The organism is Sulfitobacter dubius (assembly GCF_027214245.1).
In the GTDB taxonomy this organism is placed as follows: Bacteria; Pseudomonadota; Alphaproteobacteria; order Rhodobacterales; family Rhodobacteraceae; genus Sulfitobacter; species Sulfitobacter dubius_A.
In genome coordinates this window covers 285,120-341,971 of the sequence record NZ_JAPWHM010000002.1, presented here as the reverse complement: position 1 = coordinate 341,971, position 56,852 = coordinate 285,120, and the positions used below count along the sequence as shown (strand labels likewise).

53 protein-coding genes (2 of these 53 cut by a window edge) are annotated in these 56,852 nt (G+C 61.8%); 16 read left to right on the top strand and 37 right to left on the bottom strand.

Features of this window, described 5'->3' with window-relative positions; all coding sequences use genetic code 11:
• Positions 1-320, bottom strand: partial view of a hypothetical protein gene (locus tag O4H31_RS05500; protein WP_269343601.1) — the 5' end (the start) only. It extends 1,447 nt beyond the left edge of the window; the window shows 320 of its 1,767 coding nt (coding positions 1-320); it begins with the start codon at positions 318-320; the stop codon falls past the left edge of the window.
• A 99-nt stretch (positions 321-419) separates the two neighbouring features.
• On the opposite strand from O4H31_RS05500, the gene flgF reads away from it, so the two are divergent.
• The 5 genes from flgF (at position 420) to O4H31_RS05475 (ending at position 4,058) form a co-directional block, all read left to right on the top strand.
• Entirely contained in the window at positions 420-1,163 is a 744-nt protein-coding gene (flgF, locus tag O4H31_RS05495; protein WP_093928350.1) for a flagellar basal-body rod protein FlgF, read from the top strand.
• A gap of 33 nt (positions 1,164-1,196) precedes the next feature.
• The gene (gene flgG, locus O4H31_RS05490; protein ID WP_067938908.1) at positions 1,197-1,982 is read left to right on the top strand and encodes a flagellar basal-body rod protein FlgG; all 786 of its coding nucleotides are present in this window, start codon (positions 1,197-1,199) and stop codon (positions 1,980-1,982) included.
• Positions 1,982-2,641 carry a flagellar basal body P-ring formation chaperone FlgA gene (gene flgA, locus O4H31_RS05485; protein WP_269343596.1) on the top strand — a complete coding sequence of 220 codons (660 nt, stop codon included), beginning with the start codon at positions 1,982-1,984 and terminating at the stop codon, positions 2,639-2,641. The genes flgG and flgA overlap by 1 nt, the downstream gene beginning before the upstream one ends.
• Positions 2,638-3,408, top strand: coding sequence for a flagellar basal body L-ring protein FlgH (locus O4H31_RS05480; RefSeq protein WP_269343595.1), 771 nt, complete (start codon positions 2,638-2,640; stop codon positions 3,406-3,408). The genes flgA and O4H31_RS05480 overlap by 4 nt, the downstream gene beginning before the upstream one ends.
• Before the next feature lie 80 nt (positions 3,409-3,488).
• Complete coding sequence (locus O4H31_RS05475; RefSeq protein ID WP_269343594.1) at positions 3,489-4,058, top strand: hypothetical protein; 570 nt, start codon at positions 3,489-3,491, stop codon at positions 4,056-4,058.
• 19 nt (positions 4,059-4,077) lie between these two features.
• Here O4H31_RS05475 and O4H31_RS05470 read toward each other — a convergent pair whose 3' ends face one another.
• The 6 genes from O4H31_RS05470 to O4H31_RS05445 all read right to left on the bottom strand — a co-directional run bounded on the left by O4H31_RS05470 (position 4,078) and on the right by O4H31_RS05445 (position 9,789).
• Positions 4,078-4,746, bottom strand: coding sequence for a flagellar hook assembly protein FlgD (locus tag O4H31_RS05470; RefSeq protein WP_067629244.1), 669 nt, complete (start codon positions 4,744-4,746; stop codon positions 4,078-4,080).
• A gap of 11 nt (positions 4,747-4,757) precedes the next feature.
• Complete coding sequence (locus O4H31_RS05465; RefSeq protein WP_269343591.1) at positions 4,758-6,101, bottom strand: flagellar hook-length control protein FliK; 1,344 nt, start codon at positions 6,099-6,101, stop codon at positions 4,758-4,760.
• A 53-nt stretch (positions 6,102-6,154) separates the two neighbouring features.
• Positions 6,155-6,787 carry a hypothetical protein gene (locus tag O4H31_RS05460; RefSeq protein WP_067938894.1) on the bottom strand — a complete coding sequence of 211 codons (633 nt, stop codon included), beginning with the start codon at positions 6,785-6,787 and terminating at the stop codon, positions 6,155-6,157.
• 275 nt (positions 6,788-7,062) lie between these two features.
• Complete coding sequence (locus O4H31_RS05455) at positions 7,063-7,992, bottom strand: flagellar motor protein MotB (RefSeq protein ID WP_269343590.1); 930 nt, start codon at positions 7,990-7,992, stop codon at positions 7,063-7,065.
• Positions 7,993-8,034: 42 nt separating this feature from the next.
• On the bottom strand, positions 8,035-8,502 hold the full coding sequence (locus O4H31_RS05450; protein ID WP_269343588.1) for a MucR family transcriptional regulator: 468 nt from the start codon (positions 8,500-8,502) through the stop codon (positions 8,035-8,037).
• Between the two features lie 186 nt (positions 8,503-8,688).
• The gene (locus O4H31_RS05445) at positions 8,689-9,789 is read right to left on the bottom strand and encodes a hypothetical protein (RefSeq protein ID WP_269343586.1); all 1,101 of its coding nucleotides are present in this window, start codon (positions 9,787-9,789) and stop codon (positions 8,689-8,691) included.
• A 93-nt stretch (positions 9,790-9,882) separates the two neighbouring features.
• On the opposite strand from O4H31_RS05445, the gene motA reads away from it, so the two are divergent.
• The 4 genes from motA (at position 9,883) to O4H31_RS05425 (ending at position 11,946) form a co-directional block, all read left to right on the top strand.
• Positions 9,883-10,749, top strand: a complete 867-nt coding sequence (gene motA / locus O4H31_RS05440; protein ID WP_269343584.1) for a flagellar motor stator protein MotA — start codon at positions 9,883-9,885, stop codon at positions 10,747-10,749.
• Positions 10,746-11,009, top strand: a complete 264-nt coding sequence (locus O4H31_RS05435; protein WP_269343582.1) for a hypothetical protein — start codon at positions 10,746-10,748, stop codon at positions 11,007-11,009. Before motA ends, O4H31_RS05435 begins: the two co-directional genes overlap by 4 nt.
• Positions 11,006-11,431 carry a hypothetical protein gene (locus O4H31_RS05430; RefSeq protein ID WP_067629259.1) on the top strand — a complete coding sequence of 142 codons (426 nt, stop codon included), beginning with the start codon at positions 11,006-11,008 and terminating at the stop codon, positions 11,429-11,431. Before O4H31_RS05435 ends, O4H31_RS05430 begins: the two co-directional genes overlap by 4 nt.
• Before the next feature lie 176 nt (positions 11,432-11,607).
• Positions 11,608-11,946 (top strand): peptidoglycan-binding domain-containing protein, encoded by a 339-nt coding sequence (locus tag O4H31_RS05425; RefSeq protein WP_269343578.1) that lies wholly within the window; start codon positions 11,608-11,610, stop codon positions 11,944-11,946.
• A 30-nt stretch (positions 11,947-11,976) separates the two neighbouring features.
• Here O4H31_RS05425 and O4H31_RS05420 read toward each other — a convergent pair whose 3' ends face one another.
• From O4H31_RS05420 to O4H31_RS05410, 3 genes are all read right to left on the bottom strand, one after another.
• Positions 11,977-12,894, bottom strand: a complete 918-nt coding sequence (locus O4H31_RS05420; protein WP_269343576.1) for an MYG1 family protein — start codon at positions 12,892-12,894, stop codon at positions 11,977-11,979.
• A 90-nt stretch (positions 12,895-12,984) separates the two neighbouring features.
• Positions 12,985-14,067, bottom strand: a complete 1,083-nt coding sequence (locus tag O4H31_RS05415) for an alpha/beta hydrolase (RefSeq protein WP_269343574.1) — start codon at positions 14,065-14,067, stop codon at positions 12,985-12,987.
• A 98-nt stretch (positions 14,068-14,165) separates the two neighbouring features.
• Positions 14,166-14,882 (bottom strand): GntR family transcriptional regulator, encoded by a 717-nt coding sequence (locus tag O4H31_RS05410; RefSeq protein ID WP_269343572.1) that lies wholly within the window; start codon positions 14,880-14,882, stop codon positions 14,166-14,168.
• Between the two features lie 124 nt (positions 14,883-15,006).
• Here O4H31_RS05410 and O4H31_RS05405 point away from each other — a divergent pair, with 124 nt between their 5' ends.
• From O4H31_RS05405 to O4H31_RS05395, 3 genes are all read left to right on the top strand, one after another.
• Positions 15,007-16,356, top strand: a complete 1,350-nt coding sequence (locus tag O4H31_RS05405; protein ID WP_120350403.1) for a glutamine synthetase family protein — start codon at positions 15,007-15,009, stop codon at positions 16,354-16,356.
• Positions 16,356-17,666, top strand: a complete 1,311-nt coding sequence (locus O4H31_RS05400; protein ID WP_269343568.1) for an NAD(P)/FAD-dependent oxidoreductase — start codon at positions 16,356-16,358, stop codon at positions 17,664-17,666. The genes O4H31_RS05405 and O4H31_RS05400 overlap by 1 nt, the downstream gene beginning before the upstream one ends.
• A 72-nt stretch (positions 17,667-17,738) precedes the next feature.
• Positions 17,739-18,434, top strand: a complete 696-nt coding sequence (locus O4H31_RS05395) for a haloacid dehalogenase type II (RefSeq protein WP_269343566.1) — start codon at positions 17,739-17,741, stop codon at positions 18,432-18,434.
• Positions 18,435-18,437: 3 nt separating this feature from the next.
• Here the strand turns inward: O4H31_RS05395 and O4H31_RS05390 are convergent, their stop codons facing one another.
• The 11 genes from O4H31_RS05390 to O4H31_RS05340 all read right to left on the bottom strand — a co-directional run bounded on the left by O4H31_RS05390 (position 18,438) and on the right by O4H31_RS05340 (position 32,836).
• Positions 18,438-19,172, bottom strand: coding sequence for an ABC transporter permease (locus O4H31_RS05390; protein ID WP_259947941.1), 735 nt, complete (start codon positions 19,170-19,172; stop codon positions 18,438-18,440).
• Positions 19,169-20,104: an ABC transporter ATP-binding protein gene (locus tag O4H31_RS05385; protein WP_269343563.1), complete on the bottom strand. Its 936-nt coding sequence runs from the start codon at positions 20,102-20,104 to the stop codon at positions 19,169-19,171. Before O4H31_RS05385 ends, O4H31_RS05390 begins: the two co-directional genes overlap by 4 nt.
• Positions 20,101-21,267 (bottom strand): ABC transporter permease, encoded by a 1,167-nt coding sequence (locus O4H31_RS05380; RefSeq protein ID WP_269343562.1) that lies wholly within the window; start codon positions 21,265-21,267, stop codon positions 20,101-20,103. Before O4H31_RS05380 ends, O4H31_RS05385 begins: the two co-directional genes overlap by 4 nt.
• 17 nt (positions 21,268-21,284) lie before the next feature.
• Positions 21,285-22,199, bottom strand: coding sequence for an ABC transporter substrate-binding protein (locus O4H31_RS05375; protein ID WP_269343559.1), 915 nt, complete (start codon positions 22,197-22,199; stop codon positions 21,285-21,287).
• Between the two features lie 186 nt (positions 22,200-22,385).
• On the bottom strand, positions 22,386-25,436 hold the full coding sequence (locus tag O4H31_RS05370; RefSeq protein ID WP_269343557.1) for an efflux RND transporter permease subunit: 3,051 nt from the start codon (positions 25,434-25,436) through the stop codon (positions 22,386-22,388).
• Positions 25,437-25,440: 4 nt separating this feature from the next.
• The gene (locus tag O4H31_RS05365) at positions 25,441-26,520 is read right to left on the bottom strand and encodes an efflux RND transporter periplasmic adaptor subunit (protein WP_269343554.1); all 1,080 of its coding nucleotides are present in this window, start codon (positions 26,518-26,520) and stop codon (positions 25,441-25,443) included.
• A 2-nt stretch (positions 26,521-26,522) separates the two neighbouring features.
• Positions 26,523-27,113 (bottom strand): TetR/AcrR family transcriptional regulator, encoded by a 591-nt coding sequence (locus O4H31_RS05360; protein WP_269343552.1) that lies wholly within the window; start codon positions 27,111-27,113, stop codon positions 26,523-26,525.
• Positions 27,114-27,231: 118 nt separating this feature from the next.
• Positions 27,232-28,143 carry an AEC family transporter gene (locus O4H31_RS05355; protein WP_269343550.1) on the bottom strand — a complete coding sequence of 304 codons (912 nt, stop codon included), beginning with the start codon at positions 28,141-28,143 and terminating at the stop codon, positions 27,232-27,234.
• Positions 28,144-28,253: 110 nt separating this feature from the next.
• Positions 28,254-30,494 carry a TRAP transporter permease gene (locus O4H31_RS05350; RefSeq protein WP_269343548.1) on the bottom strand — a complete coding sequence of 747 codons (2,241 nt, stop codon included), beginning with the start codon at positions 30,492-30,494 and terminating at the stop codon, positions 28,254-28,256.
• An 88-nt stretch (positions 30,495-30,582) separates the two neighbouring features.
• Positions 30,583-31,563 (bottom strand): TAXI family TRAP transporter solute-binding subunit, encoded by a 981-nt coding sequence (locus O4H31_RS05345; RefSeq protein WP_269343546.1) that lies wholly within the window; start codon positions 31,561-31,563, stop codon positions 30,583-30,585.
• Between the two features lie 286 nt (positions 31,564-31,849).
• Entirely contained in the window at positions 31,850-32,836 is a 987-nt protein-coding gene (locus O4H31_RS05340; protein ID WP_269343544.1) for a zinc-dependent alcohol dehydrogenase family protein, read from the bottom strand.
• Positions 32,837-32,993: 157 nt separating this feature from the next.
• Here O4H31_RS05340 and O4H31_RS05335 point away from each other — a divergent pair, with 157 nt between their 5' ends.
• A complete protein-coding gene (locus O4H31_RS05335) occupies positions 32,994-33,899 on the top strand; it encodes a LysR family transcriptional regulator (protein WP_269343542.1) in 906 nt (301 codons plus the stop codon).
• Positions 33,900-33,917: 18 nt separating this feature from the next.
• Here O4H31_RS05335 and O4H31_RS05330 read toward each other — a convergent pair whose 3' ends face one another.
• The 16 genes from O4H31_RS05330 to O4H31_RS05255 form a co-directional block, all read right to left on the bottom strand.
• Positions 33,918-34,631 carry a hypothetical protein gene (locus O4H31_RS05330; RefSeq protein WP_269343540.1) on the bottom strand — a complete coding sequence of 238 codons (714 nt, stop codon included), beginning with the start codon at positions 34,629-34,631 and terminating at the stop codon, positions 33,918-33,920.
• 47 nt (positions 34,632-34,678) lie between these two features.
• The gene (locus O4H31_RS05325; RefSeq protein WP_067630899.1) at positions 34,679-35,038 is read right to left on the bottom strand and encodes a response regulator; all 360 of its coding nucleotides are present in this window, start codon (positions 35,036-35,038) and stop codon (positions 34,679-34,681) included.
• A complete protein-coding gene (locus tag O4H31_RS05320) occupies positions 35,035-37,038 on the bottom strand; it encodes an ATP-binding protein (protein WP_269343539.1) in 2,004 nt (667 codons plus the stop codon). Before O4H31_RS05320 ends, O4H31_RS05325 begins: the two co-directional genes overlap by 4 nt.
• Entirely contained in the window at positions 37,025-37,990 is a 966-nt protein-coding gene (locus tag O4H31_RS05315) for a response regulator (protein ID WP_269343538.1), read from the bottom strand. Before O4H31_RS05315 ends, O4H31_RS05320 begins: the two co-directional genes overlap by 14 nt.
• A 4-nt stretch (positions 37,991-37,994) precedes the next feature.
• A complete protein-coding gene (locus O4H31_RS05310; RefSeq protein WP_269343537.1) occupies positions 37,995-39,410 on the bottom strand; it encodes a hypothetical protein in 1,416 nt (471 codons plus the stop codon).
• On the bottom strand, positions 39,407-41,299 hold the full coding sequence (locus O4H31_RS05305) for a glycosyltransferase family 2 protein (RefSeq protein WP_132444961.1): 1,893 nt from the start codon (positions 41,297-41,299) through the stop codon (positions 39,407-39,409). The genes O4H31_RS05310 and O4H31_RS05305 overlap by 4 nt, the downstream gene beginning before the upstream one ends.
• A gap of 6 nt (positions 41,300-41,305) precedes the next feature.
• Positions 41,306-43,249 (bottom strand): cellulose biosynthesis cyclic di-GMP-binding regulatory protein BcsB, encoded by a 1,944-nt coding sequence (locus tag O4H31_RS05300; protein ID WP_269343534.1) that lies wholly within the window; start codon positions 43,247-43,249, stop codon positions 41,306-41,308.
• 12 nt (positions 43,250-43,261) lie between these two features.
• Entirely contained in the window at positions 43,262-43,597 is a 336-nt protein-coding gene (locus O4H31_RS05295) for an Hpt domain-containing protein (protein WP_269343532.1), read from the bottom strand.
• Between the two features lie 244 nt (positions 43,598-43,841).
• Positions 43,842-46,142, bottom strand: coding sequence for a xanthine dehydrogenase family protein molybdopterin-binding subunit (locus tag O4H31_RS05290; protein WP_269343530.1), 2,301 nt, complete (start codon positions 46,140-46,142; stop codon positions 43,842-43,844).
• Between the two features lie 4 nt (positions 46,143-46,146).
• Complete coding sequence (locus O4H31_RS05285) at positions 46,147-46,617, bottom strand: (2Fe-2S)-binding protein (protein ID WP_067940853.1); 471 nt, start codon at positions 46,615-46,617, stop codon at positions 46,147-46,149.
• A 155-nt stretch (positions 46,618-46,772) separates the two neighbouring features.
• Entirely contained in the window at positions 46,773-47,531 is a 759-nt protein-coding gene (locus O4H31_RS05280) for an SDR family NAD(P)-dependent oxidoreductase (protein WP_269343529.1), read from the bottom strand.
• Positions 47,532-47,558: 27 nt separating this feature from the next.
• Positions 47,559-49,181, bottom strand: coding sequence for an ABC transporter ATP-binding protein (locus O4H31_RS05275; protein WP_269343527.1), 1,623 nt, complete (start codon positions 49,179-49,181; stop codon positions 47,559-47,561).
• Entirely contained in the window at positions 49,178-50,017 is an 840-nt protein-coding gene (locus O4H31_RS05270; RefSeq protein WP_269343525.1) for an ABC transporter permease, read from the bottom strand. The genes O4H31_RS05275 and O4H31_RS05270 overlap by 4 nt, the downstream gene beginning before the upstream one ends.
• Positions 50,014-50,985 carry an ABC transporter permease gene (locus O4H31_RS05265; RefSeq protein ID WP_269343524.1) on the bottom strand — a complete coding sequence of 324 codons (972 nt, stop codon included), beginning with the start codon at positions 50,983-50,985 and terminating at the stop codon, positions 50,014-50,016. The genes O4H31_RS05270 and O4H31_RS05265 overlap by 4 nt, the downstream gene beginning before the upstream one ends.
• A 76-nt stretch (positions 50,986-51,061) precedes the next feature.
• Complete coding sequence (locus tag O4H31_RS05260; protein WP_419723585.1) at positions 51,062-52,636, bottom strand: ABC transporter substrate-binding protein; 1,575 nt, start codon at positions 52,634-52,636, stop codon at positions 51,062-51,064.
• 99 nt (positions 52,637-52,735) lie between these two features.
• Positions 52,736-53,395 carry a GntR family transcriptional regulator gene (locus O4H31_RS05255; protein ID WP_269343520.1) on the bottom strand — a complete coding sequence of 220 codons (660 nt, stop codon included), beginning with the start codon at positions 53,393-53,395 and terminating at the stop codon, positions 52,736-52,738.
• A 123-nt stretch (positions 53,396-53,518) separates the two neighbouring features.
• Between O4H31_RS05255 and O4H31_RS05250 the strand changes: the two genes are divergently transcribed.
• The 3 genes in view from O4H31_RS05250 to O4H31_RS05240 are tightly spaced (at most 19 nt apart) and all read left to right on the top strand, a layout consistent with a single transcriptional unit that may run on beyond the window.
• Entirely contained in the window at positions 53,519-54,547 is a 1,029-nt protein-coding gene (locus tag O4H31_RS05250; protein ID WP_269343518.1) for a histone deacetylase family protein, read from the top strand.
• Positions 54,544-56,106, top strand: a complete 1,563-nt coding sequence (locus O4H31_RS05245) for an acetolactate synthase large subunit (RefSeq protein WP_269343517.1) — start codon at positions 54,544-54,546, stop codon at positions 56,104-56,106. The genes O4H31_RS05250 and O4H31_RS05245 overlap by 4 nt, the downstream gene beginning before the upstream one ends.
• Positions 56,107-56,125: 19 nt before the next feature.
• A protein-coding gene (locus O4H31_RS05240) for an ArgE/DapE family deacylase (protein ID WP_269343514.1) crosses the window boundary here: on the top strand, positions 56,126-56,852 show its 5' portion. Its footprint extends 563 nt past the window's final position; only the first 727 of its 1,290 coding nucleotides appear in the window; its start codon is at positions 56,126-56,128; its stop codon lies off the right edge, out of view.

Sequence of the window (56,852 nt, the reverse complement as noted above, 5' to 3'; positions counted from 1 at the left end):
AGGTTCAATGTTCGATGCCGCCGCGCTGCGTCACCTTTGAGGGTCTCGGCGTCGAGCCCCGCCAGAAAGCCTGCCGCCTCGGGGCGCATCATCCATGCAAGGTGCAGTTCCGCAAGGTCCAGCAGCGCCGCGGCCCGCTTGGGGTCCTCCGGATCGGTTGCCGCCAGAAGTTGCATCATCAGCGCTTCACGTGCGGCAAGGAAATCCTTTTGTCCATGTTCCACCAAGGACAGAGGCGCAAAGACAGACCCTTCCTCCCCCGCCACAGGCGCGGCCAAGATCAAAGAGAGACCAAGAACAATGTTGTGCAGATGTTTCATTCTAAGAATAGATGCACTTTATTCTTGTAAAGATCCATTCTTTATTTCACACTGACCTTCAATAATGTCACGCCATCCTTGCCCAAACTGAGGCCCGCCATGACGGAAACCAGCCATATCAGCATGTCGCTGGCGACTTCTTTGCAGCGCCAACTCGACATCACCGCCAACAATATCGCCAACGCCAGCACCGCAGGCTACAAGGGCGAGCATGTGGTGTTCGAAGCGCTGTTGCAGGACAACACCGCGCTTGGCGACGATCAGGCGGCTTTCGTCAGCGATACGGGCTCCTACATCGACACCCGCCCCGGCGCGCTGTCGCAGACCGGCAACCCGCTAGACGTGGCGCTGCATGGCGAGGGGTGGTTCAGCTATCAAACCGCAGATGGGCAGCAGGCCTTTGGCCGCGATGGCAGCTTTGTCCTCGACCCGGAAGGCAATCTGACCCTGTTGTCGGGGGCCAAAGTGCTCGACGCGGGCGGTGCACCGATCCAACTGCCACCCGCAGGACTGGGCGACATCAACATTTCCGAAGATGGCACAATTTCGGGCAGCGAGACCGGCCCACTGGGCCGTATTGGCGTTTTTAACATCCCTGAAATCCAAAGCTACAAGCGCCTTGGCGGCGGCATGTTGGTCGCCCCCGAGGGCGCTGCCAATCCCGCCGTAGCTGAGACTGTGCAGGTGCGCCAAGGCACGCTGGAGCTGAGCAACGTGAACCCGGTGCGCGAGATGACGCGGCTGATCGACGTGCAGCGCGCTTATGAGCGCACAAATACCATGATGGGCAATGCGGACGACCTGCGCCGCGACTCGCTCAAACGGATCGCGCAGGCGGTCTGACCCCGACATCCGTGAAACGGAAGGAACGAGACAATGAAGGCACTTAGCATCGCCGCAACCGGCATGATGGCGCAGCAGACCAATGTCGATGTGATCTCGAACAACATCGCCAACGCGAACACCACCGGGTTTAAAGCCAGCCGCGCGGCCTTTCAGGATCTGATCTATCAATCCATGCAGCGCGAGGGCGCTGTCACATCCGAGGCCGGATCGACTCGCCCCGTGGGCATCGACATCGGCATGGGCGTGCAGACCGCAGGCACCGTGCGGTTGAATACCCAAGGCGGCATGGTCGCCACCGAGAACCAGCTCAACGTCGCCATTGACGGGCGTGGCTATTTCTCGGTCACACTGCCCGATGGCGGCACCGCCTATACCCGCGACGGGTCGTTCCAGCTTTCCCCCGAGGGGGAGATCGTCACCATGCAGGGCTACCGCGTAGAGCCGGGCATGGTCGTGCCCGAAAACACCACAGCGGTTGAGATCAACGAACAGGGCGTCGTCATGGCCTATGTCGAAAACGATCCCGTGCCGGTGGAACTGGGCCAGTTCAGCCTGACCACCTTTGTCAACGAGCCGGGGATGCGCCCGGTCGGCAACAACTTCCTGCTGGCGACCGAAGCCTCGGGCGAAGCACAGGTGGTGAACCCCGGCGATCCGGGCGCGGGCATGATCCGTCAAGGCTATCTTGAGGCGTCCAACGTGAACGTCATCCAGCAGATCACCGATCTGATCTCGGCGCAGCGCGCCTATGAGATGAACTCTAAATCCATTGAGACCGCAGACCAGATGCTCTCGGCTGCGAACCAAATCCGCTAATGCAAAGGCTCGCCGCCCTCTTCTTCGGCCTGATGGCGCTGACGGGCCCTGCCCTGTCGGCCCCCATCGGCGTGTTGGTCGAGGAACGCGCGCGCGCCGATTACGCCGACAGCCTGCCGCAGGATGGCGAGTTCGAGATCACGGTCAAGGACGCCCCGGCTGAGGCCGTGTTGACGCTGGCAGAGTTCTGGATGGACCCGCGCAGCGGCAAGTTTCTGGCCAATGCGGTGCTTGAGACGGGCGAGGTGCAGCGCATTGCGGGCTATGCCCTTGTGACCATGCCGGTCCCCGTGCCCATCACGCGCCTGCTGCCCGATGACATCATCATGGAAGACGACCTGACTGTCATGCGCCTGCCCGTGGGCCGCATCGGCACCTATGTGATGACAGATATGGAAGAGGTTATCGGCAAGCAGGTGCGCCGCGTCCTGACGCCGGGCCGCCCGATCCAGATCCAGTCCATCATCCAGCCCTTGGTCATCAACCGGGGCGAGCGGGTGGAGATCTATTTCAGCGACGGGCTTCTGGCCCTCTCCTCTCCGGGGCGCGCGCTTGATGACGCGCATGAGGGGCAGGAAATCCGTATCGTTAACCTTGTCAGCAACAAAACGGTCACCGGCATCGCCACCGGCGAAGGGACCGTGGAGATCATTCGATGACCACCGCTTTCGCGCGCCCCTCTGTCTTGATGCTCGGCGCCGCCCTTGCCCTGTCCGCCTGCGATACCGCAGATCACTTCGACCGCGATCCGCAGCCCTCGCCGATCGTGGTGGATGGGCAAACCATTCCCGAGGTGGCCCGCGTGCAGGTGCCGATGCCCGCCGTGGCAATGGAGCCTCCACGCCGCGGCAGCGCCAAGGCCTCACTCTTTTCGGCCCGCAGCCAACCGCTGTTTTCCGATCAACGTGCCGATGACATCGGCGATATCGTCACGGTCGTGATCTCAATCGACGACCGGGCGCAATTGCGCAACTCCACCGATCGCGAACGCGAGGGCGCAAGCTCCATCGGTTTCCCAACATTCTTTGGCTATGGCGCGAAAATTGCCGCAATTCTGCCCGGAATCAGCGCAGCCGACCTGCCGAGTGGCGATGTCGTCGAGATCGGCTCAGCCTCCGAAGCGAGCGGCTCTGGCGCCATTTCGCGCAACGAACAGATTGAGCTTAAAGTGGCCGCCTTGGTCATCGACAAGCTGCCCAACGGCACGCTTGTGGTCGCGGGACGCCAAGAAATCATGGTGAATCAAGAGCTGCGTGAGCTACGCATGGCCGGGATCGTGCGCCCTGCCGACATCCGTGACGACAACACCATCTCTTATGACAAGATCGCCGAGGCCCGCATCGCCTATGGCGGTCGCGGCACGCTTTCGCGCGCCCAAGAGCGGAGTTACGGCGAAGATGCGATGGATGTGATCCTGCCCTATTAATTCGCGACTTGGTCACAAAGTGAGACCATTGCCGTCGCAATCGACCGTTAAACCTGACGAAAGCTCAGGAAAGGTCGAACATGAAAAAGGCAGCATTCGCATTCGTAGCACTCCCCTTGCTTTGCATGGGTGCAGGCTATGGCGCCGGTCTGGCCCTTGCCCCTGCCCCAGCCGAAGCGGCGGGAACAGAGATCGATGAAAACACCCCCCATGGCGCGGATGAGGCGGCAAAAGACGCAGCCCATACCCCCGAGGAAGACGCCCATGGTGAGGCATCCGCCAAGGATGAAGCCCAAGCGCCGATGGACAGCTATGAACTGGCCAAGGACCGCACCGTGGTGCGGCTTGGTCAGATGACGATCCCGGTAGAGAAGACCAACAGCGTCTCTTATATCGTGGCGGATTTCGCGTTGAAGATGGGAACACTGGAATTGGCCGAACGCTACCGCCGGGTAGAAGATGCGACGCGGATGCGCGATTCCCTTTTGCAGGCGATGAACCTCGCCGCCGAAAGCGCCGTGCTGCGCGGGGTGGCGATTGACAGCGAAGCCCTCTCGCGGCTGCTGCGCGATCTGATCAGCAAAGAGCATAAGGGCGTCGACGATGTGATGTTCGTATCGCTCTACAAACAGGATGTGGCGCGGCTCTGACCCGCGCCGCGCCGAAGGTTTACAGAACCGAACGCACCACGTTCGACAGCACGGATTCCCCGTTATCCAACTCCAACTCCGGCCCTAGGGCGGTGAAGTTCACCCGCGTCACCTCGGACCGGGTCAACGGGGTCACGCCTACGTCATTGCCAGCGGCATCCGTCGCCGTGATCTCAACCCGGAAAGTATCGGGCGGCACCGGCAGGCCCACTGAATCGAGGCGGTTCCAATCCACGTCGATCACCTCTCCCTCTGCGGTGGAGGGGCCAGGCATCTCGCGGATCAGGCTGCCGTCTTGGGAATAGATGCGGACGGTCACATCCTCCGCCCCGGCATTGAGTTGATAGCTCAGCGGGAATTCATCTTCGGTCATGCGCACTTGGGTCGAGGGAACAAGCACGTCGCGCCCGATCAATTGCAGGTCCGACATCGCGCCGACGGTGGAAAGCATCGTACTGATCTGCTCAAGGCTCGCGTTGGTCGCGATGCTCTGCTCGACTTGGGTCAACTGCGCCAATTGCGAGACGAACTGCGTCGAATCCACCGGGTTCAGCGGGTCTTGGTTTGAGATCTGCGCCGTCAGCAGGGTCAGGAAGCTGTTGTAGCTCTCCTGAAGCTCAGCCGAAGAGGTCGCCGCCGCCGAGGTGTTGGCGGTGCTCAGGGTGCTTGCTGTGGTCGCGTCAATCATGGTCTCGCCTTTCAGGTGAGGATATCCAACTGCCCGGCGCTCAAGTTTGAGCTGGGGGTTTGCGCCACGGGCTGGGCGTCACTGCCCGGCGCGTCATCGGCCTGCGCTGCTTTCTGGGTGAACTCTGGCCCCTGCTGCTGCCCGCCGTTGCGGCCCCGGTCGTCGAAGGTCTGGAAATCAAGGTCGGCATTATCGGCGCTGATGCCGCGCGATTGCAGCGCATCCAGCAGTTGATCACGGTCTTGGCGCAGCATGCTCAGCACCGACGCGCTTTCGGTGGTCATGGCGATCTGCATGCGGCCATTCTCGCTCCGCATCACCTCAATCTCGATCTCTCCCATGCCGTAGGGCGAAAGCGAGAAGCGCAGCTTGTTGTCGGCGGTGTCGAGGCCGCGGATCTGCTGGCTGACATGCTGGCGCAGTTGCTCTTCCGGCGCGGCGGCGGGGTTCGGCGCAGGCGCGGGTGTCGGCTGCGGCGGGCTGAGGCGTATTCCCTCGCTCTGCGGGGCTTGCGGCGCGGTCAAAGCGGCGACTTCGCGCAGCGCGGCCTCGGCTGCTGGGGCATTCGCGCCGGGCTGGGGCGCCTTGGCGACATCGACAGCGGCGCTGAACCGGTCGGCGGCGGCGGTGATGCGGGGGTCTGCGGCTTCCGCGCTCAAGTCCACCTGCGCGACGGGAACTGTACTGGCCTCGCCAGCCGCAACGGGCGCGGCGACCATTTCTGTAGTCGAAGCGGGCGCCAATCGCAGGACCGGCGTGTCGCTCGAGGCTACCGGCTTGGCGGCGACTGGACCAACGACCCCGTCGATTTGCAAAGCCGGCGCTATCCCTTCGGCCATCCCTAAGGCCTGCCCCTTAACGATGGCGATCCGCCCGACGACCGGCACCACCGCCGACGCGATGCTAAGCTGGCTGGCCGGCGTCGGGATGCGCATGGCACGGCCAAGTTTTTCTTCCAGCGCGGCCTCAAGGCTGGGGTCGTCAAACTGGGCCACCGCTTCCAATGCGCCGACGCTGTCGGGCGGCGCCGCGCCCAAGGCTTCGGCAAATGCGGCGAGTGCGGCTTTTGGGGTGACCGGGTTGTTGGTCTCCTCTAGCCCCGCGATGGTGTGATCCATCAGGGCCAATAGCCCCTTTGCCGTCTCAAGGTCGATCCCCTCGGGCAGCGCACCCTCGGCGGTGTCTGTTTCCGGCAAGGGGGCTTGCATGCCCTGAACTTGCGGCTCTGGCGCGGCCTCTTGGCCCGCCATGCCCTGCATCAGCGCAGCAAAGCCTTCGGCCGCCCCTTTTTGGGACGGCTGGCCGAGACCTGCGGCTGTCTGCACCGCAGGGGCTGCCTGAAGCTGAGCAATCATTTCGCGTCCTCCAACTTGGGCATCCGCATGGGAATCCGAAGGCCCTTTTGGGATCAGGAGATCCGCACGTTTCCGCGCTGATCTTCGAAGGCGCGGCGCGCGCTGCGGCCTTCAACAAGGGCTTTCAACCGCAAAGTCCACTGATTGAGGGTCACGGGTGTCTCCGTGCCGGTCAGGGCCCGCAGCGAAATCTGTGCGCTCTCGGCGGGCTGTGCTGCAAAGACCGAGTGACTGTCGACCGGACGGCCCCAGTACTGCCCCAGAACCGCGCTCAACCCCATGCGGAAGGCCGCAGGCTCAAGCCCCAGCTTGAGCAGCTCATCCGCCTCTGCCGCGTGATGATAGGCCTGACCCAATGCATGCAGAACGCTGTCTTCGTCCATCATCGGGAACAGTCCGCGCCCGATGATCCCGATCAAAACTTCGCCCACCAGCGCACCGGCGGCTTGGGAGATATTGGTGAAATTGTCGCTTTTGCGAATGACGACGAGCGAGCCATAAGGCACATCGGCGTCGAGTTCTTCGGCAAGGATATCGCCAAGGCAAATGCCCGGGATCGGTTCGATGCAATCAGGCATTGCTACCGGGTGACCGGCCCAATCTTGCATCTCGAAGACCGAAGCTTGAACCGGAATCAGCGCCCGGATCAGCATGTTGAAATGACGGCCATCGGCCGATGAATCCATGTGGCAGGCACCCTTCCAGATGCCACCTATAAGTGAGTTTACCTGCATTTCCGCCTCGTTCAGGACGTTCTGTCCATGGTTTATCCGGGCGTTTTTTAAAAGTTTTTTAGGTGCCCGGTGCTCGTTTATTGCTTTAGGTCTAGATCGCAAGACCTTGACCGTCAACAATTTTTCAAGACCGGATATTATTTTTGGGAATCAGCGGCAGGGATGTCGCACTTTTGCGGAAGCTTGAATTGCGCACAACCGCACCGATAGAGCCTTGAAAACAAGGGCTACTCGGCCTGGTACACCAAGCGAATCGAGATGCGGCGATTTTCCGAGGCCAAAGGATCGATTGTGTTGATCGGTTGTGTGTCGGCCACACCAGAAACCCGCATGAACCGCGCGCCAGCGATGCCCGCAGCCATCAGCGTGCGGCGCGTGGCATTGGCCCGATCCGCCGACAATTCCCAGTTCGTGTAGCCGTTGTTCGCGCCAAAGGCGGCGGCATCGGTATGGCCCACAATCTCGACCGGCTGGTTCTGATCGGCGATCACATCACCAATCGCCAGCAGCAATTCGCGGGTCTTGGGGGTCACATCGGCACTGCCCCGTGCAAAGAGCGACCGTTCGTCCTGATCCAGCACCTGAACCGTCAGCGCCCCGTTCGATTTCTCCAACCGGACATTGCGCGCCAGATCATTCAGCGTACTGTCCGAGGTGATCCGCTCAGCGATGTCTTCGGCCATGCGGTCAATCTCGGACTGGCGGCGCTCGGATTCCTCGATCGCGGCCAATGTGGCGGGATCGGCGGCTGCTGCGGGCTCGGGCGCTTCGGCATATTCCACGACCACTGCCGCCGGTTTGTCGCGCAGGCGGCTGTCGAAGACCATCATCGGATTGTCCCGGCCAAAGGTCGGCTTTTGCACATTGCCGGTGTTGTCGACCGCGCCGGTCATCACCCCGGCGGCCATCAGCGGACGCAAATCCGCCGCCGCATCCGAGGAGGAGCCCCCATCCGACACTGTAGGGGTAAAGTAATTGGCCAGTCCCCGCAGCTTTTCCTCATCCGAGGCAGCGAGGATCCACAGAAGCAGGAAAAACGCCATCATCGCGGTCATGAAGTCCGCATAGGCCACCTTCCAACCGCCGCCGTGGTGGGCATGGCCGCCCTCCGCGTCGTAGCGCTTGATGATGATCATCGCGTTCTTTTTGTCAGCCATCACACGGCCTCCCGACTACGCAAGATCGGGCCCGGGGCCAGATCAGGAAAGCTCTGCGTTGTTGTCCGACTTGTCGCGGCTGTATTTGCCCAACCCGGCGCGTTTCGCGTATTCGGCCTTGCGCTTGGAATAGCTCGGCGCGACCAGCGGCGCGTCGGCGGGCAGGCTGAACATCACGCGGTATTCCGCTTCGGTCAGCCCATGTTCGGCCCCGAGGTGGCGCTTGAGCATTTTGAACCCCTTGCCGCAACACAGGCAAAAGATCGTGTCATCGGTCATGGGCTGCTCACCCGGTGCGGCGGTCATGCCTTGGGCCTTGGGCGCGATGGGCGCGACGGCGGCGGGGATATTGGCCAATGCGGTGGCAGGGGCGTCAACCGGGGTGGGACGCAGACGTTCGACCAAGGTCAAGATATCGTCGATCGTCACGTCGCTGCGGCTGGCGAAACCCGAAACGATGGTCGCAATCGCGGTATCGCTTAGATTCTGCTTGGGGGGTACATTAGGCATGAAGCAACTTCCTTGTTAAGTTAATCTTGCCTTCTGCAAGGTTCGCGAAGCAATTAAGAAGCGCTTCGCAAGGGACGCAGCAAAGATAAATAATTCTTTGCCGTTTATCCTTATCACGATTCGAATTGTATTTGGAACCCGCGCAAGCATTGGCAAGCACTTTTCCGCCATATTGTGCAGAATGCATCACGGCTCCATCTGCGCGACGGTTTTGAAAATCGCGCTTTTCGGGGCCGGATCGGTGGCAACGTCATTGCCGGTGGTCTGGGCGATGATCGTGCTGAAGAGACCGGTTACCCCTAGCCCTGCCACCGCGATCAGCGGCACATGCAGCGACTTCCACAGGCTTTTGCGCGGTGCGGGCGGCTGTGGTGTCAACGTCGCAGGGTCAAGCAACTCAGGCTCGGGTGCCGGGGGCACGTCAATCGGTGCGCCGAATTCGACAAAGATACCGCGGGGCATGACCGCGACCTTCACTTCGCGCCGCTCACAACTGTCGCTGAATCCGGCCGGGAAAAGCTCGGCCGGGATGTCGATCACCATGTTATCCTTGGGCCGCCACTCCGCCGCGAGCGTGTCGCGGGGGATATAGACCGATGCAAAATCGTCACGAAACGCAATGTCACGCACCAAAGTCGGCACCATGGGCAGCGGCTTTTCCGGGCTGGCCGCGATTCGCATCCGCCCCCCGGCGAGCCACATTTCAAGGCGCACATAGAAACACTCACCCGGCTGCACCTCGGCGGAGGGCATATAACCTTCGGGCGGGCCCGTGCGCAGCTTGCGGCGCTTGCGGGTGCCGATGGGGAAGATCTTGTTGGTGCTAACGCGCTGGAACTGCTCCAACTCAGGGCGCTGGCGCATCAACTCGTCGAAATCCAAGCCTTCTTCGCGGGCGAAGTTGTAGTTGATCAAGTAATCCGCCGCGGTCTCTTCCAGCGTTTTGCTTTCCTGAATTGCCTTCAACAGCGCGTTTTCCTCAGAAAACAACAACCTGCGGCAGGGATGCCCCTCAACTTCGGGGCTGACGGCAAAACTGCCCACGGGACGATCAAGGATATCCGCGACCCGGTCGAAAACTGCGTGCTCTTCGTCGTTGTGAAAGACCACGAACTCACAAAGGCCACCCGCATCCATGCAAAGCAGCAGCCGCATCTCCTCGGGCCAGCCCTGCACAAGCACCGAAAGCTCGGAGGGATCGACGAAATAGGCGAAGGCGTCGGGCTCTTGCAGAGCGTCGACATCATTCCTCAACTCTTCTTTGACCGAAAAACCACTATTCATCATAGAAACCCAAGTTCTTTCCTAGATAATACTTGTATAGACCTATTCACTCAAGGATAAAGTAAGAATAGTTTCTTTTTGGAGGCGTGTGCAGCAATGACACTCTTGCTTGGTCTTGTAATGGTCTTCGGTCTGGTCTTTGGCGGCTTCATGCTGTCGGGGGGCAATATGGACATCGTCCTGCACGCCCTTCCTTATGAAGGCATGATGATCGGCGGCGCCTCTTTGGGGGCCTTCGTGATCGCCAACTCCTTCTCGGTGGTGAAGTCATCGCTGGTCGGCGTGATGCGTGTGATCAAGGGGCCGCGTTGGAAGGCGGCGGATTACAACGATCTGCTGGCGCTGATGTTCGAACTGGCGCGTCTTTATAAGACCAAGGGCATTGTCGCGATGGACGAGCATATCGAAAACCCCGAGGCCAGCCCGATTTTTCAACGCTACCCTAAGCTGATGAAAGACCATTTTCTGACCGACCTCATCGCCGACAGCTTCCGCATGATGTCAATGCAATTCGACGACCGTTTTCAAATGGAAGACGTGTTGAACCGCAAGATCAAGAAACACCACCATGAATCACTCGTCTCTGCCAGCGCGATCCAGAGCATGGCCGACGGGCTGCCCGCCATCGGCATCGTCGCGGCGGTGCTGGGGGTGATCAAAACCATGTCCTCAATCGACAAGCCGCCAGAGATCCTTGGCGCAATGATCGGCGGGGCCTTGGTGGGCACCTTCCTCGGGGTCTTCCTTGCCTACTGCATGGTGCAGCCCATCGCGGGCCGGTTGGAGCAGATCGAAGAGGAAGATGGCGCGATCTATACCGTGATCCGCGACGTGATCGTAGCCATCGTGGCGGGCCACCCGCCGAGCATCTGCATCGAATTGGGCCGCGGCAATATCCCCACGACGAAACAGCCGAACTTCTCCGCTGTGGAGGCCTCGCAGCGCGAACTGCCCGCGGTATGATGCGCCCCCTGCCCCTAGCCCTGATTGCGCTCGTCGCGCTTCTTGCCGGGCCGGGACTGGCCGCCAGCACAGACGACGAAAAAGGCGCAGAAAAGGTCGACAAGGCCGCCGAAGCAGAAGCCCGCCTGCCCAATTCCATGCGTCGGCACGGGGTGATCGGCCATGTTCCCCCAATGGCGGGGCTACCGCTGCTTGATCCTGAGGTGCTGGAGCGGATGCGCGAGCGGCTCATTGTCCTATCGCAGGGCGCAAAGCCGTGAAACCGCGTCGCGGCGACGGGCTGGCTGTACTCTCGCGGCTCAAACGTTTCGAGATGGAGAATGTGGCGCTGGAGATGGCCGAGGTGAACCGCGCCCTGACCCAGATCGAAAACGAACGCCACAGCCTGATGGAGCAGCTTAACGACCGTGGCGACCCCGATGCCGTGGAATCGACGCGCGTGGTCTCGGCCTTCATCCGCAACGTCTCGGAAACGATCCACCGCAAAGAGGCTGAGGCCGAGCGGCTGCGCGCCGATAGCGCGGGCATCCACGACAGGCTGAACGGGCTCTTCGCCGAGGCCAAGCGCATTGACCTGATCCGCAACCGCCGCGCCGAGGCCCGCAAGCAGGCTTTGCAAGAGGCCGAAACGGCTGCCCAGGCCGAAGGATTCCTGTCGATCTGGCTCGACGATCAGCGCTAGCGGGCCTATCCATTCACGGGAACTCTTTCCGAAAATTCCCTCAAATAGCGAATATCGGCCAAGAGAAAACCGCAATTCAATTCCATCAAAGCCGCATTGTATATGCCGCCCTGGGGAGGGGCGCCGAGGCCGATGATTTCGTATTTCGGCTTCGGTATAGTTTGAGAGGAATTTCGATGAAGCGAAGAGGATTTTTCACTGCCGCCGCTATCGGTGCTGCATCATTACGTGTCAGCCCGCTCTACGCGCAATCGGCGGAGGTGACCCTTGCCGAGGTGCAGGCCCTGTTCCAGAGCCGCGATCTGGGCGCGCGCCGGATGGTGCAAAACAGCCTCAAACACGAAGGCTATTACACGGGGGCCATCGACGGCGCATGGGGGCCGGGGACCGCAGAGGGCTTTCGCGCGCTCATGGCCTCCGACCGCTACCAGCGCCACGCGCCGACATGGACTTTCGCCCATGAGATACAGGTCAGCGAAACGATGTTTTTCCTGACCTCCGACGCCTATATGTGACCCCTGCCGGGGCCCTTGCGGGCCTCGGACTTAGCTGGCTTCCGCGACCGCCAGTTCGGCCATGCGCAGCGCTGCCGCTCGGGTTGCCGCCACGGCGATGAAGCGCGCGTTGTGGCAGAATTTTGCCCCCGGCACGCCGCTTGCAGCCTCCAATTCGGCATCCGTTAGCCCGGCCCAAGCCTCGGGCAGATCGGCGCGGGCCTCGAAACTATCGCCGCTTTTGCGGATCGTGGTCAGGGCCCAATCGTCCCCGCGCGGGTGCACGACGAAAAGCAGATGATCCGCTCCGGCCTTTTCCACCGCCGAGCGGAAGGGCATGCCCGTCGGCAGTTCCAACACGCGCCCGCTGCCTGCCGCCTCAATGGCCTGCATGACCATCGACTCGGCCCGGCGTTTGGCGGCCTTGCCTTTGATCGCGGCTTCGACAAAGGCGCGGGCAACTGGCAAAGCGGCCATGAAAGCCCGGTCGTGGGCATCCTCGCCCCGTTCATCGAAAACAGGTTTTAGTGTCTCCAACAGCACCGGCAGGGTCATGCCCGCCAGCGGCCCTGCCACCGACGGCTCAAGCGCGCCATTGTCGATCAGGTCAACCGGCAGCACGAAACCTTGGTCGAAGCTGCGGTGAATATCCTCAAGGTCGACCTCGGGCAGGTCAAAGCTGCGCAGATAGTCGCGGCCATAGTGCTGCCAAATCAGCCCGAAAGAGCTGAAAGGCTGGCCATCTTCGCGCAGCGGGCCGGGGCGCTGGTGGTGGTCAAAGATCAACGCCTCGGCGTCGTAATCACGGCCTACGTCATAGATGATCCGCCCCGCGCCCGGCGTGATCCACTGGGCGTCACGGCTGCGCAGCAGCGTCGCTTCCGGGTAGAGCCGCGTCAGAATGACGGAGGACAAAAGCTCATCCGCGTGAAAGCCGCCCGAATGGGTGACGAGATGGGTGATGGTCATGGGGCTGGCTCCGCTCGGGCTGGAAAAATCGGTCAATGCTTGGTCGCGCCCCCATACTGCGCGGCGCGGGCCAAGTGCAAGCCGCCCGCCTTAGCGCGACAGCGCGACCAGCGTGGCCGAGACGGGATCAAGGATGAAGGCACCGACCTGTGCACGGGCCTGCGCCAGCCTATCGCCCCCTTCCGGCATCAACTGCACGAGAGACGCAAAGCGGTTGTGATGGGTGCCATCCACCGCGCCGATGGCCGAGATATCGACCAGCAAAACACCATAGCGTTTGGCCAGCGCCTGCACCGCAGGCGTACCGGCGTTGGTCCGCCCGATCCGAGGACGCGCCCCGGCAAGGCCCGCCGAGATGCGCAGCGCCCGATCATCCGGCGCGACGAGGATGGCCATGGGTGGATCAAGCGGCCCGATCACCTCAATCTGTTTGCGAAAGACATCCACGTCGATGTCGGGTGCCGCAAGCACGACATCGCTCAGCCGTGCGATCACCTCATCTTGCCCCGACAGGCGCAATTGCCGCAGCGCCTCGGCCACCAACCAGCCGCCCATGCTGTGCCCGAAAAGCGTGATCTCCCCCACATCGGGATCGGCAGCGAGGGTACCGAGCATGGCGACCAGTTCATCGCGTGAATAGGCCGCAGCGTCTTTGTCGGCGACATAGCCCACCACGGTTCCGGCAGAGGGCCAAGCAAACAGGATCGGCTGTTCGGGCAGATGCCCGTCTGCCGCCACCTGCGCCAAACGGAACAGCGATTCGGGAAAGGTCTGGTTGTAGCCATGGACAAAGACCATCACATCCTGCCGCGCCCGTCCTGATCGGCGGATATCTAGCCCGCGCAGGGGATCACGCGCCGTCACCGCAAAGCTGCGGCTCGGGTCGGGGTCTTCGTCAGGCCATTCGATCTTGCTGGCCTCATGATTTGGCGGGATGGCGATGGTAAACCGCTCGTAATTGAGCCCACGGGCCCGGGCATCGCTATAATGCCCCGACTGCGCGTCGCGGCCCCGGGTAGAGGCCACGGTGATCGCCAAAGACCGTGCGGAGCCGTCTGCCGGCACGACGATCAAAGTCTCTCCGCCCGGGCGCGGCGCGCAGGCTGACAGCAGGACGACCAAAACCGCGCAGAGCGACTGCACCCCCCTGCCCCCGATGCTATGTCTTTGCATGTCGCACCCCAGCCCCCATCGTTCCCCCATCGTTCGGCGCAGTTCTAGCCTGATCGCCCAAGGCATTCATAGATCAAAGGCCAGACGCCGCCCGTGTGCTACGGCTGGCCCGCTTCCCCGCCCGCCTCTGCCGCCAGCAGCTTGCGGCCCGTGTCGAGCACACCGTCGACGATGTCATTGGCAATCGCCGCGCTCAGCGCCGCGCCATCGCGTGCGGAAAGTGCCGCCAACACCTCTTTATGTCGGTCAATCTGATAGTATTCCGCCACCTCAGTGATGACCTGCCGCTGAAAGGGGCCAAGTTGCAGCCAGATGCTTTCGATCATCGGCAAAGACGCCTGCGCCGGGTTCACCGAATACAGCATCCGGTGAAAGGCTTGGTTCTGCAGCGTCAGTTGGTCCGAGTCCCGTTCCGCCACAAACCGATCCATACTGCCGTCAATCTCGGTCAGCCTGTCGATCACGATGTCCGAGATATAGGGCAAGGCGCGCAGGGCGGCGTGGGTCTCGACCGCGATGCGCAGGGCGACCAGTTCCTCGAACCGGTCAGAGGTCATCAGCGGCACGGTCAGGCGGCGGTTGTCCTTGATCTGGATGGCATGTTCCGAACTCAGCCGCCGCACGGCCTCGCGCACCGGGGTCGGGCTGAGGCCAAGACGCTCTGCAATGCCGCGCATGGTCAGCGAGGTGCCGGGCGTGATCGCGCCGAGCATGATCGCATTGCGCAGCCGCTCATAGACATATTCCTGCGTCGTCCCGCCCGGAATCCCAGTGATTTCGGGAATGTTGAGCGCGTCGTTTTCGGTGTCGATCATCGGGCCGCCTTTGGTCTTCCGCCGCTGACCATACGCTCCGGGGCGATTGACAGACAAGCGAATAGTGGTATGACGTTTACCCAAATGGTATCACATTTTTAGGTTCGATATCGAAAGGAACCCCATGTCTCAGAGCAAAGCCGAAGCCTGGCTGGCGCAACATCCCGAAATCGAATCCATCTTTGCCTGTGTCTGCGACCTCAACGGCACCATGCGCGGCAAGCGGGTGCCAGCGGATCAGGTTTCCAAGGTTGTCGAAGGCGGATTGCGCATGCCCCTGTCCATCGTTGGCATGGATATCTGGGGCGAAGATGTCGAAAATAGCGAACTAGTGTTTGAGACCGGGGATTCCGACGGGCTGTGCGATTTCACGGGCCGCCCCTTGATGCCCATCACATGGACTTCGCGCCCGACCGCGCTTGCGATGCTCTGGATGCGTCAGGAAAACGGCGCTCCCTTCCCCGGCGATCCGCGCCGCGCGCTGGCCGAAGTTGCGGCCAAGTTCAAGGCACGTGGTCTCACCCCGGTAGTGGCGACCGAGTTGGAGTTCTATCTTGTTGATCCGTCCGAGGATCACCCGCAGGCACCCTGCTCCCCAGTCACCGGCAAGCGGCTGGATTCCGACGGCGCATTGTCGCTGGACGAGTTGCAGCATTTCGATGAGTTCCTGAACGAGGTCTATGACGCCTGCGAATTGCAGGGCATCCCGGCGGATGCGGCGATCTCGGAAAACGGGGCGGGCCAGTTCGAGATCAACATGCGCCATGTGGACGATCCGCTGCGCGCGGCTGATGATGCGGTGCTGTTCAAAAGGCTGGTGCGCGGCATCGCCCGCAAACACGGCTTCGCCGCAACCTTCATGGCCAAACCCTATGGCGATCTGGCGGGCAGCGGTTTTCACGTGCATTTCTCGCTGGTCGATGAAAACGGCGTCAACGTCTTCGACAATGGCGGGGATGAGGGCACGGCCCTGATGCTCAACGCCGTGGCGGGTCTGCTGGCCACAATGCAGCAAAACACGCTGACCTTCGCGCCGCATGAAAACTCCTATCGCCGGTTGCTGCCGGGTGCCCATGCGCCGACCAATGTCGCCTGGGGCTACGAGAACCGCACCGCCGCGATCCGCATCCCCGGCGGAGACGCCAAGGCCCGGCGCATCGAACACCGTGTGGCCGGAGCCGATGCCAACCCCTATCTGGTGCTGACCAGCATCTTGGGCGGCGCGCTTTTGGGGATCGAGCAGGACATGCAGCCCGTCGCCCCGATCACCGGCGACGCCTATACGATGAAGCTCGACAACCTGCCGCTCGACTGGGCCACGGCCATCGACGCCTTCCGCAAAGGGCCGGATGTGCCCGGCATATTCTCATCGCGGTTGCAGACCATGATGGTCGAATGCAAGACCCAAGAGCTGCGCAAATTCGCGCGGCAAGTGACCCATTTCGAATATGACACCTATCTGGAGATCGTCTGATGTCTCGCCAAAGCCACCCCTACGCCGGTGACGGCAGCCATACGTCAAGCTACTACGCGGCCTCGGCCAACCCGTCGCCCGAACGTCCCGAACTCAAGGGCGATCATGAGATCGACGTCTGCATCGTCGGCGCGGGCTACAGCGGTCTGTCGGCCGGCCTGCATTTGGCCGAGAAGGGCTACAAGGTCGCCATCATCGAAGGCGCGCGCGTGGGCTGGGGGGCCTCGGGCCGCAACGGCGGTCAGATCGTCAACGGGCTCAACGCCAGCCTGCAAACGATCAAGCGCCGTTACGGTCAGGACACCGCAACTTTCGTCGCCGGTCTGGTGCAAGAAGGCGGCGAGATCATCCGCGAGCGAATCCGCACCTATGACATCAAATGCGACCTCAAGGAAAAGAACATCTTCACCGGCCTCACCACGGCGCATATGCGCGAGTTGGAGGAGCGGCAGAAGCTCTGGCAGAGCTACGGCATCGACAATCAAGAGATGCTGGATAAGGATCAGTTGCGTGCCCACGTCAATTCCGACCTCTACGAAGGCGGGCTGATCGACCATTCGGGCGGTCACATGCACCCACTCAACCTCGCCCTCGGTGAGGCGGCGGCGTTTGAGAAAAACGGCGGCACGATCTATGAGATGTCCGCCGTGACGGATGTCGATCACGACGCCCCACGCCCCGTGGTCAGAACCGCCAAGGGCACGATGACCTGCAAGACGCTGGTACTCTGCGGCAACGCCTATCTGGGCCATGTGGTACCCGCGCTGACCCCGCGCGTGATGCCCGTCTCCACCCAAGTCATGGCCACCGAACCACTCAGCGAGGCGCAGGCTCACGCGCTGCTGCCCACCGATGCCTGCGTCGAAGACATCCGCTATATCCTCGATTATTACCGTCTGTCGGGCGACAAACGCATGCTTTTCGGGGGCGGCACCGTCTATGGTGGCGCCGATCCGCGCGACATTAAGGCCAAGCTCAAGCGCAACATGGACAAGGTCTTCCCCCAACTCAAAGACGTGAAGATCGACTATGCCTGGAGCGGCAACTTCGCCCTGTCCTTCAGCCGTGTTCCGCAGATGGGCCGGATCGGCGACAACACCTATTTCGCGCACGGCTACAGCGGCCATGGCGTGACCGGATCGCATACCTTCGGGCGCATCCTTTCGGAAGCGATCGACGGCGATCTAACCCGGTTTGATGTATTCGCCAATGTGCCGTGGTTCCCCTTCCCCGGAGGGCGCATGTTGCGCGTGCCCTATTCGGTCGTGGGATCGTGGTGGTACGGGCTGCGCGACCGTTTGGGGGTCTGAAACCTTTTGACAGGGCTGGGGGTTTCTTCACAATGACCGGGCGCATCGCCCGCCGTGACAGGAAGGACCCCCATGCCCGATCAAAAGCCCGTCTCTACAATCGTCTTCGACGTGAACGAGACCCTGCTCGACATCACCACGTTTGAGCCGCTGTTCGCGCGGGTGTTCGGCGACGCCTCGGTCCTGCGCGAATGGTTCGCCGAGCTGATCCTCTATTCCCAGACCATGACCCTCTCGGGCCGCTACGCGCCCTTCGGTGCGCTGGCGGGCGGCGTCTTGCGCATGGTCGGCGCGAACAAGGATGTGACGATCAGTGATGAGGACGTGGCCGAGTTAAAATCTCTCATCGGCTCCATGCCCGCCCATCCGGACGTCGCCCCCGCCCTGCGCAAGCTGCGCGATGCAGGTTTCCGGCTGGTCACGCTGACCAACTCGCCCCCCTCCCCCGCGCCGACACCTTTGGAGAAAGCTGGCATCGCTGATTTCTTCGACCGCAGCTTTAGCGTTGATGAGGTGGCAAAGTTCAAACCCCATCCGGCAACCTACCAGATGGTGGCCGATGCGTTGGACCTACAAACCGATGACCTTTGCATGGTGGCCTGCCATCTGTGGGACACCATCGGCGCGCAGGCGGCGGGCTGTCAGGGGGCCTTTCTGACCCGCCCCAACAACAACCTGATTAAGGCCGAAAACGTGCCGCAGCCGCACTACCTCTCGGACGATCTGGTGGACTTGGCCAAGCAGATCATCGCCGCCAACGGGGGCTGAGCCTCAGCCCCCCATGCGCCGCGCCAGCCGCGTTTCAAGCTGCACCATGGCGTCATAGATCAGCACCGCAAACAGCCCCACCGCCAGCCCGCCTTGTACCACGAAGGCGGTGTTATTCGTCAGCAGCCCCGCGATGATTACCTCCCCCAAGGTCCGCGCTGCTACGGTCGAGCCGATGGTCGCCGTGCCAAGCGCGATGACCACCGACAGCCGGATGCCCGTCAGCGTCACCGGCAGGGCCAGCGGCAGTTCCACCCGCCAGAGCCGTTGCCAACGGCTCAGCCCGATGCCACGCGCGGCCTCCATCGTAGCGGGCGGCAGATTTGTCAGCCCCGTCACCGCGTTCTCAAAAATCGGCAGAAGCCCATAAAGAAACAACGCCACCAGCGTCGGCCCTGCGCCAAAGCCCAAGGCGGGAACGGCCAGCGCCAGAACCGCGACGGGCGGAAAGGTCTGCCCCATGTTAGTGATGGTGCGCGACAGCGGGCGAAAGGCCGCCCCCGCAGGCCGGGTCACGAGGATCGCCAGCGTCACTGCCACCACCGTCGCCGCAGCAGAGGCCATGGCCACCAGCGCCAGATGGCTCAGCGAGAGCGACAAGAGCGAGGCGCGCGTGTAGATCACCGGACCATTGGCCGGGGCCAAAGGCGCAAGCAGTGGCGTGAACCACTCAGGCCGCAGGACCAAAGCCAGCAGCACCGCCACAAGAAGCGGCCGCAGGATCCAGCCGATCCTCATGCGTGCTGCCCGGCCCGGGTGCGGATTGCGTCGATGGTCACCCGGCCCATCGACACCCCGTCTTTCGCCACCGGCACCGCCGCGCGCCCCGTCCACAGGCAGGCCGAGAGCGCGTCGCGCAGGCTGGCATCGGCGGGCAGCGCTTCGCCTTCGGCGGCCCCCTCTTCCACCAATTCGGCGACGGGGATCAGTGAAAGAAGCCGCAGGGGCCGCTCTACATCGCCGACCATATCCGCCACGAAATCCGTTGCGGGCGCGGCGATGATCTCGGCGGGGGTGCCGTGCTGCACCAGATGCCCCCCGTCCATCACCGCTACGCGATCGCCCAGCCGGATCGCCTCCTCCATGTCGTGGGTCACCAGCATGATGGTCGAGCCAAGCCGCTGCTGGATGTGCCGCAGATCTTCTTGCGCGCGGGTGCGAATGATCGGGTCCAGCGCGCCAAAGGGTTCATCCATCAACAGCAGATCGGGCCGCGAGGCCAAGGCCCGCGCCACACCGACACGCTGTTGCTGCCCGCCCGACAGTTCCGCCGGATAGCGGTCGCGGAATTGCGCGGGGTCCATCGAGAATAGCGCCAGCAGTTCATCCACCCGCCCTGCGATCTTGTCGCGGGGCCAGCCCAGCAGTTGCGGCACCGCGCCAATGTTGCGCCCCACGGTGTGATGCGGGAATAGCCCGTGCCCTTGGATGGCATAGCCGATGCGCCGCCGCAGGATATGCGGCTTGACCGACAGGGTGGAGTCGCCGTTGATCCGCACCTCGCCCGAGGTCGGCTCCTCCAGCCGGTTGATCATCCGCAAAAGCGTCGTTTTCCCTGAGCCGGAGGTGCCGACGATCACCGTGATCGTGCCTGTCTCAACCGTCATCGATACGGAATCCACCGCGCGAATGTCGCCATAGGTCTTGGTGATGCGGTCGATCTCGATCATGCGCTGTCCTTTGGGGTCTTGCGGGTCAGTTCGACTAATATGTCCATCACGATGGCCGCCGTCAGGGCCAGCACCACGGTCGGCAGGGCACCCAGCAGGATCAGGTCGGTCGCCGTTTGGTTCAGCCCCTGAAAGACGAACGTGCCAAAGCCGCCGCCGCCGATCAGCCCGGCGATGACCGCCAGCCCGATGTTCTGCACCAATACGATGCGCAGCCCGGTCAGGATGATCGGCAGGCCCAGCGGCAACTCCACCCGCAACAGACGCTGCAGCGGCGTCATCCCCATGCCCCGCGCGGCCTCAAGCGCCGCAGGCGGGGCGGATGCGAGCCCTGCAACCGTGTTGCCGACCACGGGCAGCAGCGAATAAAGCACCAGTGCGAGAAAGGCGGGCGCAAAGCCGATGCCCGCAATGCCAAGCGCCCGCGCGCCGGGCAAGTTCGCCCCAACCCAGCCGAGGATCGGGATCATCAAGCCGAACATGGCAAGCGAAGGGATGGTTTGCAAAAAGCTCAGCACCGGCAAGGTGGCGCCGCGCAGGCCGGCAAGACGGTGGCAGAGCACGCCAAGCGGAAAGCCAATCACCGCCGCGGCGGCAAGCGAGCCGAAGGCCAGCCCCAGATGGCGCAGGAACTCCCGGCCAAAGGCATCGGCGCGGCTGGCGTATTCCTGCATCACCGAAAGCTCCGACAGCGCGCCCGACCACAGGATCGCGCCCAGCACCGCGAGCACCGCCGCCAGAACACCGCCGCGCATCAGCGGCTCCGGTGCCATCGCGGCCAGCGCATCGGCCATGAGCAACAAGAAAACAATCAGCAGGCACCAGAACCCTACCGAAGGCGACACGCGCGCGTATTCACCCGCCCCGGCCAACAAGCCAGACGCGCCTTGGGTCAGCAGCCAAAGCAGCCCGCCCAACCCCAAACCCGCGCCGCCGATCCGCAGGCTATTGCGGCCCGCAGGCAGGCCCATGACCAGCCCTGCGCCAATCGCGGCAAGGCCCGGCAGTACCACGGGCAAGCTGGCCACGCGCCATGCCATCACCCCCTCGCCAGCGACGATGCGGTTCGCCGCCAGCATCATGAACGGGGTCAACAGCGCCGCCGCGCCCAGCACGGCGAACAAAAGCCCCGGCGCAGAAAACCCTGCGCCGGGGCCGGTCAATGTCCGGGTGGCGGAGATCAGTCCAGCACCCCGGTCTCGGTCAGATAAGCGCGGGCTACTGCCTCAGCAGGCTCCCCGCCGACCTGAATGCGACCGTTCAGCTTTTGCAGCGTCGCCATGTCGAGCCCGGCGAAGATCGGGTTCAGCACCTCGGCGATCTGGGGGTATTCCTCCAACACCTCGGCGCGGACGATGGGCGCGGGTTCATAGACCGGTTGCACGCCCTTGTCGTCTTCCATCACCACAAGGCCGGTCGCACCGACACCGCCATCGGTGCCATAGACCATCGCCGCATTGACGCCGGACGTGCCACGCGCCGCCGCCTGAATGGTCGCCGCCGTGTCGCCGCCCGACAGGATGACGGTCTGATCTTGGGTCAGTTCAAAGCCATATGTCTCTTGCATCGCGGGCAGCACGGCAGGGGAGGACACGAACTCGGTCGAGGCGGCAAGTTTGACCTCACCGCCCTCGGCCACCCATGCGCCGAAATCGGACATGGTGGTGAGGTTGTTTTCCTCGGCCAGCGGACCGGTCACGGCGATGGCCCAAGTGTTGTTGGCCGGCGCGGAATCGAGCCATGTGACGTTATTCTCACCGCCGTCCAATTCCTTGGCCCGAGCATGGGCCTTGGCCGCGTCTTTCCAGACATCGCTTTCCGCTTCGTTAAAGAAGAAGGCCGCGTTGCCGGTGTATTCGGGGTAAATGTCGATCTGGTCGGACAGGATCGCTTCGCGCACGACCTGCGTGCCGCCCAGCTGCAGACGCCGCTCAACCGGCAGCCCTGCGTCTTCGAGCGCCAGTGCGATGACGTTGCCCAACAGGCCGCCTTCGGTGTCGATCTTCGACGATACGGTGATGTCCGCCGAGGCGGCAGAGGCCAGAGTGGCGGCAAGGCCAGCGGCGGCGGCAGTGGAAAGAATGCGGGGACCCATGGGCGAGAACTCCTTGAAACAATGGCCTGACACGGCGACATGCCGTTTGAAAACGGTAAGGTAGCTGGCATTTTCGCGAAACCAAGGCGGGATTGCAGGGCGGCGCGGAATTTTTACCGCCCGGGTACGACAAAGGGCGCGCCCGGAGTGACCGAACGCGCCCTTTGCCTTGCCGTCACGCGCCGATTAGGCGGCGCGGGCGGCCTCCGCCTCACGCGCGGCGCTGCGTTTGAAAAAGAGGAAGTACAGCACCGGTGCCGCAATCAGCGTCAGGACCGAAGCAAATGCCAGCCCGCCCATGATCGTTGCCGCCATTGACTGGAAAAACGCATCCGACAACAGCGGCAGCATCCCCAGAATGGTTGTGGCCGCAGCCAAGAACACCGGGCGCAAACGGGAAGTCGACGCAAGCACGATGGCCTCTTTCAGATCCATGGTCGGATCAGCGGCGCGGGTAAGGTCGATCTCTTCCACCAGCACGATGCCGTTCTTGATCAACATCCCCGAGAGCGACAAGAGCCCCAGAAGCGCGGTGAAGGTAAAGGGCAGCCCCGTCCCGAGTAGCGCAAGGCTGACCCCGTTGACCGCCATCGGCACCAAGAGCCAGATAATGATCGGCTGTTTCAGCGCGTTGAACAGCAGGACCGAGATCAGCACCATGATGATGAGGCTGAGGGGCAATTGCTTGCCCAAAGCGGCCTGCGCTTCGCCCGCGCTTTCCAACTCACCACCCCATTCCATGGCATAGCCTTCGGGGATTTCCATCGCCTCAATGGTTTCCTGCACCTCGGCCTGCACCTGTGCCGCCGTGACACCGCGCGGGATATCGGCCCCCACGGTGATCACATCGGCCCGGTCGCGGCGGTAGAGCAGCGTGTCCTGCGGCTCGAACCGGAAACCGTCGATCACCTGCTCCATGGGTATCAGCGCATTGGTGTTTTGCGCATAGATCACATGATCGGTCAGCGCCAAATCGGCATCCTGCGGGGCGCGGATCACGATGGGGATCTGACGATCCCGCTCGCGGAATGTCCCGCCGCTGGTGCCTTCGGTGGCGAACTTCAGGGTCTCCGTGATCTCGGTCCGAGAGATGCCCGCGTCCTGTGCACGCTCCTCGGCATAGATCGGACGCAGCACCAATTCACGCTCGCGCCAATCCTGACGCGGGGTAATGATATTGTCCGATGCCGCCTGCATCCGCGCCATGGCTTCATCGGCCAGATCACGCAGCACATCGGGATTGCGACCCGAGAAACGCACCTCGATCGGGGCACCGCCGCCGGGGCCAAAGGCCAGACGCTTGGCCCGGAACTCCCCCTGCGGGACCGCATCGACGGCAAACGCCTCCAGCGCGTTCATCTCATCTTGGATCACCTCAAGCGAGGTGACCCGGACGATCAGATGCCCGTAGCTGGGGTTGGGGTCTTCGGCCTGATAGGTCAGCATGAAACGCGCCGCCCCCTGCCCTGCGTAAGAGGTCACGTCCTCAACATTGTCCCGCGCCACCAGCCAGTCTTCAAGCACGGCCAGATCGTTGGATGTCTGATGGATCGACGACCCCTGCGGCAGTTTGTAGTGCACGAAGTACAGCGGTGTGTTGCTGTCGGGGAAGAACTGCTGCTTGATCTGTCCAAAGAGGGCATAGCACACCGCCGTCCCGGCAATCAGCGCTACGATCACAAGCCAACGCAGCTTGAGCGAGGCACGCAGCACGGCGGCATAGCCCTTGAAGATCGCCCCGTCGTAGCCGCCAGCCCCGCCTTCGGCCCCGCGCTTGAAAAAGTAATGCCCCAAAAGCGGCGTGGCAGTGATGGCCAAAAGCCAAGAGAGCAGCAGTGAGATCGCGATAACGGCAAAGAGTGAGAACAGGAATTCACCCGTCGCATCGGGGCTTAGCCCGATCCCGGCAAAAGCCATGATCCCGATGACCGTCGCCCCCAAAAGCGGGATCTGCGTCTTGCTTGCCGCCTCGGTCGCCGCATCGCGAGAGCTTTTGCCCTGCTGCATGGAGATTTGCATGCCCTCGGCCACAACGATGGCGTTGTCAACAAGCATCCCCATCGCGATGATCAGCGCCCCGAGCGAGATACGCTCCATCTCAATCGCGCCGAGCGCCATGAAAAAGAGCGTTCCCACCACCGTCAGCAACAAGGTGGAGCCCACCACGATCGCCGCGCGCCAGCCCATGAAGACGGCCAGCACGGCCACCACGATGGCAACGGACATGGCGAGGTTTAGCAAAAAGGCGTTTGACGCCTCTTCGACGACCGTGTGTTGGCGGTAGATCGATTCAATCGAGATGCCCAAGGGCAGCGTCTCGCGCAACTGCGCGAGCTTGTCGTCGACCCGTTTGCCGATGTCGACGATGTTCTCGGTCGCGATCCCGGCCACACCGATGGTAAAGGCCTCCTGCCCATTGTGGCGGATCACCAGATCAGGGTCGGCTTCGCGGGTGCGGTAGATATTGGTCACATCGGCAAGGTTGATGACCTGACCGCCAACCCCCACCGACAGCGCCGCAATTTCGGACACACTGTCGGAGCCTTCGGGCCGCTGGATCAAAGTGCGCCCGTCCGCGTCTTGGATGGCGCCCCCGTCGACGATCTCATTGGCGCTGGATACCGCGCCGACGATTGCCGTGGGTGGAATGCCAAGCGTGGTGCTCAGCGCAAGCTGCGGCTCGACATAGATCACCTCATTAGGCACGCCCGAGAGCGCCACATCCGACACGCCATCGACCAGCAGCAATTCGCGCCGCAGATAGGTGGACAGCTCATTCACCTCGGCATCGGAGTAGCCCTCGGCGGTGACGGCGTAGTAAAGCCCGTAAACGTCGCCGAAACCGTCGTTCACATAGGGCTGGGTCGCCCCGCTAGGCATGGCGGCCTCGTTCACGCGGTTGCGCAGTTTGGTCCAGATTTCCGGCAATTCGGACCCGTCAAAGGTGTCCTGCATATTGACCGTGATCCACGACAGACCGGGCTGGTTCATGGATTCGATGTCCTTGATCTCGGACATCTTCTGGATTTGAGATTCCAGAGGTTCAGTAACCTCTAGCGCCACCTCCTCGGCAGAGGCACCGGGGTATTGGGTCACGACCACGGCGGTTTTGATGGTAAAGGCCGGGTCTTCGAGGCGGCCAAGGGTCGCAAAGCCCCAGATGCCACCCAAAAGACAGATCAGCATGATGATCCAAGTATAGACGGGGCGGTTGATGGACAGACGTGCGATATCCATACGCTCAGTCTCCGAAGCCGACAAAGCGGCGCACGGCGGCACCGTCTTCAAGCTGGCTTGCGCCGCTCACCACGATCTCCTGCCCATCCGAAAGGCCCGTCTCGACTTTGACATCGCCGCGCGCGGTGGGGGTGATCTCAACCGCCGTGCGGGCGACCGTGCCCTCGCGTGCGCCGGTGGGGTCAAAGACCATCACATAGGTGCCCCGGTCATTGCCCACCACGATGGCGGAATCGGGCACGATGATGCTCGACCCGCCGATGTTCAGCGTCGCGCGCACCTCAACCGAAGCGCCGGGCAGCGGCAAGAAATCCTCGGGCAGGTCCGCGCCAAGGGTGATACTGTAGGTCTGGCCCACATCCGCCGTCTCGGCGTTGTATTCGCGGATCTGCATCGGGTAGCTATTGGCGTTCGCCGGAAATTTGGCCAAGAACCGTACGTTCGGATCGCGCCCCGCGCGGAGGAACAGGGTCTCGGGCACGTCAATTTCGACGCGAAGCTCAGACATGTCATGCAGACGTACCACCGGCGTGCCCGCGCTGACGGTAGAGTAGTTGGGCACCAAGCGCGAGGCCACGATCGCATCGAAAGGCGCGTGCAGGGTGGCATTCTCAAGATCACGCTCGGCGTTGCGCACGGCGATATCGTTCACCGTCACGGCGGTTTCGGCGTCTTGCAGATTGACCTCGGCCACCGAAGACCCCGCCAATTTCTGATAGCGCTCCATGGTCCGGCGGGCCTGCGCGTCATTGGCCTGCGCTTGCTCTAACGCCAGTTCAAACGGCTCTAGATCCATCCGAGCGACGATTGAATCCTTGCTGACCGTGGCCCCCTCTTCGACCGAAAATTGCTCAATCTGGCCGCCGACCTGAAAGGCAAGGTCCACGGTTTCACGTGCAACCACCTTACCGAAGAACACGCGCTCCATCTCGGCATCGCTGACTTTGACCGTCTGCAGCTTGACCACCGGAATTTCGGCAGCCTTGGCCATCGGCGCGGCCACACCGCCGGCCAAGGCCAGCGCAAATCCCAATAGCCGCCCTGCGCCCGAACCGCGCATCGTCTTAACAAGCCACTTGGCCATGGTCAGTCTTCCTTATGAATAGCATCCGGCACGGGCCCAAGGGCGGCGGTCAGACTAAGTTGTTTGAGGGTGCGCAGCTGCGCGAGAAAATGGTCACGGTCCAGCGCATGCATGCCGGCGGCTTTGGCGGAACGCTGGATAAAATCGGCCAGCGCCTCGACGGTCAGGCCATTCCGGGTGAGCGCCGCTTCATGGGGCTGCAACACCTCGGCGATAACGCCACGGAAACGCCCTGCGGAACATTGCAGCGCCTCTTGGCTGACGGCATTGGCCCCGGCGATGAAGTCCTGCGCATTGGGCATCGCCTGCATCGTGTCATAGCCGCGCACCACCATCCGATCAAAGATCAAATCGAGCTGCGCCGCCAGATCGGGGGTATTGGGCATTTCTTCGGCAATCTCTTCCAGCGCCAATTCGGTGTAACGCCCAATTAGCCCGCGCAGGATGTCGTCCTTGTTGCGAAACCGATTGTAGAGGGTCTGGCGCGAGACACCGGCCTCTTCGCAGAGATCGCCCATGCTGGTGCGCTTGACCCCATAGCGGGAAAAGACATGCAGCGCAGCGTCAAGCACGGTCTTTTCAAGTTCGGTCATGCGGGCTCCTTGGCTGTCGTCAAGGGCAATTGGACAGTTGGACCGAATATGTCAACCTGTAAATACTTGGCCATGCGGCTGGCGCAGATCACATTCGCGTTTCACGCATGGTCCGGGCCTAGTGCGCAGAAATCAGGCTTCCCAGATAGAGTGTGAGCGGCAGCGTGAAAAAGCTCAGCAATGTCTGCGTGGTGATGATGGCCGCCATCAGTGGCGCATCGCCGCGCATTTCACGCGCCAGCGTATAGCTGGCCACCCCGGTTGGCAGAGCCGCAAAGATCAGGGCAATTTGCAGCGTCAGCGGCGCGGGGTTCAACACCAGCGCCGCCAGCAGCACGGCCAGCGGGTTCACCAGATGTTTGCCCACAATCGACAGCCCGATGACGGAGACAGACCCAGAAAGCCCGCGCAGCCGCAGATTGGCCCCCACACAAAGCAGCATGATCGGCAGAGCCGCATCGCCCAAAATCCGCGCGCTTTCATGCAAGACGGGCACTTCGTGCAGGCCCGCAAAGTTGAAAAGCACTCCCGCAAGGATGCCAAGGATCAGCGGGTTCTTGACCAACCCTTTGAGGATAGATTTACCGCCTCCGCCCAACTGACGGGTCATCAGTGTGACCACCGTCACATTCACCACCGGCACCAGGAGCGCCGAGCCTAGAACGGCGATCTGTAGCCCCGCCGTGCCAAATACGGCCTCGGCAATCGCAAGGCCAATGAAGGTGTTGAACCGCGCGCTGCCCTGCATCAGCGAACTGCCCTGCGGCGCGGCATAGGCCCGCCCGAACAGCCACCCACAAAGGATCGCCGCGAAGAAACCGGCGTAGAGCAGCAGCGCATAGTCGCCCAAACCGCCGCTGAGGTCTGCCGCCGAGATCTTGGCAAAGAACAGCGCGGGCATCAGCACCCAATAGACCAGCCGGTCATTCAGGTTCCAAAATTTGGTTGAGGGGATGCCGCCCCGGCGCAGACCATAGCCCATGAGGATCAGCGCAAAGACCGGCGCGATGGCCAGAAAGATAGTGAACATATTAACCGCCCGGAAGGATCGCGCGGACCCTAGGCGGCGCTTGGCCCGGATGCAACAGGGGCCGCTGCCTCAATTGGAGGCACCCCGGCCCCGAAGGGCCGGGGCTTGGGTTAATCGCTGCCGCGCACGGCGATTTGGGCGTCAGGCGCCGGGCGGAACTTCCACTGGATGGCAAAGATCAACGCCGCAATCGCGATGCCGATCAGGTCAGTCACCAAACCGCCCGCGATCATGCACAGCGCCGCAAGGACCAGACCCAACCGGATGAACCACGCGGCCAAGCTGCCCGCGAACCAGCCCTGCATGCCCGAAGACAACAGATAGACCCCAAAGATCGCCGTGACACCGGCGCGGATCACCTCGAACCACGTGCCGTCCATCAGGATTGCGCCGTTGTAGAAGAACATGAAGGGCACGATGAAGGCCGAGATGCCGATCTTGAAGGAGGCGACCGAAGTCTCCATCGGGTTGGCGCCCGAAATCCCCGCCGCCGCATAACTGGCCAGCGCCACGGGGGGCGTGATGGCCGAGACCACGGCGAAGTAGAAGACAAAGAAATGCGCCGTCAGCAGCGGAATGCCCAGTTGCACCAGCCCCGGCGCCACGACCGAAGCCGCCACCGCATAGGCCGCCGTGGTGGGCATGCCCATGCCCAGCAGAATGGCGATACACATGGCAAAGAACAGGGCGAGGAATTGGCTCGCTTCGGCCAGACCCAGCAGCACCGAAGAAAAACGCGCGCCGACGCCGGTCAGGCTGATGACGCCAACGATGATACCGGCACAGGCACAGACCGCGATGATCTGGATCGACATGATCCCGGCAAGGTCAAAGGCTTTGACAATGCTGCGCAGCCCCATGCGGAAGGGCGTGAACCACGACACAACCGCCGCCGCCGCCGTCGCCAACGTGCCCGCACGGATGATCGAATAGCCCATGAACAGCGCATAAATCAGGATGATGATCGGGATGAACAGGAACACCCGGCGCAGCATGTCCTTGAGCTTGGGCAGTTCCTCGGAACGCATCCCGCGCATGCCCAGCTTGGCCGCTTCGAAATCCACCATGAAGTAGATCGAGACGAAGTAGAGCACCGCCGGGATGATCGCCGCCACGGCGATGTCGGTGTAGGGAATGCCCGTGATCTCGGCCATGATAAAGGCACCTGCGCCCATGATCGGCGGCATGATCTGCCCACCGGTCGAGGCGGCGGCTTCGACCGCGCCTGCGGTGCGGGCCGGGTAGCCGACTTTCTTCATCAGCGGAATGGTCAGCGAGCCTGTCGCCACCACATTGCCCGCCGAGGTGCCGTTGATCATGCCCATAAGGCCCGAGGCAAAGATCGCAACCTTGGCCGGACCGCCGCGCGAACGGCCAGCGGCGGCAAAGGCGAAGTTGACGAAATAGTCGCCCACTTTCGAGGCCTGAAGGAAGGCCGCGAAGATGATGAACAGGATGATATAGGTCGAAGAGACCGCCGTGGTCGGCCCCAAGATGCCCGCATCGGTGTAGACTTGGCTAAAGAACCGCGTCCACTGGATGTTGGGCGCATTCAGGAAGCCCGGCAGCATATCCCCCACAAAGACGTAGATCAGGAAGATGCCCGAGATCACGATCAGCGCAAGCCCCGCAACCCGGCGCGTCAACTCCATGATCAACGCGGTGCCTGCGACAGCGGCGATGGAAATGCCGATGGGCGCAAAGGGCGTGCCCGTCGAGTTGCGCATCAAGGTGCTGTACATGGTGATCAGATAGATCGCCACGGCGATGCCACAGACCGACAGCAACAGATCCGCGGGCGAAACCTGCCCCCGCTTACGGCCCCGAAGCCAGCCGACAACGATACCTATGGCCGTCGCCGCCACCAGCGGCAGACCATAGTGGTAAATTTCGAGGTTCTTGAACTCGGGGCTCATGCCATTCCACTGCACCCCGGAGTTGATCTGACTGGCGATGCCCCAGGCTGTCCAGATGGCATAAAGCGCAGGGATCATCGCAGCCCATGCCACAAAATCCAACGGATGACGGCCCTGCCCGGCGCCTTCGTCGACAAATCCGCGGGCGGAATAGAGCGTGAAACCAAGGATCAGCGCGCCCGCGATGTGCACGATGCGGAAGTTCCATGTCTCCATCGGGAAGGTCGGCAAAAGCGGGATGCGGATGCCGGTAAGCTCACCAATCGACATGCCGTTCAACGCGGCCATGTGAAAGAACGCATAGATGGCCGACATGGCCGCGACGACCAGATAGGTGCGGCCGGTGAATATGCGACGGTTGCTCTCTACGGGTTCGTCATCAACCCCTTCAGCGACAATCGGGCCTTGAGGGTCGGCGCTATGCTGGTCTGTCATGGAAGCTCCCTTTCCCGACGATCATGCGGGATGATGGCAAGATGCCGCCCCGATTAGGGACGGCATGCAAGTTTGTCTAGGCGTTAGCTTAGTTGCCGTAGATCATATCGTCAGAAATATCGGCGTCTGCGTTCTCTTTGAACCATGCCGCCGCACCGGGGTGCCATTTCAGGACTTTGTTCTTGTCCCAGTTCTCAGGCAGGGTCGAAGCCGCCGCTTTGTGGATGCCCGTCATACGCTCGTTGTCGGACATGACCACGTCCACCGCCGCTTTCACGAAGGATTCCGGCAGATCGCAGTTTGCAATCGCGAAGTTCCACATGGAGACCGAACGCGCGTCCGCTTCCAGCGTGGTGTAGGTGCTGGCTTTGATCGCGAACTCGGATACCGGGAATTCTTCGAGCAGTTTGGCCTGCTCTTCCTCGGTGAACTCGATGATGTTCACATCCGTCTGCACTTCGAGCTGGCTGACCGCTGGCACAGGTACACCGGCGGCAAAAGCGATCACGTCCAGCAGACCATCCTGCAACTGACCACCCAGATCGGTCCAACCACCGTTGCGGCGCTCATATTCTACGCCCAGCGTGTCCATCATGCGCGGAAAATAAGTGTCAGAGGTGGAGCCCGCCGGACCAAAGCCGATCTTGGCGCCCGCCGGAATGTCAGCCACGGTTTCGATGCCCGAGGACGCCAGAGCGGTCACCGAGAAGGGAGTCTGGTACATCGGGAACATCGCGCAGGCTTGGGTCATTTCCAGACCAGGTGCGATAGGGTTGGTGCCTGCCAGCGATTCCGCCGCCGGGCCCATCGTGGTCATGCCGAAGGCCGCCTCGCCGGTGTGGACCAGCGCCATGTTCTGCATCGGGCCGCCGGTGACTTCGCCGCCGCCGGTCAGGCCCAGTTCTTTGGCCACCAAGTTCGCCCAGCCGGAGCCATAGGCAAAGTAGGTGCCACCTTGGCTGGCTGTGCCGACGGTAAAGCTGCTGGGCCAGTCAGATTTATCAACCTCCTGTGCGGCGGCAGCGCCTGCCAGAATGGTGGTTGCAGCGAGGATTGCGGTGAATTTCATGTCTCTCTCCCTTGGTTGCTCTTGACGGGCGTCGGCACAGAGTGCCGCGCGCCGCTGCTGTATTCAGCTTGTCCGGCCAATTAACTGTACTCTGATATGCAGAGGCAAGACCGAATTTACCGCCAATCGCGAGATGAGGAAGAAAGAGGCAGGCTACCGTGGGGTCAAGGACGATTTCCTAAGCGCTCGCCGCCCACCCTCCCTCTTCAGAGGGAAGTTAGGGCAGCAAACAGTCCCTACCCCGCCGCAGAAGATACGCGGCGGGGCGGGAGGATGTCGGGCCGGATCAGACCTCAATCACCACCTTGCCGAGGGCCTGCCCGCTTTGCAGCCGCGCATAGGCCTCGCCAACTTGGGTCAGATCAAAGGACTTTTCGTCTAGCAAGGGTTTCACCGCGCCCTCATCCACCAACGTGGCGAGGTTGCCAAGGATCTCTCCATGTACCGCGCGGTTCACGTCGTGCAGCATCGGCAAGAGCATGAAGACCACGTGCAGGGACAAGCCGCTGAAGTGCGCCGGGGTCAGGTCGATTTCCGACAGGGCCACGGTTGTCACCACATGGCCGTTCAGCGCAGTGGCAGCGAAAGAGTTGGTCAGATTGTCCCCACCGACGGTGTCGAACACTGCATCGAACCCGCGGCCAGAGGTTTGCGCGGCCACGTAATCTTCGATTTTCTGGGTCTTAAAGTCGATCGCCCGCGCGCCATAGCCTTCGATCACCGCAAGCTGGTCATCCCCGGTACCGGTCGCGGAAACCTCGGCCCCCAGATGCCGGGCCAGTTGGATCGCCAGATGACCCACGCCGCCTGCGCCGCCTTGGACCAGCACCTTCTGCCCGGCCCCGACGTCCGCCCGGTGAAGCCCTTCCCAAGCGGTGATGCCCACCAGCGGCAGGGCAGCCGCCTCGCGCATCGACAGCGATTTGGGTTTATGGGCGATCAGCCGCGCGTCGGCGCGCATGAATTCGGCCAAGGCCCCTTGCAGATCAGCCAAACCACCGGCGCAGCCATAGACTTCATCACCCACGGCGAAACCGGTGACACCTTCGCCCAGTTCTTCGATCACCCCGGCGAAATCCATGCCCAGAACGGCAGGCAGATCGGGCGACAGGGGCAGATCTTTGCCCGCGCCCTTGATCATGGTGTCGATGGTGTTCACGCTCGTCGCTTTGACGCGCAGCACCACATGACCGGGGGTGGCCAAGGGGCGCGGCAGTTCGGCTTCGACAAAGGGAGCATCAGCGCCATAGCTGGTAAGGGTCATGGATTTCATCGGTCTATCTTTCGTTGAATGTTGCGTTGAGGCAGATATAAACCAGCGGGATACGCTAGATAATCCGGCGAGAGCTAAGTTCAGTTTCTTGATATTGAATACAATATCAGCCGCCTGTACGCTGGCCCTGCGGATAGCCCGCAGCAAGGACAGCCGCATGGACATCGACAACCTGCGCCTTTTCGTCATGGCTGCCGAACGACTTAACATCTCGGCCGCCGGGCGCGCCTTGGGGATGGCCCCTGCCGTGGCCAGCGCGCGTTTGGCCAAGCTTGAACAGGAACTCGGGGTTGAGCTTTTGCGGCGCACCACGCGAAAGGTGTCGCTGTCGCTGGATGGGTCCGACTTTCTGCCCTATGCGCGGGAGATACTGGCGCAGGCCGATGCCGCGCGGGCCATTCTGGGCGGGACCAAGGCGGGGCCGAAGGGCATTTTGCGCTTCGCCGCCCCCAGCAGCTTTGCCCAACGCCATATCATGCCGCTGCTGCCAAAGTTTCACGAAACCTACCCTGAGTTGACCCTCGATCTGCGCCTCTCCGACACCCGGTTTGACGCGATCGAAGGCAGTTTCGACCTCGCCCTACGCAGCGCGCCTTTGACCGACAGCAGCCTGCGGGGGCGCAAGCTGGCCGATGACACCCGCGTTCTCTGCGCCGCGCCGTCCTATGTGGAGACCTATGGGATGCCCGACACCCCTGCCGACCTGCGGGGTCATCACTTTATCGCGTGGGGCGATCTTGAACCGCGCGCGCTGACCGGGCCGGAGGGCGAGGCCGCCACGATAGACCCGAGCGAGATGACCTGCCGCGTCATCATGGACGACGGCGATGCCCAGCGGGAAGCGACACGCGCGGGGGCTGGCATCTCGGTCAATTCGCTGTGGAGCGTGGCGGATGAACTTGCCTCGGGCCAGCTGCTGCGGCTGCTTCCGGGCTGGCGGATGAATGACCGCTCGGTGCTTTGGCTGGTCTACCCGCGCTCGAACGTGCTGACCCCCAAGACGCGGTTCTTCATCGACTTTCTGATCGCCCACCTCGGCAACCGCCCCGATTGGCGCGATTGAGAGGGCTCGCCGCGCGCCCTAGAAGCTGTGCCAAACCCCGACTTTGACCTTGGTCACGCTATCGGTGAATTCATGGGACAGGCCGAACTCCAGAAAGCTGTTCTCGGACACTTTGACCACATGCGACGGGGCGAAGGCCAATGTCTCATCGCCGTCAGAGGGGGCCGCGAATTCCAGCTTGAAAATCGACAGGTTGCCATTGGCGTGGTTGATGCCAAAGGAACTGTCGATCTTGCCCAGACCTTCGCCGTCTTCGTAAAGGGCATAGGTGCTTTCCACCCCCAGCCAGCCGTTGCCCCATGCGCCCGACACCGGGCGGCCCCATGACAGGCCGGGCCGCAAAGCCGCCACCGCGCTGCCATCGCGCTCGGCCCAGCCAAGACCAAGTTCAGCGGCGAAAACGTTGTCCCCCTCAGATGCCCCCAATGGATAGCGCAAAAAGGCGATGGCGTTGACCTGACCGGCGTCTTGGCTTTTGCCGATGTCGAGACCGAAGGTCAGCTTCTCGGTGACACCGTATTCATAGTAAAACGCCCCGTAATCGCCGAAGTCGGGGCCATCTACCGTCGATTCATATGACAGCGTTACAAAGCTTTTGTCCTCGCCCCGCGGCCAAGCCGCCGATGTCACCTCGCTTGCCGGCACGGTCAATGCCGCAAAAGCCGAGAGGAAAACGAGGCCGGACCATATCCGCTGCGTGGTTTCTGTGGGCATCTGTGCTGATTTGGGCATGATAAGTTCCGCTTAATCAAAGCAGCGAGGGGCTGCGCGATGAGGTATTAGGCGATCGACCGAATGAAATCCGCCAGCTTTAGCGGTTTGAACGGTTTGTGCAGAATGTAGTCGGCCCCAAGGGCGCGAAACTTCTTTTCCGATTCCGGCGAGGTTTTGGCGGTGCACATCACGATCTTCGTGTCGTCCAAATCCGCATTGGCCCGCGCACAGCGCAGCACCTCCATACCATCGGGGGGCGGCATCATCACATCCAGCATGATCACGTCGAAAGACTGCGTTTCCATCGTGGCAATCGCGTCCAGCCCGGTGGCCGCGAATGTCGGTTCGATGTCATCTTCGGTCATGATCGCAAACTCGATCAACTCGCGGATGTCATCCTCGTCATCGACAAACAACACTCTCATGCCGCACCCCCATGCTCGGGCGTGGCACCAGTATCACGGGCGAACCGCACGTAGAATGTGGTGCCGGGGTTTTCGTCTCCGTCTTCTTCAGAGCGCGTCTCAAAGCTTATATCGCCATCTTGTCGCAACACCAACTCCCGCGTGATGGCCAAACCCAGCCCCGTGCCATTCGCTTGGTTTTCGCGAGAATGCACAGGGTCAGCGAACCTTTTGAACATACGATCATGCGCGGATCTAGGGATGCCCGGCCCCGCATCGCAGACATAGAACGTGACCCATTGGTCGTCCACCTCGGCGCCGATTTTTACCGTCCCGCCGCGCGGCGTATATTTGACCGCGTTCGAGATCAGGTTGGAAAAGATCTGCTGCATGCGCACGGTGTCCACCTGCACATAGGCCTCCTGCGCCGCGTTTGGCCCTGCGTGAATGTCGAGCTGCACATCGCGGTTCACCCCATAGCCGGTGTTGGCGGCAATCGCCTCTGACAGCACTTCCGACACCGCGACCCGCTCGGCTTGGATGCTGAGTTGACGTTGGTCGATGGCCTGAAGGGTCAGGATGTCATTGACCAGCACCAAAAGCCGGTCGGCGTTGCGGGTGGCCATCGACAACAGCTTGCCCGCGTTCTTGGGCATGGTATCGCCAAAGCGGTCGTGCAGAATTTCAAGCGACCCGGCAAGGGACGTGAGCGGGGTGCGCAGTTCGTGATTGACCGAGGTGACAAAGGCCGTGCGCGCCGCCACCAGACGCTCTTCGGCAGAGATATCCTGAAGCACGTTGTAGGCGATATAATCCCCATGCAGATGCAGTTTCATCACCCGGCATTGCACCGCCACACTCTCGTTCTCTCCCGTGGGGATCTGAACGCGGTGAACGGCCACGTCTTCGTCCATCTGCGAAAAGGGAGGGACCATGCCGCGCAGCTTTTGAACGGCATCGATATCTGATGAGACGCCCATCAGTTGCCGCGCCTTGCGGTTAGAGCGGTGCAGCTTGTTGTTGTCATTGTAGACGATCAGCCCGTCGCCGACATTCTCGAAAATCGCGTCGAATTCGCTCTGCGCCACACGAATGCGCTCGCGGTCGCGTTCGGAATTGCGCAGGGCCTGCGCCAGTTGGGTCGACTGCCGTCTGGCGCGGATCGCGGCGTTGATCACCGTCAAGAACAGGATCGTCGCAAGGCCCGCAAACGCCACCGTGCGCTGCCAGTAGCTTTGCATGACCGCCGCTTTGCTGCGCGTCACGTCGATATAAAGGTCAAGCGCCGGGATCTCCTTGCGCGCACGGAACACCGGCGTGTCGGGGTCACGCTGGGGCCGCCCCGAGGAAAAGGCGCGCTCTCCGTTGGAGGTCACCACCTCGACGTACATGTCCTGTTGCAGCCCATCCAACGCAAGCAGTTGGGAGTAATAGTCTTCGCCCAAGGACGACGCCAGCACCCCGCGCGGTTGACCGTCGATGCCGATCAAGGGCCATGCAATCGGCGTCAGCCGCCGCCCGGTGGCGCGCGATACGATAGGCACCCCAACGGTGTATTCATCAACATCAAGCCCGATCGCTGCCTGAAAATAGGCCCGGTCCCCAAGGTACTGCCCCATCAGAGGTTTCACCGTGGCCCAAAGCACGACCCCATCCGCACCGATCAGCACCAGCGCATCGACCTGTTTGGTCTCTTGCACGGCAGAATTCATCAACGCGCCATATTGCGCTTCGAATTGATCCGGGTCGCTCAGACGCGCGGTCGACAACTCGTCGATGAGACCCCACATCCGCACATTCGCAACCGAAAGAGAGGCATCGACCGCCTGCTCATAAAGCTCTGCGAAATGCTCGAGCTCCACTTCCGCACGGGTCGTGGCGCGGTTGTAGTCGGACCACGTGAGAAACGCGAGCCCAACGAAATAGATCAGAACGACCGTTGAGATCAGTCCCCAAAACAGGGTTTGCGAGCGCGAGGAAGGCCCCGCTTCGATTTTGTTGGTGGGCTCAGTGCTGACCATTCCTTGGCAGATGTCCTATATCGTTGGCGGCAAGGCAGATCGTGCCCGTCCCGCCTGTTTTTCCAGCACTTTCGACGCCCTGAATGCCCCGCGCAAGCGACGTGGCAACAGCCGCGTCGGAGGGCGGTACGACACAGGCACTGACGCTCAAAGGACGGGATGTCCAGCCTTCTTTCACAGAGGCCGACGCCTCTGCCACGGCAGAGATAAACTGCTGCGCCCTCGCTTCAAGCTGCGCGTGACCGGCATGAAGCGAGCCGTAGACGAACAGGTCATCCTCCCAATGGGCGAAACCGTCCCGCGCGGGGATATCGACCTTGCCAAAAAGACCAGCCACGAGGCGCTGAAGCTCTTGCCGCTGGCCACGCGCCGCATCTGATTGATCGCGGTCACCGTCGATCCGAAACACGATCAGGCCAAGGTCTTTTTGCATCGCGGGGGACAACGACATGAGGTTGCCCTGAAAGCCGCCCTTGCTGCCAAAAAGGCTGGGCACCGTGGCCTCTGAAAAGCTCTGCACGGCGCGGCGGCGCGCGCCCCGGTTTTCGCCCGACCGGCGGCGGTCCAACTCTGATTTCAGGCGCAGGCAGCTGCGCATCCGGGCCTGAAGCTCGATCTGGTTGAAGGGTTTGGTGACATAGTCATTGGCCCCCGCCATGAAGGCTTCGGAAAGGGATCCCATATCTGTCCGGCTGGTCAGCATAATGATCGGCACATCGCTCCATCTGTCTAGGGCACGGATACGGGCACATAGTTCGATACCATCGATATCGGGCATCATTATGTCCATCAGGATCAGGTCTGCGGCGGCCTCATCGCTTTCGATCGCGTCAAGTGCCGCGCGAGGATCGATGAAGCTGACGACATCGTCGAACCCAAGCTCCGAAAGCGTGGCATTGATGAAATCCTGCGCGATGTCCGAGTCGTCAACTGCGATAATTCGTGGGCTCATGACTTTATTTCCACTCGTTAATTCTTTCAAAAACAAGCCATTGGCTGTTTTGAAAAACCTCCTCATACCCCGGCAGCTGCGATAGTCTCAGCTGCGGGAACCTGCGCAGAATTCTGTCTGCTGTGATCTGCCCCTCGGCCTGCCGCGGGACGACAATATAGTTTGTCCGCGGCACGCCCCCCTCAAGCGCCCAGTCGTAGGCAGGCTCTCCGGCGATCACCAGCCGGTCTATATTCCCCAAACCAACCACGATCTGGGGATTTTTTTCAACATCTACCATAATTTCAGACTTGTCGCGCAAGAATGAAACAACTTCCTGCGTGGGGCGCGACGCTGCGTTCTCTTTCCCAAGCATGGCATTGGTCCAAACGCGGGTTTCGTTATGGGCGACATGGCGCATGACAAGCGCAGAGGTCAGCAGCGACAGCGCCATCAGGGTGATGGCAATGGGTTCGCGCAGCGGCAGGTTGGGCCAAAAGCGGATCGCGGCAACCAAGACGCCCAGCATGGGCGCCAGCGCCATGGCCGGGTCGCCTTCGACGTGGAAGAATGTGTTCAGCGTATAGCCGCCCAGCACAGCGCCCACGGCGGCCAACAGCGGCATGAACAACCGCGGGATCAGGATGTTGCGCAGGATCGCGACAAAGGCCGCGGGGCCAAGCCCGGCCAGAATGACCAAATGCTCGCGCAGGGTCAGCGGCGTCGCGGTTTCCGACAAAAGCGGGACAAGGCGGCTGTCGAATATCATGCTGACAAACATCAGCGACCCCACGGCGGCAAGCACCGGATAGAACATCGCCACAAGATACCCCGTGGAAGAGGCCGCAATCATGCTGGGCCGCGCCGCCACGATCATGAAGGGCATCGCGCCCAAGCAGAGCATCAGACCGTAGCTGTCCGAAAGCGCCACCACCAAAAGCCCCACGGCCACTTTCATCATGTCAGGCGCGTTGCCGGTCAGCCGCAGATTGACGATGCCGCGCGCGAACAACCATGTGCCCAAGATACAGAACATCGTTTCAGGCCCATCGGCCAAGGCGCGTAGGAAAAAGGGGTTTAACGCCAGCAGAAACACGACCAGAGCCGCGGTCACACCCGAAAACTGACCCGTATCGCGCAGATTGAGGAACCACATGACCAGCAGCCCTGCCCCCACCAGCGCAGAGAGCACGAAGGGCACTGGCACCTGTGTGTCAGGCAAGACCGCCTGCCCCAACAGCGACAGCGCATAGGGAACGGGCGGGTAGAAGGCATCCGTGGCCTTGAACTGCACCGGCCCGTCGATCTGCACGATGGACTTGGCCCAAAGGTCGGTCACATCCATTGACAGAAAGCCATGCGCCTCGGTCCAGCCGAGGCTGAGCAAGAGCACCAGCGCCAGCACGACAAAGCCAAAGGACCAAGAGGCCGCGCGGATCATTGCGTGGCCTCCGTCGCTTCGGCGCTGGCTTCGGCGACCTCATTGGCGGTGTGTTTGGACAGGCCGTGCTGGGTCTTTTCCCAATAGAACGGGTTGAAGATCAGTTGCGACAGCGCCTTATAAGAGGCTACGGTCATCAACACCCAATACCCCACTACGGTGATCCCCCAAGGGGCCAGATCGGTCCATCTGCGCCTAAAGGGCGCGACCATCGTGAGGTAGATCAGCAGCCCATTGCCCGCCAGAAGGTTGACCAGCGAAAGATACAGCACCGGCAGCGGGAAATAGGGTGTGATCACCTCGGTTCCGAAAATCAGCCAGATGGCAAAGATCGACCAGAACACCGGGTTCAACAGGCCCGACAGCACCGTGCCCCCGATGAAGAATATAAAGCCAAAGACCCCTGCGCTGCCGACTGACTGCCAAAGGTGAATCGGTCTGCGGCTGTGCACAAGGAAGGTCTGCATATAGCCTTTGATCCAGCGCGAGCGTTGGCGCACCCAGTTCGGGATCGAAACATTGGCCTCCTCAAAGGTCGTGGAATCGATGACCCCCACGCGGTAGCCCTTTTGCGTCAGACGAATGCCCAGATCGGCGTCCTCGGTCACGTTGAAGGGATCCCATGCGTTCAACTCGCGCAGCACGTCCATGCGGAAGTGGTTCGAGGTGCCGCCCAGCGGAATAGGCACACCCAAACGCTCCAACCCCGGCAGCATCAGGTCGAACCACAGTGAATAGTCCAGCGTGAACATCCGCGTCAGCCAGTTTTCCCGCGCGTTGTAATAGTTCAACCGGCACTGGATGCAGGCGGTATTGGGCGCGGATTGGTTGAAGGCGGCGATGACCTTTTTCAACTGATCCGGTTCGGGCTTATCCTCGGCGTCAAAGATCACCAAGAAATCCCCCTGCGCATAGCGCAGCGCAAAGTTACAGGCCTTGGGCTTGGTCTGCGGATGGGAGGCCGGGACGCGAATGATCTCGAACACGCCTTCGAGGTCCAGCTTGCGCGCCGCGTCGATCGTTTCGTGGTCGCCCTCTTCTAGCACGATCTTGATGTCAAGCTTGGCCAGCGGGTAGTCGAGGTTACGCAGCGCTTGGGCAAGGATTGGCAGCACCTCGGGCTCGCGGAACATCGGCACCAGCACGGTATAGATCGGCAGGTCTTCGTCGCGCAGCAGCGATGCCTCAGCCGCGATGGCCCGCGATGAGGTCTCCTGCGCGGCACCGCCCAGCCAGACAAGCAGCGCCTTGAACAAGAAGTTTCCGGTGTAGAAAACGGTCAGAAAGACGTTCAGCACGATCAGCGTGATCACCGGCGAAAACGCGAGCCCCAGCAACAGGGCCGAGACCAAGAGGTAAATCACCAAGATCTGCGGCGGGGTCACCACATTCTGCGCCGACATATCCGGGTCAAGCTCTGCCAGAGCAAAGACCGCTTCATGGGAATGTTTCTCCCGGAAGGCGCGTTGTAGCTGCCATGACACATCGAAATGCGATGCCACCACGATGGTCACGCCGGTGCCGTAGACCTCGCGGATGTGCAGCAGTGTGCGCGGCCCGGGCCGCGAGGTGGCCACCGTCAGGGTGCCATCCTCTGCCCGGCCAATCGGCACCGTCATAAACTGGTTCATCACCACCGGATCATACCGCCGGATCAGATCATCATCGGCGCGGTCTTCGATCAGATCGACCAGCGTCAGCCCATGGTAAAAGGCGATCTCCCGGTAGAGTGTCTGCGTGGTCAGCCAGCGCCGCGACAGTAGGACTTTGACCAGAGAGACGTTCCAGTCTTCGGCCAAATCCTCTGCCGCGTCGAGCTGTTCAGCCGTCAGCGCGCCACGGTCAAGCAGCAGCGAACCAATGGCTTCGCTTTCGGCATCCAACGCCACGGTGACTTACGTCTCGTCTTTGCCGCGACGCGCGCGGTAGACGCGCTGGAAGACGATCAGCACAAGCAGCGTCACCAGCACCCAGATGGCCCCCACGATCCAAGGGCGGTACTTGGCCAGCATCTGCGCAAGGCTGGTGCGGTCAGGGTAGTCGACGTCAACCAGCGGGCTGCGATCAGTGGCAGTGGCAAGGATCACCCCGTCCTGCCCGATGAGGGCCAGATCGCCCCGGTCCAGCATCATAGGACGTTCGGGTGTCAATTCCGGCGCCGGGCCGTTGCCCGGACGCAGCCACAGACCACGGGTATCGCCACGGGTGACGATCTGCACCACGCCAAGGCGCGACAGGTCTTCGCCCGAATAGATCAAGTTGTCTTGACGGTCGCGCACCTCAATGCGGCCCTGATCAAAAGTGATCAGCGGGTCGCCATCTCCGGGGTTTTGCTCAGAGATCACAAAGAAAGGCTCGTCCCCTTCAAGCGCCTCAACCGAGGCGCGGGGCAGGATGGTGGCACGGTCCGGAATCACACTGCCCGCAACGCCTGCAAGCCACGGCAGTGATTGCGCGAAATCCAGCGAAAGTGCGGGGTCAAGCACGACCTGAACGCCATTGCCGAACTCCTGTCGCAGGGCAAAGAAATCCTGATCCTGCGGCGCGGCATCGGAAAGCAACAAGGCGCTGCCGGGCAGGATCTGCGCCGGATAGCCCTGCGGCTTGAACCGGCATTCGCCGCCCGTGGGCTGACGCTGGATCGACACGCGCAGCAGGTTGTCGCGCCCCAGCAGGCCGCTGGGCACAGAAAAGGTCAATTGCTCGGGCTTGCCACTGCCAAGCGGGCGGTTGCCCAAAAGCGTGTCATTCAGAAAGACCGAGGCCGTCGCTCCGCGCCCTTCGGGATCAAGCGCTGCGGCCACATGCAGATTAACACCGGCCACGCCCTTGCCCGCTGGAAGGTCCGAGGACTGGAACGGAACAAAAAAGTCTTCGGTCGAGACCACGGCACGCGGGGTGAGATCGGCCTGCAAGGTAGAGAGCGGCAAGCGGTCATCGAACAGAGCCTGAGCCCCGGCCACATCGACCACGGTCGCATCCGTGTTCGACAGGGCCGACCATTCCGACATCATCTGCCACAGCCCCACCTGCGGATCACTGCCGCGCAGGGTCAAGACCGGCAGGCCCGCTTGGGTGTTCACGGCCATCTCACTCGCCACGCCAGAGGCAGTCACGTCTAGTTGGATGACACCTTCGGACCATGCGCCCGCCGGGCTCGCCGTTTCCTCGGCAAAGGTCAGTCGCCCCGCTTCGGCGTCAAACAACGCGGCGGCGCGGGTCGCGGCAGCCAGAGCGGCGAGGGAATCGTTTCCGTTGATCGCAAGGCGCGTATTCGCAGGACGCAGCCCCGCGAAGGCAGCCGATGTATCGATTTCCGAGGGGTCCAATTGCAACGTCACGGAAGACGCCGCCGTAATCTCAAGAAAATCCCCTGAGGCGCGCTCGTCGACGCAGACCCGATCACTGAGGGCGCCGGAATAGGAGAGGCCCACGGCGATAAACCCGCCAGATACGTCTTCGGGGCTGAGCGGCACGGGCAGGCTCAGGCGCCCTGCCCCATTCGGCAGCGCCTGCGATGTCACGGGGCGGCCCGCGACCGAGACCTGCAAATAGCGGTCTACCTCGGTGGTGGAGGCGTGTTCAAGCTCTAGCTGCAAGCTTCCCGAGTTCAGCGCATCCGCGTCGGGCAGCGGGATGTAGATCGTCGCGTTTCCAGACAGTTGGCGGAAAGAAATGCCGTTTTGAAACCCAAGCTCCGCCAGATCGAAGGTCCGGACAATCAGCCCCTCTTGGACCTGCTTCGCGGGGGCGCGCGCCGCGTCCTCACCCGTGGTCGTTTGAGCGTGAACTTGAAACGGCAGCAAAGCCGCCAGCAAACCAATTGCGGGATACTTCATGGAAAGGCTTTCTTAGATATTTTCGACGACGCTATTGGCATCGGCCAGAGCCGTCTCAATTATACGAACATCATCGGCTGACAAGGGCGAAGAGGACTCATCTGCATCTTCGGCAACGCGCAGCCCCTTGCGCAGACAATCTTCAATCTCAAGGTAATCCAGCATCGCGGCGTTCCCGGCCAGATCGTGCAGCATGCGGTGGACCTTACGCGCGTTCGTCTCGCGCGGATCGGCCCCGTCCGTCTCGCGCAGTGCGTCAGAGACGGCCTGCAAGCGATCCGGGATCCCTTCGATAAAGCGTTTTCGCGTGGCGGCAACGCGCTGTTCATATGTTTCGGTAGGTGCCACAGATTGTCCTTCGTACCAGCCCGCAACCGGGCATAGATCGCGCGTTTAGATTATTGTTCGAAACCTGTCAGAATTATGGCGCGGAGGGTAAATCCACACGTTTTTAAGAGAGAACGCGCAAAATTTGGGCCGTTGAATTTGGGCAGTCTCTGTGCTGCCAGCCGAATACACGCCCCGCTTAAGACGACGACGCCCCCGGCCAAGATGAAAGACGGGCGCGGCATGTCGCGCCCGTCTCTTGGTATCAGCTTTCCAGCGCCGCGAGGACCGCATCAGGGGTGATCGGCAGATGACGGACCCGCGCCCCGGTGGCGTTGAAGATCGCGTTGGCAACCGCCGGCGCGATGACCGTGGTGCCCGGCTCGCCAAGTCCGACGGGCACTTCCGTGCTCTCGACAAAGGCCACTTCGATGTCCGGCACATCAACCATCCGCAACGGCGTATAAGACCCGAGGTTGAGATCAACGACATTGCCGTCTTCGATCCGCGTGCCCTCATGCAGAGCCATGGACAGGCCCCAGAGCGCCGCGCCTTCGCATTGCGCGCGCGCCCCGTCGGGGTCGACCACGGTGCCACAATCGAAGGCCAGCCACATCTTCTCGACAGCAACCTCGCCCGTTTCGGCATCCACCGCCAGTTTTACCGCGGCTGCGGTCCAAGTTGGCATGGTCCGCGACTGACCAAAGGTGGTGGCGATCCCGATTGCCGTGCCCTCGGGCAGGTCGGTCTTGCCGTAGCCTGACATCTCGGCCACGCGCTGCAAGACAGCCGCCTGACGCGACGCACCGCCCACCGCATTGGGCGCAGAGCCCGCGTTGATGCCATCGGCCTTCAGGTGATCCAGACGGAACTGCAATGGATCGGCGCCGATCTTATGCGCGGCCTCGTCCATGAAGCTTTCGACGGCAAAGTTGGTCCAGCCCGGCCCGACCGAGCGCAGCCAACCGGGACGGAAGGTCGCGTTCGCCAGATCGTTGGAGATCGCCCGCACGCGGTGCGCGCCGACGCTGTACCAGTGATCCGCACCGTCGATGGCAAAGGGATCGTAAGGCTCTTCGTTGACACCTTTGGGCATGAAGCCCGGCGCCATCACCTGCGTCGGCCAACCGGCGGCGGCGTGGTGTTCCATGCCTGTGACGGCTTTGGCATCGTCAAACGCCATGCGCAGTTTTTGCACTGAAGGCGAGCGGATGCTGTCGAACTGGGCGTCTTCCTCGCGGGAGAAGACCAGCTTGACGGGCTTGCCGACAGCCTTTGAGGCCAGCGCGGCCGGCACGATATAATCACCATTCAAACGACGGCCAAAGCCCCCGCCCAGCATATAGCTGCGCATCACGATCTTGTCGGCAGGTACCTCAAGCGCCGTGGACAGCGTAGGCAGGATCAGCGATTGCCACTGGTTGCCCGCATGCGTTTCCCAGATGCCATCGGCGTTCTGGAAGACGGTCGCGTTCACCGGCTCCATCTGGAAGTGCAACACGGATTGCGTGGTGTACTCGGCCTCCAGCGTCTCGGCAGCGGCGTCGAAAACGGCGCTGGTCTCGGGCTGTTCAGTGTGCAGGATCGAGCCTGCATCGCTTCCGATCAACTCGCGCGAGCGGGCTTGGATGTCATCCTCTGACACATCGGCCGTCTCGCCCGCTGTCCAATCGACGCTGATCTCATAGGTGGCCATCCGAGCGGCATGGAGCGTTTTGCCCAGCACCACAACCCAGCCCGGCACGGTGCCCGACGGGTCATCCAGCACCACGGTTTCAAGGTAGCCTTTGACCTCTTTCGCGGCGCTGTCATCGACTGAATTGACCTTGGAGCCATAGCGCGTCGGCGGCAGCATCGGCACGCCGTAGACCATGCCATCGACCTTGGCATCCAAGCCATAGATCGCCTGACCGGTGGTCTTCGTATCCAGATCAAGAGGATGCACGTCTTGGCCCACAAGGCGCAGATCGGCATGGGGTTTCAACGGCAGGGCTGCCAATTCGTCTTCGGTAAAGCTCCGGTCGAGCCCTTCGGCCACCAGATCGCCGTAGCTGATGCTTTGCGTGCCATCGGTCACGGCACCGTCGCGTGCGGTCAGGCCAGAGGCATCAACGCCCCACTTGGCCGCCGCCGCTTCGATTAGCGCGGTACGGCCCGCAGCGCCTGCCTGACGGTAGACCGGCCAGCTTTGCCAGATCGACCAGCTGCCGCCGGTGACCATCAGGCCCCATTTCTTGGCTGAATCGACATGGGTGATGTGCACATCTTCCCAAGCCACTTCCAATTCATCCGCCAGAATACGCGCGATGGCGGTGCCGACGTGCTGGCCCATCTCGGCGCGAATGATGTTGACGTTGACCTGACCATCGGCGTCGATCCAGTACCACATCGACGGCTCAAACGGCTGGCCGTTCGGAGTGATCGGCGTGCCATCCGGCACGGCGGGGTTCATCGCGGCGTTCGACGCCTGCGGGAAGCCAAAGGCAACGCCCGCGGCGGTCATGGACACCAGAAACCCACGGCGGGTCATCTGCGATTGATTGTCGGAGCCTTTCAGGCGGGACATCAGATTAGCCATTGTCGGAGCCTCCCATTGCTGTGGCGGCGTCGCGCACGGCTTGACGGATACGGGGATAGGTCATGCAACGGCAAAGGTTGCCGGTCATCACCGCGTCGATGTCTTCGTCGCTGGGGTTCGGCGTGTCTTGCAGCAGCGACGCCGCCTGCATGATCTGACCCGACTGGCAGTAGCCGCATTGCGGCACGCGCAGGTTGCGCCATGCTTCTTGAACGGGGTGCTTGCCCTCTTCGTCCAGCCCTTCGATCGTGGTGACCGACAGGCCCTCGACGTCCGCCAGATAGGTGATGCAGGACCGTGTGGCGGTGCCGTCGATATGCACGGTACAAGCGCCGCAGGCACCGATGCCGCAGCCAAACTTGGTGCCGGTCAGACCGATTTCATCGCGGATCGCCCACAACAGGGGCATGTCCGGGTCTGCGTCGACAGAGATTTGCCGCCCGTTCAATTCGAATTTTATCATGAAGTGGTTGTCCCTTGGGGTATGCTTTGCCTGAGGGGAGCGCGCGTATAGCTGCCCTTACGTGAGGGGCTGTACATAGGTCTAATGCAGCGCAGGCACAGCGCCAGATTGACGTCATCACGGAATTGTCAGAACGAAGGCGCGCGCGTGTGGCCTTAGACGTGCTGCCCGCCGTTCACCTCAATCTCGGTTCCAGAGACGTAAGAGCTTTCCTCACTGCACAGGAAATAGATCGCCCGCGCGACCTCATCGGGCTGACCAAGGCGGCGCAGGGGAATGGTCTGCACAATTTTATCGGTGCCTTCGCTGAGGATTGCCGTGTCCACCTCGCCCGGTGCAATGGCGTTGACCCTGACGCCGAGCGGGCCGAAATCATGAGCCATCTCGCGCGTCAGTGCGGCGAGCGCCGCCTTTGAGGTCGCATAGGCAGCCCCGGCAAAGGGATGCACCCGCGACCCGGCGATAGAGGTCACATTCACCACCGATCCGCGCCCGGCAGAGAGTTCATCCTGAAGCCCCCGCGCCAGCACCACGGAGGCAAAGAAATTCACATGAAACACCTGCCCCCAGGTTCGCAGATCGGTGTCGAGCGTGCTGAGCCGCCCGCCATCTTCACCCTTTGGCGAAATGCCTGCATTGTTGACCAGCGCATGCAGCGGGTTGCCGTTCAACAGCCGCTTGACCTGTGCGACGGCCTCAATCGTCTGGTTCGGGTCGCTTAGATCGACCTGCACATGGTCCTGCGCCCCACCGGGCCAAGGGCATTCGGGCGAGAACGCCTGCCGCGAGCAGCCAATCACCCGCCACCCCTTGCCCGCGAAAGCCTTGGCCGTGGCATGACCGATGCCCCGGCTCGCCCCCGTCAAAAGCAGCGTCTTTTGGTCGTGGTCCGCAGTATCCATCGCTTGATCCATATCTGGCGCAACGCCTGAAATAGCGCCCTAGTCGGCAGCCGCCAGAGCGCGTTCGTAGTCTTGCCCCGGAATAGCGTCGAGCAGGCTGCGCGTATAGGCGGTATCGGGGTCGTGCAGCACTTTGCCAACCGGCCCCGCTTCGACGATCTGGCCCTTTTGCATGACGATGATCCGATCACAAATCCGCGCCGCGACGCGCAGGTCGTGAGTGATGAACAGCATCGACAGGTTCAGACGTGTTTTCAACTCGGCCAGCAGATCAAGCACCTGCGCCTGAATGGACACGTCGAGAGCCGAGACGGCCTCATCCGCGATGATGATCGACGGCTCCAGCGCCAGCGCGCGGGCAATGCCGATCCGCTGCCGTTGCCCGCCAGAGAACTCGTGTGGGAACCGTTTCATCGCGCTTTCGTCCAGCCCAACCAGTTCAAGCAACTCCCGCGCTTTGGCCTTCGCCTCTTTATCCGGCGTGCCATAGGCGATCAGGCCTTCGGTGAGGATGCGGGACACGCGGGCGCGGGGGTTGAGCGAGGAAAACGGGTCTTGAAAGATCATTTGCAACTTGCGCCGCTGTGCCCGCAGTTCCGCGCCGGACATATGGGCGATATCCACGCCATCCATCAGCACCCTGCCCCTATCGGGATCGAGCAGACGCACCAGACAGCGCCCGACGGTGGATTTGCCCGACCCGGATTCTCCGACGATACCAATCGTCTCGCCCGCGTAGAGGTCAAAGCTCACGTCCTGCACGGCCTTCACCACACGGCGCTTGCCAAAGAGCGTGCCAGAGCCGGTCGAAAAGGTTTTTTGCAGCCCTTCAACCTTTAAGAGCGGCGCGCGCTCGACCTGCTCGGGCGCATCGGTCTGGGTCAGCCGGGGGATCGCGTCGATCAGGGCGCGGGTATAGGGGTGCTGGGGCTTCAACAGCACCTCTTGAGCCGGGCCTGCCTCAACGATTTCACCCTTTTTCATGACGATCACCCGGTCGGCGATATCGGCCACCACGCCAAAGTCATGGGTGATAAAGATTACCGCCATGCCGCGCTTGCGGCGCAGGTCTTCAATCAGCGTGAGGATCTGCGCTTGGGTGGTCACATCAAGCGCCGTGGTCGGCTCATCCGCGATCAGGATGTCAGGCTCGAGCGCCAAGGCCATCGCAATCATGACCCTTTGTCGCTGCCCGCCCGAAAGCTGGAAGGGGTAGGCCCGGATCGCTGCTTGGGGGTCGGGAATGCCGACCTCCTCCAGCAGTTTCAACGCCCGCGCGCGCCGTTCCGAGCTGTTGAGCGCACCATGCGCCTCGAACACCTCGGCGATTTGCGCGCCGACCCGCATCAGCGGGTTCAACGCGCTGAGCGGTTCCTGAAAGATCATCGAAATACGGCTGCCGCGCAGCTTCAACATCTCTTTCTCAGACAGGCCGAGGATCGACTGCCCGTCAAAGGTGATGCTGCCCTTGTCGGGCAGAACCCCCTGCGGCAACAGCCCCATCACCGCATTGGCCGACATGGATTTACCAGACCCGCTTTCGCCGACAATGCAGAGGATCTCTCCCGGTGCGAGGTCAAAGTTGATGTCCTTCGCGGCATAGAGCCGATCCGCCCCCATGGGCAAAGCGATAGACAGATCACGGATGCGAAGCAGGGTCATTCGGATTTCCTCGTCAATCGCGGGTTCAGCGCGTCGTTCAGGCCTTCGCCGATCAGGTTCAGCGCCAGCACGGTCAAAAGGATCGCCATGCCCGGCAGGAAGGACAGCCACCATGCGGTGCGGATCACGGTGCGTGCAGCCCCGATCATATAGCCCCAAGACATGATGTTCGGATCGCCCAGCCCCAGAAAGGACAGCGAACTTTCCAGCAGGATCGCCTGCGCCACCATAAGCGAGGCCAGCACGATGATCGGCGGCAGCGCGTTGGGCAGGATGTGGCGGGTGATGATCTGAAGGTTGCCAAGCCCCGACAGGCTTGCAGCCTCGACAAACTCGCGGGTTCTGAGCGACAGCACCTCGCCGCGCACCAGACGCGCGACTGGGGGCCATGACACGATGGAAATCGCGATGATCACAAAGGTCAGGCTGGGCTGGAAAATTGCCAAGAGCACGATCGCCAGCGCAAAGCTAGGGATGGTCTGAAAGAACTCGGTAAACCGCATGAGCGCGTCGTCAATCCGCCCCGCAAAATACCCCGCCGCGGCCCCCACCGGCACGCCGATGGACAACGCCACGATGGTCGAGACCAGCCCGACCAGCAGGCTCACATAAGCCCCATGTGCCAGCCCTGCCAGCACATTGCGGCCAAGCGCATCTGTACCCAGAAGCAGCCCGTCTTGGGTGAACGGCGGCAGGAAGGGACGCTGCACCATTTTCCACGGGCTTTGCGGGAACAGGATGGGTGCGAGAATGGCGGCGGCCACGACGAAGGTCAGGATGACCAAGCCGATCACCGCGCCGCGGTTATAGCTGAAACGTTTCCAAAAGCTCATCATGTCGTCAGCCTTATCCGCGGATCAACAATGACATAGATGACATCCGTGATCAGGTTGAACAGCAGCACCATGGCCGCCGAGATGTAAAAGACCCCGAGGATCACGTTGTAATCCCGCTGGTTGATCGCCTCGAACATCAGCCGCCCGATGCCGGGCCATGCAAAGACGGTCTCGGTCAGGATCGCCCCGCCAAAGATCTGCCCAGCCTGAAGCCCCGCAAGCGTAATGACCGGCAAAAGCGCATTGCGCAGGATGTGCCGCCGCTGGATCACGCCGCGGGTCAGCCCCTTGGCACGGGCGGTTTTTACGAAATCGAGCCGCGACACTTCAAGCATCGAAGCCCGTGTCATACGCATGTAGATCGCCGTGAAGAACAGCCCCAAGGTAGAGGCCGGGAGGACGAGGTGTTTCGCCACATCCAATACATGGGCAAAACCCGTATAGCCCGCCCCGATGGTCGCATAGCCAAAGCCCGGCAACCATTCGAGCCAGACGGAAAACACCAACGTTGCCATCAGCGCCACCCAGAACAGCGGCGTGGCATAGAACAGCAACGCGAAGGTCGAGATGATCGTGTCACCCCACCGCCCCTGCCGGGCAGAGGCCGCGACGCCGGCGGTCACGCCCAAGACCAGCGACAGCACGAAGGCCACGCCAGTCAGCAAAAGCGTCGCTGGCAGGCGGTCGCCGATCATCTCGGCCACCGGCATCTGCTGGCGGAAGGAATAGCCCAGATCAAGCTGCACCGCGCCTTTGATATAGAGCCACAGCTGCATGTAGAGCGGCTGGTCCAGCCCGAAACGCGCCCGCAGGTCTGCAAGGAATTTCTCATCCGCCGCCCCGGCTTCGCCCGCCATGACCGCAGCAGGGTCACCCGGTGCCGCATGGATCAGCAGGAAATTGAAGACAAGGATCGCCAGCAGGATAAACACTGCCTTGATCAACCTGCCCAATATGAAACGTATCACGCTATCCGCCCCGTTCTTGTTCTAAAGTGAGCCCAAGCCGCCGAAACGGCTCGGACCTTGAGCGTTGTCGCTCTTTTTATTTGTCGATCCACACGTCACGGAAACCGTCGTTCACACCAAAGGCAGTGTTGACGGGGTTTTTGATGTCACAGCGGTAGATCGTGGGGAAACCCAGTTCCAAGAGCCAAATGTTCGGCACTTCCTCGACGATTTTGTCTTGGATTTCCTTATAGGCGGCCTTGCGCTCTTCGGGGCTGGCCATCAATGCCGCTTCGGCGAACAGCTTGTCCGTTTCGGCATTTTGATAGTTTGCCACGTTGTTCCAAGGCGAACCGGGAGCGGCATTGTCGCCCATATAGGTCCGCGAAACGCCGAGCGCCGGATCGCCGTATTGGTAGAGGTAGGTAAAGGCGAGATCATAGTCGCGGTCCGCGACCTTCTGGTTCCAGCCCGCAACGTCCGAGGGCACGATCTCGGTCGTCATGCCGATCTCGCTCAGGTTCTGTTTGACCGCCTCGGCCCAGCGCTGCCACGTCTCACCGTAAGGCAGACCCAAGATGCGGATGGTTTCGCCGTCATAGCTGCTTTCTTCCAGCAGTGCTTTGGCCTTTTCCGGATCATAGGAGATATCCGGCGTATCGCCGTCATAGAACCGTGTGGAAGACGACAGCGGCCCGGTGGAGATTTTACCCAGACCATTCCAAAGCGCGTCCTTGGCGAACTGCCGGTCGACGCCATGCATGATCGCCTTGCGCACTTTCACATCATCAAGCGGCTTGTTGTCGTTGTTCACCCACATCCAAGACAGCGGGCCGAAGTATTCCCAGCCCTTGTCGGTGATGCAGGTGTTGTCCATCGCCTGAATGCGCGCCACGTCGAAGTTCTCGACCGAGCCGCCGGGCAGCACGTCAACCTTGCCGGTCTCATAGGCCACGGCGCGCGACGCCGCGTCGGGGATCACGTGGTAATAGACTTCGTCGACGTAGGGTTTGCCCTCCATGTAGTAGTCTTCGTTCTTTACCAGATGGATGAAGCTACCCTTTTCCCATTTGTCGAACTTGAAAGGACCGGTGCCGATGGGCGTGTTGTTCGCCTCATTGTTTGCAAAATCCGTGCCTTCGTAGATGTGTTTTGGGATCATCGGCGCGGTGCCCGGCTCAAAGATGCCGATGAAGGGGCCGAAGGGCTGCTTTAGGTTAAAGACAACCGTATATTCATCCGGCGTCTCGATGCTTTCGACATGCTCCATATAGGTGCGCATCCGCGAGTGGCTCTCGCGCAGGAACTTATCCATGGAGAATTCAACATCCGCCGAGGTGAAGGGCTCTCCGTCATGGAACACCACGCCCTCGCGCAGCTTGAAGGTATAGGTCTTGCCGTCCTCTGAAATCTCCCAAGATTCAGCCAATTGGCCTTCGGGTTTCAGATCGAAATCATAGCGCAGCAGGCTTTCGTAGATATCGCCGCCGACCATCTGTGTCGGGCCGTTCTGCACAAGGCCGATCATCAGGCTGGGCGGTTCGGGCTGGATCACAACGTTGAGCGTGCCGCCGGATTTCGGCTCGCCATCCTGCGCGGCCAGTGGTCCGGCCAGTGCCAGCGCCAGAACGGCTGCGGTTAATTTAGTGGTGTGTAGCATGTAAATCCCCATTGGTTTTGCTTTGACTCGCCCAGTGACAGCGTCCGATCTTCTGTCGGCTTCTTGCAGTCGTTTGGGTGATGGCCGCGCGATGCGCAGCGCTTGAATTGCTCATTCGTCTATGGTGAACGATTGGATGTATCTGATGATCCCCTCCTTTGCGTCATCTATGTCTGCACGCATCTCCGCGGCAGCCGCCGCAGGATCGCGATTTTCACAGGCGGCAATGATCGCCTGATGATGTCGGACCAGCCCCAGCTGTTCCCGCGCATAGTACCCCGCGATGAGCGGCCCCATGCGCAGCCATAGCCCGCTGAGAATGGCCAGCAGGATCGGCATCTCCGCCGCCTCTACCAGCGCGAAATGGAACTCCTGATTGTACTTCACCGCCTGCGGCCAGCGCCCGGCCACGGCTGCGGCCTCATTCCGCTCCACGATCTTTTTCAGGCGGCGGATTTCCTTGGCTCCCACCATCTCGGCGGCACGGCCTGCGGCAAAACCCTCCAACTCGCGCCGGATGCTTGCGATCTCAAGATACTGCGCCTCGGTCAGCACCGGCACGCGCACGTCGCGCATGCTGCGCTGGATCAAAGCCTCATCCCGCAAGAGCCGCTGCACCGCGTCGCGCACTGGCGTCGAACTGGTGCCCAGCCGCTCGGCCAAGCCGCGAATGGTAACCTTTTCATTCGGGCGCAGCTTGCCTTCTACCAAGTCCTGACAGACCCGATCATAGATCGCATCGCCCAATGAAACTTGACTGATCTCGGCCATCGCGCCCTCGTCCTTACCGACCGAACCATGGCCAGTTTTGATGCATGATGCATCATTTCTATTGAGCCTGCAAATTAAAACTGCAATGCTCCGCCGCAGCGACATCAGACCACAGGGAATGTGATGAAAGTCTTTTTCGACGAACGCCAGCTTGGCCACGCACCGACCCACTACTTTCGGCGCGGCGCGGCCATGCCGCATCAAGAACAGCCACAACGTGCTGAAATTCTACGCGATATGTTAATCGGCGAAGGGTTTAAGATTACCAAACCCCAAGACCACGGGCTTGCCCCGATCAAGGCCGTGCACAACCCCGACTACGTCGACTTCCTGCCCGACGCACACGCCCGCTTCGTCGAAAGCGCGGGCCCTGATGCGCTGGCCATCCCAACCATGCACCCCGGCGTGCGGCGCGGGAAAGAGCCCAAGGACATTCACGGTCAATTGGGCTGGTGGATGACCGACACCTCGACCCCACTGACCGAAGGGTCATGGGACGCCGCCTATTGGTCGGCGCAAACCGCCGTCCAAGCTGCCGAGACCGTGGCAGCCGGTGCCCGCGCCGCCTATGCGCTTTGCCGTCCGCCCGGCCACCACGCGATGCGCGATTGCGCGAACGGGTTTTGCTTTTTCAACAACGCTTGCATCGCGGCGGAGCATCTGACCCAGACCTACAAAAAGGTCGCGCTGATCGATATCGACGTGCACACCGGCAATGGCTCGCTCGACATCCTCTACGAACGCGGCGACATCTTCTTTTGCTCGCTGCACCCCGACCCGGCCACCTACCCCACCTTCTACCTTGGCCATGCGGATGAAACGGGCGAAGGCGACGGGGTGGGCAAATCGCTGAACCTGCTGCTGGAACAGGGCGCGAGCCAAGATGACGTGCTGGCCCTGCTCGACAAAGGCATCGCCGCGATCCGTGATTTCGGAGCCGAGGCGCTGGTGGTCTCACTGGGCTTTGACATGGCCGCCGATGATCCGCTGGCCGCCGTAAATGTCTACCCCGACGGCTTTGCCGAAATGGCGCGGCGCTTGGCGGCGCTGAACCTTCCCACGGCATTGATTCAAGAGGGCGGTTACCTTGGCCCCTCCCTTGCCGATAACGCAAAATCATTTCTCACGACATTCCGCGAGGCCACAGCATGAGCAAGACACCCAAAGAGATGAACGGCGCTGAAAGCGTTGTCCGCAGCCTGCATGCGGGCGGGGTGGAGGTCTGTTTCGCCAATCCCGGCACCTCCGAGATGCAATTCGTCGACGCGCTGGACCGCACCAAACTGATGCGCTGCGTCTTGGGCCTGTTCGAAGGCGTGGTGACCGGTGCCGCCGATGGCTATGCGCGCATGGCCGGGAAACCGGCAGTGACCCTACTGCACCTCGCGCCCGGTTTCGCCAATGCCGCCGCCAACCTGCACAACGCCCGCAAGGCGCGGGTGCCGATGGTCAACCTTGTGGGCGACCACGCGCTGCGGCACCAGAAATACGATGCCCCCCTCTCGGCAGATGTCGAAGGCGCCTGTGCGCCATTCAGCGATTGGGTCCGCTCAGGCCGCGATGCGGGCAGCTTTGCGGCGGATGCGATGACCGCCCTCGCCGTAGCGCAGAGCAAGCCCGGCAAGGTCGCCACATTGATCGCCCCTGCGGATATCGGCTGGGATGCGGGCGGCAAGATGGCCGAGGCCGTGGCCCCCGCCGCCCCTGCTCCGCTGGATGAACACGCGCTAGATGCCGCGATCAAGGCTTTGGAGAGCGGTGAGAAAACCGTTCTACTCGTCGGCAGCGCGGTGCTGGAAAGCCAAGAAGCAATGGCGCTGCTGCACGGCATTGCAGACAAGACCGGGGCCGATATCCTCGCGCCCACCTCAAACCGCCGTCTGGAGCGGGGTCAGGGCCGCTTTGCGATCAACAAAGTCCCCTACCCGATCAACGCGGCCCTTGAATGCCTTGCCCCCTACAGCCGCGCGATCCTGATTGAGACCCCGCCCCCCGTCGCCTTTTTTGCCTATCCCGGCAAGCCGAGCCTGCTGCTGCCGGTCGATTGCCATACCGTCACATTGGCGGCTGTTGATGGTAACGGGTCTGAGGCCATCGCCGCACTGGCGGATCGGATCGGTGCCAAATCCGCCACGCCTCCCCAGCATGACAAGCCCGCCGTACCGCAGGCAGGCGGCATCACTTTGCAAAACCTCGGCGCGGCTTTGGCTAATGCGCTGCCGGAAGACGCGATTGTGGTGGATGAAGCGGTATCCTCTGGCGGGGCCACCTTCCCCGCAGGCGACAGCGCTGCGCCAAACTCTTGGCTAGCCATCACCGGCGGTTCGATTGGCATTGGTATCCCGCTTTCTGCCGGGGCCGCCATTGCTTGCCCTGACCGTCCGGTGATCACGCTGCAAGCGGATGGATCGGCGATGTACACCATCCAAGGGCTTTGGACCCAAGCGCGCGAGAACTCCAACGTCACCACGATCATCCTCGCCAATCAGTCCTATGAGATCCTCAAGGGCGAGTTGCACAACGTCGGTGCCCAACCCGGCCCCGACGCGCTGAGCATGCTGAACCTCGACCGCCCGCAACTGGATTTCGTCGCCATGGCCAAGGGCATGGGCGTGCCGGGCAAACGGGTCGAAGACATCGCCGACTTGATGCGCACCATCGAAGAGTCCGCAAAAGAGCCCGGCCCCTTCCTCATCGAAGCGATGCTGTAACCCACCGAAAGGACACGACATGACCCTCGATCCTGATCTGAAATCCCGCATCCTTCAGGCTGTCGAAGATGGCTTCGCTGAGCAAGTGAGCTTTACCCAACAACTCGTGCAGACCCCTTCGCTGCGCGGCCATGAACATGCGATCCAAGACCTGCTGTTTCGCAACCTGCAAAGCCGTGGCTATGCGATGGACCGTTTCAAGATGGACCGCGCTGCGATTGAGGCGCACCCCGGCGGCTCGAAATACTCCGACGATCACTCTGACGCGCCCATCGTCGTGGGCATCCACCGCCCGCGCGATGAGGCGGGTCGCTCGCTGATCCTGCAATCGCATCTCGACGTGGTGCCCGAAGGGCTGCACGACATGTGGGATGATCCGCCCTTTTCGGCCAAGATCGACGGCGATTGGATGTATGGCCGGGGCGCGGGCGATATGAAGGCGGGGGCGGCTGCAAATATCTTTGCGCTCGACGCGCTGCGCCGCATCGGGCTGCAACCGGCGGCGACCGTCTATGTGCAATCCGTGGTGGAGGAGGAATCCACCGGCAACGGCGCATTGCAGACCTTCCTACAAGGCTACACCGCCGATGCGGTCTTCATCCCCGAACCCGAAGAGGAAATGCTGGTCCGCGCCAACACAGGCGTCATTTGGTTTCAGGTGCAGGTACGTGGCGTGCCTGTCCATGTGCGCGAAATGGGCGAAGGGGCCAATGCGATCGACGCGGCCACCCGCGTGATGACCGCCC

Excerpts from the sequence above, each read along its gene's own strand:
- flgF (WP_093928350.1), top strand. The coding sequence starts at position 420 with ATGACGGAAACCAGCCATATCAGCATGTCGCTGGCGACTTCTTTGCAG.
- flgG (WP_067938908.1), top strand. The coding sequence starts at position 1,197 with ATGAAGGCACTTAGCATCGCCGCAACCGGCATGATGGCGCAGCAGACC.
- flgA (WP_269343596.1), top strand. The coding sequence starts at position 1,982 with ATGCAAAGGCTCGCCGCCCTCTTCTTCGGCCTGATGGCGCTGACGGGC.
- O4H31_RS05480 (WP_269343595.1), top strand. The coding sequence starts at position 2,638 with ATGACCACCGCTTTCGCGCGCCCCTCTGTCTTGATGCTCGGCGCCGCC.
- O4H31_RS05475 (WP_269343594.1), top strand. The coding sequence starts at position 3,489 with ATGAAAAAGGCAGCATTCGCATTCGTAGCACTCCCCTTGCTTTGCATG.
- O4H31_RS05470 (WP_067629244.1), bottom strand. The coding sequence starts at position 4,746 with ATGATTGACGCGACCACAGCAAGCACCCTGAGCACCGCCAACACCTCG.
- O4H31_RS05465 (WP_269343591.1), bottom strand. The coding sequence starts at position 6,101 with ATGATTGCTCAGCTTCAGGCAGCCCCTGCGGTGCAGACAGCCGCAGGT.
- O4H31_RS05460 (WP_067938894.1), bottom strand. The coding sequence starts at position 6,787 with ATGGATTCATCGGCCGATGGCCGTCATTTCAACATGCTGATCCGGGCG.
- O4H31_RS05455 (WP_269343590.1), bottom strand. The coding sequence starts at position 7,992 with ATGGCTGACAAAAAGAACGCGATGATCATCATCAAGCGCTACGACGCG.
- O4H31_RS05450 (WP_269343588.1), bottom strand. The coding sequence starts at position 8,502 with ATGCCTAATGTACCCCCCAAGCAGAATCTAAGCGATACCGCGATTGCG.
- O4H31_RS05445 (WP_269343586.1), bottom strand. The coding sequence starts at position 9,789 with ATGATGAATAGTGGTTTTTCGGTCAAAGAAGAGTTGAGGAATGATGTC.
- motA (WP_269343584.1), top strand. The coding sequence starts at position 9,883 with ATGACACTCTTGCTTGGTCTTGTAATGGTCTTCGGTCTGGTCTTTGGC.
- O4H31_RS05435 (WP_269343582.1), top strand. The coding sequence starts at position 10,746 with ATGATGCGCCCCCTGCCCCTAGCCCTGATTGCGCTCGTCGCGCTTCTT.
- O4H31_RS05425 (WP_269343578.1), top strand. The coding sequence starts at position 11,608 with ATGAAGCGAAGAGGATTTTTCACTGCCGCCGCTATCGGTGCTGCATCA.
- O4H31_RS05420 (WP_269343576.1), bottom strand. The coding sequence starts at position 12,894 with ATGACCATCACCCATCTCGTCACCCATTCGGGCGGCTTTCACGCGGAT.
- O4H31_RS05415 (WP_269343574.1), bottom strand. The coding sequence starts at position 14,067 with ATGCAAAGACATAGCATCGGGGGCAGGGGGGTGCAGTCGCTCTGCGCG.
- O4H31_RS05410 (WP_269343572.1), bottom strand. The coding sequence starts at position 14,882 with ATGATCGACACCGAAAACGACGCGCTCAACATTCCCGAAATCACTGGG.
- O4H31_RS05405 (WP_120350403.1), top strand. The coding sequence starts at position 15,007 with ATGTCTCAGAGCAAAGCCGAAGCCTGGCTGGCGCAACATCCCGAAATC.
- O4H31_RS05400 (WP_269343568.1), top strand. The coding sequence starts at position 16,356 with ATGTCTCGCCAAAGCCACCCCTACGCCGGTGACGGCAGCCATACGTCA.
- O4H31_RS05395 (WP_269343566.1), top strand. The coding sequence starts at position 17,739 with ATGCCCGATCAAAAGCCCGTCTCTACAATCGTCTTCGACGTGAACGAG.
- O4H31_RS05390 (WP_259947941.1), bottom strand. The coding sequence starts at position 19,172 with ATGAGGATCGGCTGGATCCTGCGGCCGCTTCTTGTGGCGGTGCTGCTG.
- O4H31_RS05385 (WP_269343563.1), bottom strand. The coding sequence starts at position 20,104 with ATGATCGAGATCGACCGCATCACCAAGACCTATGGCGACATTCGCGCG.
- O4H31_RS05375 (WP_269343559.1), bottom strand. The coding sequence starts at position 22,199 with ATGGGTCCCCGCATTCTTTCCACTGCCGCCGCCGCTGGCCTTGCCGCC.
- O4H31_RS05370 (WP_269343557.1), bottom strand. The coding sequence starts at position 25,436 with ATGGATATCGCACGTCTGTCCATCAACCGCCCCGTCTATACTTGGATC.
- O4H31_RS05365 (WP_269343554.1), bottom strand. The coding sequence starts at position 26,520 with ATGGCCAAGTGGCTTGTTAAGACGATGCGCGGTTCGGGCGCAGGGCGG.
- O4H31_RS05360 (WP_269343552.1), bottom strand. The coding sequence starts at position 27,113 with ATGACCGAACTTGAAAAGACCGTGCTTGACGCTGCGCTGCATGTCTTT.
- O4H31_RS05355 (WP_269343550.1), bottom strand. The coding sequence starts at position 28,143 with ATGTTCACTATCTTTCTGGCCATCGCGCCGGTCTTTGCGCTGATCCTC.
- O4H31_RS05350 (WP_269343548.1), bottom strand. The coding sequence starts at position 30,494 with ATGACAGACCAGCATAGCGCCGACCCTCAAGGCCCGATTGTCGCTGAA.
- O4H31_RS05345 (WP_269343546.1), bottom strand. The coding sequence starts at position 31,563 with ATGAAATTCACCGCAATCCTCGCTGCAACCACCATTCTGGCAGGCGCT.
- O4H31_RS05340 (WP_269343544.1), bottom strand. The coding sequence starts at position 32,836 with ATGAAATCCATGACCCTTACCAGCTATGGCGCTGATGCTCCCTTTGTC.
- O4H31_RS05335 (WP_269343542.1), top strand. The coding sequence starts at position 32,994 with ATGGACATCGACAACCTGCGCCTTTTCGTCATGGCTGCCGAACGACTT.
- O4H31_RS05330 (WP_269343540.1), bottom strand. The coding sequence starts at position 34,631 with ATGCCCAAATCAGCACAGATGCCCACAGAAACCACGCAGCGGATATGG.
- O4H31_RS05325 (WP_067630899.1), bottom strand. The coding sequence starts at position 35,038 with ATGAGAGTGTTGTTTGTCGATGACGAGGATGACATCCGCGAGTTGATC.
- O4H31_RS05320 (WP_269343539.1), bottom strand. The coding sequence starts at position 37,038 with ATGGTCAGCACTGAGCCCACCAACAAAATCGAAGCGGGGCCTTCCTCG.
- O4H31_RS05315 (WP_269343538.1), bottom strand. The coding sequence starts at position 37,990 with ATGAGCCCACGAATTATCGCAGTTGACGACTCGGACATCGCGCAGGAT.
- O4H31_RS05310 (WP_269343537.1), bottom strand. The coding sequence starts at position 39,410 with ATGATCCGCGCGGCCTCTTGGTCCTTTGGCTTTGTCGTGCTGGCGCTG.
- O4H31_RS05300 (WP_269343534.1), bottom strand. The coding sequence starts at position 43,249 with ATGAAGTATCCCGCAATTGGTTTGCTGGCGGCTTTGCTGCCGTTTCAA.
- O4H31_RS05290 (WP_269343530.1), bottom strand. The coding sequence starts at position 46,142 with ATGTCCCGCCTGAAAGGCTCCGACAATCAATCGCAGATGACCCGCCGT.
- O4H31_RS05285 (WP_067940853.1), bottom strand. The coding sequence starts at position 46,617 with ATGATAAAATTCGAATTGAACGGGCGGCAAATCTCTGTCGACGCAGAC.
- O4H31_RS05280 (WP_269343529.1), bottom strand. The coding sequence starts at position 47,531 with ATGGATCAAGCGATGGATACTGCGGACCACGACCAAAAGACGCTGCTT.
- O4H31_RS05275 (WP_269343527.1), bottom strand. The coding sequence starts at position 49,181 with ATGACCCTGCTTCGCATCCGTGATCTGTCTATCGCTTTGCCCATGGGG.
- O4H31_RS05270 (WP_269343525.1), bottom strand. The coding sequence starts at position 50,017 with ATGATGAGCTTTTGGAAACGTTTCAGCTATAACCGCGGCGCGGTGATC.
- O4H31_RS05260 (WP_419723585.1), bottom strand. The coding sequence starts at position 52,636 with ATGGGGATTTACATGCTACACACCACTAAATTAACCGCAGCCGTTCTG.
- O4H31_RS05255 (WP_269343520.1), bottom strand. The coding sequence starts at position 53,395 with ATGGCCGAGATCAGTCAAGTTTCATTGGGCGATGCGATCTATGATCGG.
- O4H31_RS05250 (WP_269343518.1), top strand. The coding sequence starts at position 53,519 with ATGAAAGTCTTTTTCGACGAACGCCAGCTTGGCCACGCACCGACCCAC.
- O4H31_RS05245 (WP_269343517.1), top strand. The coding sequence starts at position 54,544 with ATGAGCAAGACACCCAAAGAGATGAACGGCGCTGAAAGCGTTGTCCGC.